The sequence below is a fragment of the Thermocrinis albus DSM 14484 genome (assembly GCF_000025605.1).
In the GTDB taxonomy this organism is placed as follows: Bacteria; Aquificota; Aquificia; order Aquificales; family Aquificaceae; genus Thermocrinis; species Thermocrinis albus.
In genome coordinates this window covers 1,173,872-1,231,063 of the sequence record NC_013894.1, presented here as the reverse complement: position 1 = coordinate 1,231,063, position 57,192 = coordinate 1,173,872, and the positions used below count along the sequence as shown (strand labels likewise).

General features: G+C 45.6%; 57 protein-coding genes, 1 other RNA gene and 1 pseudogene (2 of these 59 only partly in view). 25 read left to right on the top strand and 34 right to left on the bottom strand.

Annotation, left to right across the window (positions count from 1 at the left end; translation table 11 throughout):
* The 6 genes from THAL_RS06680 to THAL_RS06660 all read right to left on the bottom strand — a co-directional run.
* Window positions 1-487, bottom strand: partial view of an ammonium transporter gene (locus THAL_RS06680; RefSeq protein ID WP_012992350.1) — the start only. It extends 797 nt beyond the left edge of the window; 487 of the gene's 1,284 nt are visible here — the first part of the coding sequence; it begins with the start codon at window positions 485-487; its stop codon lies beyond the left edge, outside the window.
* 60 nt (window positions 488-547) lie between these two features.
* On the bottom strand, window positions 548-1,957 hold the full coding sequence (gene glnA, locus THAL_RS06675) for a type I glutamate--ammonia ligase (protein WP_012992349.1): 1,410 nt from the start codon (window positions 1,955-1,957) through the stop codon (window positions 548-550).
* 23 nt (window positions 1,958-1,980) lie between these two features.
* Window positions 1,981-2,319 (bottom strand): P-II family nitrogen regulator, encoded by a 339-nt coding sequence (locus THAL_RS06670; protein WP_012992348.1) that lies wholly within the window; start codon window positions 2,317-2,319, stop codon window positions 1,981-1,983.
* A gap of 140 nt (window positions 2,320-2,459) precedes the next feature.
* Window positions 2,460-2,806, bottom strand: a transfer-messenger RNA (tmRNA) gene (ssrA, locus tag THAL_RS08325).
* A 99-nt stretch (window positions 2,807-2,905) separates the two neighbouring features.
* Window positions 2,906-3,625 (bottom strand): RsmE family RNA methyltransferase, encoded by a 720-nt coding sequence (locus tag THAL_RS06665; protein ID WP_041434116.1) that lies wholly within the window; start codon window positions 3,623-3,625, stop codon window positions 2,906-2,908.
* A 30-nt stretch (window positions 3,626-3,655) separates the two neighbouring features.
* Window positions 3,656-3,928, bottom strand: a complete 273-nt coding sequence (locus tag THAL_RS06660) for an HU family DNA-binding protein (RefSeq protein ID WP_012992346.1) — start codon at window positions 3,926-3,928, stop codon at window positions 3,656-3,658.
* Window positions 3,929-4,016: 88 nt separating this feature from the next.
* On the opposite strand from THAL_RS06660, the gene xth reads away from it, so the two are divergent.
* From xth to THAL_RS06635, 5 genes are read left to right on the top strand one after another with little or no spacing between them, the layout of a single operon-like run.
* Window positions 4,017-4,796 (top strand): exodeoxyribonuclease III, encoded by a 780-nt coding sequence (gene xth / locus THAL_RS06655; RefSeq protein WP_174248490.1) that lies wholly within the window; start codon window positions 4,017-4,019, stop codon window positions 4,794-4,796.
* Window positions 4,793-5,215 carry an EamA family transporter gene (locus tag THAL_RS06650; protein WP_012992344.1) on the top strand — a complete coding sequence of 141 codons (423 nt, stop codon included), beginning with the start codon at window positions 4,793-4,795 and terminating at the stop codon, window positions 5,213-5,215. Before xth ends, THAL_RS06650 begins: the two co-directional genes overlap by 4 nt.
* Complete coding sequence (lnt, locus tag THAL_RS06645; RefSeq protein ID WP_012992343.1) at window positions 5,212-6,540, top strand: apolipoprotein N-acyltransferase; 1,329 nt, start codon at window positions 5,212-5,214, stop codon at window positions 6,538-6,540. Before THAL_RS06650 ends, lnt begins: the two co-directional genes overlap by 4 nt.
* Before the next feature lie 18 nt (window positions 6,541-6,558).
* Entirely contained in the window at window positions 6,559-8,403 is a 1,845-nt protein-coding gene (gene oadA, locus THAL_RS06640) for a sodium-extruding oxaloacetate decarboxylase subunit alpha (RefSeq protein ID WP_012992342.1), read from the top strand.
* Complete coding sequence (locus THAL_RS06635) at window positions 8,400-9,071, top strand: response regulator transcription factor (RefSeq protein WP_012992341.1); 672 nt, start codon at window positions 8,400-8,402, stop codon at window positions 9,069-9,071. The genes oadA and THAL_RS06635 overlap by 4 nt, the downstream gene beginning before the upstream one ends.
* 24 nt (window positions 9,072-9,095) lie before the next feature.
* Here THAL_RS06635 and THAL_RS06630 read toward each other — a convergent pair whose 3' ends face one another.
* The 4 genes from THAL_RS06630 to THAL_RS06615 are packed head-to-tail and all read right to left on the bottom strand — an operon-like array spanning window position 9,096 to window position 14,494.
* On the bottom strand, window positions 9,096-9,314 hold the full coding sequence (locus tag THAL_RS06630; protein WP_012992340.1) for a hypothetical protein: 219 nt from the start codon (window positions 9,312-9,314) through the stop codon (window positions 9,096-9,098).
* Entirely contained in the window at window positions 9,301-12,339 is a 3,039-nt protein-coding gene (locus THAL_RS06625) for an efflux RND transporter permease subunit (RefSeq protein ID WP_012992339.1), read from the bottom strand. Before THAL_RS06625 ends, THAL_RS06630 begins: the two co-directional genes overlap by 14 nt.
* Complete coding sequence (locus THAL_RS06620) at window positions 12,336-13,355, bottom strand: efflux RND transporter periplasmic adaptor subunit (protein WP_012992338.1); 1,020 nt, start codon at window positions 13,353-13,355, stop codon at window positions 12,336-12,338. The genes THAL_RS06625 and THAL_RS06620 overlap by 4 nt, the downstream gene beginning before the upstream one ends.
* Entirely contained in the window at window positions 13,352-14,494 is a 1,143-nt protein-coding gene (locus THAL_RS06615) for a TolC family protein (protein ID WP_169301986.1), read from the bottom strand. Before THAL_RS06615 ends, THAL_RS06620 begins: the two co-directional genes overlap by 4 nt.
* A 96-nt stretch (window positions 14,495-14,590) precedes the next feature.
* Between THAL_RS06615 and THAL_RS06610 the strand changes: the two genes are divergently transcribed.
* Window positions 14,591-15,616 (top strand): hypothetical protein, encoded by a 1,026-nt coding sequence (locus THAL_RS06610; protein ID WP_012992336.1) that lies wholly within the window; start codon window positions 14,591-14,593, stop codon window positions 15,614-15,616.
* Here the strand turns inward: THAL_RS06610 and THAL_RS06605 are convergent.
* The 9 genes from THAL_RS06605 to THAL_RS06565 are packed head-to-tail and all read right to left on the bottom strand — an operon-like array spanning window position 15,580 to window position 21,875.
* Entirely contained in the window at window positions 15,580-16,707 is a 1,128-nt protein-coding gene (locus tag THAL_RS06605; RefSeq protein WP_012992335.1) for a sensor histidine kinase, read from the bottom strand. The two genes, THAL_RS06610 and THAL_RS06605, sit on opposite strands and share 37 nt — an antisense overlap.
* Window positions 16,688-17,368 (bottom strand): response regulator transcription factor, encoded by a 681-nt coding sequence (locus tag THAL_RS06600; protein WP_012992334.1) that lies wholly within the window; start codon window positions 17,366-17,368, stop codon window positions 16,688-16,690. The genes THAL_RS06605 and THAL_RS06600 overlap by 20 nt, the downstream gene beginning before the upstream one ends.
* Entirely contained in the window at window positions 17,343-17,777 is a 435-nt protein-coding gene (locus tag THAL_RS06595; protein WP_012992333.1) for a hypothetical protein, read from the bottom strand. Before THAL_RS06595 ends, THAL_RS06600 begins: the two co-directional genes overlap by 26 nt.
* A gap of 51 nt (window positions 17,778-17,828) precedes the next feature.
* Window positions 17,829-18,146 carry a DUF190 domain-containing protein gene (locus THAL_RS06590; RefSeq protein ID WP_012992332.1) on the bottom strand — a complete coding sequence of 106 codons (318 nt, stop codon included), beginning with the start codon at window positions 18,144-18,146 and terminating at the stop codon, window positions 17,829-17,831.
* Window positions 18,146-18,520, bottom strand: coding sequence for a fluoride efflux transporter CrcB (gene crcB, locus THAL_RS06585; protein WP_012992331.1), 375 nt, complete (start codon window positions 18,518-18,520; stop codon window positions 18,146-18,148). Before crcB ends, THAL_RS06590 begins: the two co-directional genes overlap by 1 nt.
* Window positions 18,508-18,840: a DUF190 domain-containing protein gene (locus THAL_RS06580; RefSeq protein WP_012992330.1), complete on the bottom strand. Its 333-nt coding sequence runs from the start codon at window positions 18,838-18,840 to the stop codon at window positions 18,508-18,510. Before THAL_RS06580 ends, crcB begins: the two co-directional genes overlap by 13 nt.
* Entirely contained in the window at window positions 18,798-19,565 is a 768-nt protein-coding gene (rph, locus tag THAL_RS06575; protein ID WP_012992329.1) for a ribonuclease PH, read from the bottom strand. The genes THAL_RS06580 and rph overlap by 43 nt, the downstream gene beginning before the upstream one ends.
* Window positions 19,562-20,983 (bottom strand): F0F1 ATP synthase subunit beta, encoded by a 1,422-nt coding sequence (gene atpD, locus THAL_RS06570; RefSeq protein WP_012992328.1) that lies wholly within the window; start codon window positions 20,981-20,983, stop codon window positions 19,562-19,564. The genes rph and atpD overlap by 4 nt, the downstream gene beginning before the upstream one ends.
* Before the next feature lie 22 nt (window positions 20,984-21,005).
* Window positions 21,006-21,875: a F0F1 ATP synthase subunit gamma gene (locus THAL_RS06565; protein WP_012992327.1), complete on the bottom strand. Its 870-nt coding sequence runs from the start codon at window positions 21,873-21,875 to the stop codon at window positions 21,006-21,008.
* Between the two features lie 30 nt (window positions 21,876-21,905).
* On the opposite strand from THAL_RS06565, the gene THAL_RS06560 reads away from it, so the two are divergent.
* Entirely contained in the window at window positions 21,906-23,276 is a 1,371-nt protein-coding gene (locus tag THAL_RS06560; protein WP_012992326.1) for an NAD(P)/FAD-dependent oxidoreductase, read from the top strand.
* Here THAL_RS06560 and THAL_RS08200 read toward each other — a convergent pair.
* From THAL_RS08200 to THAL_RS06540, 4 genes are read right to left on the bottom strand one after another with little or no spacing between them, the layout of a single operon-like run.
* Window positions 23,266-24,645 (bottom strand): diguanylate cyclase, encoded by a 1,380-nt coding sequence (locus THAL_RS08200; protein ID WP_012992325.1) that lies wholly within the window; start codon window positions 24,643-24,645, stop codon window positions 23,266-23,268. The genes THAL_RS06560 and THAL_RS08200 overlap by 11 nt on opposite strands.
* The gene (gene dapF, locus THAL_RS06550; RefSeq protein WP_012992324.1) at window positions 24,642-25,478 is read right to left on the bottom strand and encodes a diaminopimelate epimerase; all 837 of its coding nucleotides are present in this window, start codon (window positions 25,476-25,478) and stop codon (window positions 24,642-24,644) included. The genes THAL_RS08200 and dapF overlap by 4 nt, the downstream gene beginning before the upstream one ends.
* 33 nt (window positions 25,479-25,511) lie before the next feature.
* Window positions 25,512-28,436: a DEAD/DEAH box helicase family protein gene (locus tag THAL_RS06545; RefSeq protein WP_012992323.1), complete on the bottom strand. Its 2,925-nt coding sequence runs from the start codon at window positions 28,434-28,436 to the stop codon at window positions 25,512-25,514.
* 2 nt (window positions 28,437-28,438) lie between these two features.
* Complete coding sequence (locus tag THAL_RS06540; protein ID WP_012992322.1) at window positions 28,439-30,964, bottom strand: DNA methyltransferase; 2,526 nt, start codon at window positions 30,962-30,964, stop codon at window positions 28,439-28,441.
* 21 nt (window positions 30,965-30,985) lie between these two features.
* Between THAL_RS06540 and THAL_RS06535 the strand changes: the two genes are divergently transcribed.
* The 6 genes from THAL_RS06535 to secF all read left to right on the top strand — a co-directional run bounded on the left by THAL_RS06535 (window position 30,986) and on the right by secF (window position 35,697).
* Window positions 30,986-31,732 (top strand): prepilin peptidase, encoded by a 747-nt coding sequence (locus THAL_RS06535; RefSeq protein ID WP_012992321.1) that lies wholly within the window; start codon window positions 30,986-30,988, stop codon window positions 31,730-31,732.
* Between the two features lie 5 nt (window positions 31,733-31,737).
* The gene (gene thiS, locus THAL_RS06530; protein WP_012992320.1) at window positions 31,738-31,944 is read left to right on the top strand and encodes a sulfur carrier protein ThiS; all 207 of its coding nucleotides are present in this window, start codon (window positions 31,738-31,740) and stop codon (window positions 31,942-31,944) included.
* Window positions 31,945-32,052: 108 nt separating this feature from the next.
* The gene (locus THAL_RS06525) at window positions 32,053-32,856 is read left to right on the top strand and encodes a thiazole synthase (protein WP_012992319.1); all 804 of its coding nucleotides are present in this window, start codon (window positions 32,053-32,055) and stop codon (window positions 32,854-32,856) included.
* On the top strand, window positions 32,853-34,154 hold the full coding sequence (gene hemG, locus THAL_RS06520; RefSeq protein ID WP_012992318.1) for a protoporphyrinogen oxidase: 1,302 nt from the start codon (window positions 32,853-32,855) through the stop codon (window positions 34,152-34,154). Before THAL_RS06525 ends, hemG begins: the two co-directional genes overlap by 4 nt.
* Window positions 34,151-34,819 carry an MgtC/SapB family protein gene (locus THAL_RS06515; protein ID WP_012992317.1) on the top strand — a complete coding sequence of 223 codons (669 nt, stop codon included), beginning with the start codon at window positions 34,151-34,153 and terminating at the stop codon, window positions 34,817-34,819. The genes hemG and THAL_RS06515 overlap by 4 nt, the downstream gene beginning before the upstream one ends.
* A gap of 17 nt (window positions 34,820-34,836) precedes the next feature.
* Window positions 34,837-35,697, top strand: a complete 861-nt coding sequence (secF, locus tag THAL_RS06510; RefSeq protein ID WP_041434256.1) for a protein translocase subunit SecF — start codon at window positions 34,837-34,839, stop codon at window positions 35,695-35,697.
* A gap of 51 nt (window positions 35,698-35,748) precedes the next feature.
* Here secF and THAL_RS06505 read toward each other — a convergent pair.
* Window positions 35,749-36,064 (bottom strand): annotated as a pseudogene (locus tag THAL_RS06505) (transposase); the annotation flags it as partial.
* A gap of 278 nt (window positions 36,065-36,342) precedes the next feature.
* Here THAL_RS06505 and THAL_RS06500 point away from each other — a divergent pair.
* A complete protein-coding gene (locus THAL_RS06500) occupies window positions 36,343-36,606 on the top strand; it encodes a PLDc N-terminal domain-containing protein (RefSeq protein WP_012992315.1) in 264 nt (87 codons plus the stop codon).
* A 162-nt stretch (window positions 36,607-36,768) separates the two neighbouring features.
* Here THAL_RS06500 and THAL_RS06495 read toward each other — a convergent pair whose 3' ends face one another.
* Complete coding sequence (locus THAL_RS06495) at window positions 36,769-37,419, bottom strand: YidH family protein (RefSeq protein ID WP_012992314.1); 651 nt, start codon at window positions 37,417-37,419, stop codon at window positions 36,769-36,771.
* 141 nt (window positions 37,420-37,560) lie between these two features.
* Here THAL_RS06495 and THAL_RS06490 point away from each other — a divergent pair, with 141 nt between their 5' ends.
* Window positions 37,561-38,298 (top strand): hypothetical protein, encoded by a 738-nt coding sequence (locus tag THAL_RS06490; protein ID WP_012992313.1) that lies wholly within the window; start codon window positions 37,561-37,563, stop codon window positions 38,296-38,298.
* Here THAL_RS06490 and flgA read toward each other — a convergent pair.
* Window positions 38,252-38,899, bottom strand: a complete 648-nt coding sequence (flgA, locus tag THAL_RS06485) for a flagellar basal body P-ring formation chaperone FlgA (protein ID WP_012992312.1) — start codon at window positions 38,897-38,899, stop codon at window positions 38,252-38,254. The two genes, THAL_RS06490 and flgA, sit on opposite strands and share 47 nt — an antisense overlap.
* A gap of 20 nt (window positions 38,900-38,919) precedes the next feature.
* On the opposite strand from flgA, the gene THAL_RS06480 reads away from it, so the two are divergent.
* Complete coding sequence (locus THAL_RS06480; protein ID WP_012992311.1) at window positions 38,920-39,681, top strand: glycosyltransferase family 2 protein; 762 nt, start codon at window positions 38,920-38,922, stop codon at window positions 39,679-39,681.
* Entirely contained in the window at window positions 39,672-40,631 is a 960-nt protein-coding gene (locus tag THAL_RS06475; RefSeq protein WP_012992310.1) for a complex I NDUFA9 subunit family protein, read from the top strand. The genes THAL_RS06480 and THAL_RS06475 overlap by 10 nt, the downstream gene beginning before the upstream one ends.
* Here the strand turns inward: THAL_RS06475 and murD are convergent.
* The 3 genes from murD to THAL_RS06460 are packed head-to-tail and all read right to left on the bottom strand — an operon-like array spanning window position 40,582 to window position 45,789.
* Window positions 40,582-41,850, bottom strand: coding sequence for a UDP-N-acetylmuramoyl-L-alanine--D-glutamate ligase (gene murD / locus THAL_RS06470; RefSeq protein ID WP_012992309.1), 1,269 nt, complete (start codon window positions 41,848-41,850; stop codon window positions 40,582-40,584). The genes THAL_RS06475 and murD overlap by 50 nt on opposite strands.
* Window positions 41,847-44,801 (bottom strand): AAA family ATPase, encoded by a 2,955-nt coding sequence (locus THAL_RS06465; protein WP_012992308.1) that lies wholly within the window; start codon window positions 44,799-44,801, stop codon window positions 41,847-41,849. The genes murD and THAL_RS06465 overlap by 4 nt, the downstream gene beginning before the upstream one ends.
* 40 nt (window positions 44,802-44,841) lie before the next feature.
* Complete coding sequence (locus THAL_RS06460) at window positions 44,842-45,789, bottom strand: UDP-glucuronic acid decarboxylase family protein (protein ID WP_041434253.1); 948 nt, start codon at window positions 45,787-45,789, stop codon at window positions 44,842-44,844.
* A gap of 47 nt (window positions 45,790-45,836) precedes the next feature.
* Here THAL_RS06460 and tatA point away from each other — a divergent pair, with 47 nt between their 5' ends.
* Entirely contained in the window at window positions 45,837-46,049 is a 213-nt protein-coding gene (gene tatA, locus THAL_RS06455; RefSeq protein ID WP_012992306.1) for a twin-arginine translocase TatA/TatE family subunit, read from the top strand.
* Here tatA and nusB read toward each other — a convergent pair.
* From nusB to panC, 3 genes are read right to left on the bottom strand one after another with little or no spacing between them, the layout of a single operon-like run.
* The gene (gene nusB / locus THAL_RS06450) at window positions 46,036-46,452 is read right to left on the bottom strand and encodes a transcription antitermination factor NusB (RefSeq protein WP_012992305.1); all 417 of its coding nucleotides are present in this window, start codon (window positions 46,450-46,452) and stop codon (window positions 46,036-46,038) included. The two genes, tatA and nusB, sit on opposite strands and share 14 nt — an antisense overlap.
* Window positions 46,449-46,913, bottom strand: a complete 465-nt coding sequence (gene ribH, locus THAL_RS06445) for a 6,7-dimethyl-8-ribityllumazine synthase (RefSeq protein ID WP_012992304.1) — start codon at window positions 46,911-46,913, stop codon at window positions 46,449-46,451. The genes nusB and ribH overlap by 4 nt, the downstream gene beginning before the upstream one ends.
* Window positions 46,900-47,763, bottom strand: a complete 864-nt coding sequence (panC, locus tag THAL_RS06440) for a pantoate--beta-alanine ligase (protein WP_012992303.1) — start codon at window positions 47,761-47,763, stop codon at window positions 46,900-46,902. The genes ribH and panC overlap by 14 nt, the downstream gene beginning before the upstream one ends.
* A gap of 20 nt (window positions 47,764-47,783) precedes the next feature.
* On the opposite strand from panC, the gene serS reads away from it, so the two are divergent.
* From serS to THAL_RS06425, 3 genes are all read left to right on the top strand, one after another.
* A complete protein-coding gene (serS, locus tag THAL_RS06435) occupies window positions 47,784-49,058 on the top strand; it encodes a serine--tRNA ligase (protein WP_012992302.1) in 1,275 nt (424 codons plus the stop codon).
* 1 nt (window position 49,059) lies between these two features.
* Entirely contained in the window at window positions 49,060-50,853 is a 1,794-nt protein-coding gene (gene aspS, locus THAL_RS06430; RefSeq protein WP_012992301.1) for an aspartate--tRNA ligase, read from the top strand.
* 361 nt (window positions 50,854-51,214) lie between these two features.
* Window positions 51,215-51,568: a hypothetical protein gene (locus THAL_RS06425; RefSeq protein ID WP_012992300.1), complete on the top strand. Its 354-nt coding sequence runs from the start codon at window positions 51,215-51,217 to the stop codon at window positions 51,566-51,568.
* Here the strand turns inward: THAL_RS06425 and THAL_RS06420 are convergent.
* Window positions 51,548-52,441, bottom strand: coding sequence for a glycosyltransferase family 9 protein (locus tag THAL_RS06420; RefSeq protein WP_245522233.1), 894 nt, complete (start codon window positions 52,439-52,441; stop codon window positions 51,548-51,550). The two genes, THAL_RS06425 and THAL_RS06420, sit on opposite strands and share 21 nt — an antisense overlap.
* A 37-nt stretch (window positions 52,442-52,478) precedes the next feature.
* Window positions 52,479-52,712, bottom strand: a complete 234-nt coding sequence (moaD, locus tag THAL_RS06415) for a molybdopterin converting factor subunit 1 (protein WP_012992298.1) — start codon at window positions 52,710-52,712, stop codon at window positions 52,479-52,481.
* 115 nt (window positions 52,713-52,827) lie between these two features.
* Here moaD and THAL_RS06410 point away from each other — a divergent pair, with 115 nt between their 5' ends.
* The 4 genes in view from THAL_RS06410 to THAL_RS06395 are tightly spaced (at most 56 nt apart) and all read left to right on the top strand, a layout consistent with a single transcriptional unit that may run on beyond the window.
* Entirely contained in the window at window positions 52,828-53,982 is a 1,155-nt protein-coding gene (locus THAL_RS06410; protein WP_012992297.1) for a type II secretion system F family protein, read from the top strand.
* Window positions 53,983-54,681 (top strand): PDZ domain-containing protein, encoded by a 699-nt coding sequence (locus tag THAL_RS06405; protein ID WP_012992296.1) that lies wholly within the window; start codon window positions 53,983-53,985, stop codon window positions 54,679-54,681.
* On the top strand, window positions 54,681-56,594 hold the full coding sequence (gene gspD, locus THAL_RS06400; RefSeq protein ID WP_012992295.1) for a type II secretion system secretin GspD: 1,914 nt from the start codon (window positions 54,681-54,683) through the stop codon (window positions 56,592-56,594). The genes THAL_RS06405 and gspD overlap by 1 nt, the downstream gene beginning before the upstream one ends.
* 56 nt (window positions 56,595-56,650) lie before the next feature.
* Window positions 56,651-57,192, top strand: the 5' portion of a protein-coding gene (locus THAL_RS06395) for a hypothetical protein (protein ID WP_148209101.1). It continues 13 nt past the right edge of the window; 542 of the gene's 555 nt are visible here — the first part of the coding sequence; it begins with the start codon at window positions 56,651-56,653; the stop codon falls past the right edge of the window.

The window sequence follows — 57,192 nt, the reverse complement described above, 5'->3', positions numbered from 1 at the left end:
AGACAAGACTCATCCACAGAATACTGAATACCAACCACGCCGAAAACTTCATCCTCTCTATGTAAGAACCACTTATGAGAGCCACCGTGATGGCGGCAAAGGTGAGTTGAAAAGCCACAAAGAGCATCTCCGGTATAGTTCCCTGTAAGCTGTTCACAGTAACGCCGTTGAGGAAAACCTTGGAGGCGGAACCTATGATACCACCTATATCTTCTCCAAAGGCAAGAGAATAACCGTAGACCACCCATAGGAAAGAGACCACACAGTATGCCAAAAAGGACATGCCTATTGTGTTAAGGGTGTCCTTGTTTTTGGACAGGCCACCGTAAAAGATGGCAAGACCAGGCAGTGTCATAAGCATGACAAGAGCTGTGGACATGAGCATCCATGCCGTGTCACCAGTGTCCAGTTTGGGTTGTGTACCCTCTGCCAGTGCAAAACTTAAGGGCAGCAGTAGTGGTATAATACCACCTATCCAGCGCTTCATCACAGCTACCTCCTCGCCCCGCGGGTGCGGGGCATTTTTTATTTACTTCTTTTCTTTTATTTAGATATCAAAGTACATCTCAAACTCTTTAGGGTGAGGTATGAACCTCAGCTCATCTATCTCCTTACGTTTTGCTTGTATCCACTCCTCTATGAAGCTCTCCGTAAAGACACCTCCTTTTAGAAGGAACTCGTAGTCGTTCTCCAGAGCCTTCAGGGATTCTTCCAAGGATCCGGGAAGTTGCGGTATGTCCTTGAGTTCCTCTGGGGGTAAGGAGTATATGTCCTTGTCCAGAGGTTCTCCGGGATGTATACGGTTCTCTATACCGTCTATGGCCGCCATGAGAATGGCAGAGAAGGCTAAGTAGGGGTTGCAGGTAGGATCAGGGAACCTTATCTCTATCCTCTTTGCCTTAGGAGACTGAGAGTAGGTAGGTATCCTTATAGCTGCAGATCTGTTACGGGCAGAATAAGCGAGCCTTACAGGTGCCTCAAATCCGGGAACCAGTCGGTGATAGGAGTTAACAGTTGGGTTGGTGAAAGCTGTCAGAGCAGGTCCGTGCTTCAGTATACCACCTATGGCGTACAAGCATATTTCCGAAACCCCTGCGTACTCAGAACCTGCGAACAGATTTTCTCCGTTCTTCCATATAGAGAAGTGGGTATGCATACCGTTACCGTTATCGTTGGGTAGAACTTTCGGCATAAAGGTGGCGTACTTGCCATATTTGGCAGCCACCATTCTCACTACGTACTTATAGATAAAGAGCTTATCCGCCTGGTTGACGAGAGAGTCGTACCTTATGTCTATCTCACCTTGACCAGCTGTAGCCACTTCGTGGTGGTGGAGTTCTACTACTATACCCAGTTGGGAAAGAATGGTTACCATCTCGTTCCTGAGAGCGTAAGTCTTGTCGAGGGGAGGCGCCGGGAAGTATCCTCTCTTGTGGGGTATCTTGTAACCAGAAGAGGTGATCTCTCTGTTCCACCAGCCTTCCTCTGAGTCCACCTTCCAGAAAGCGTAGTTGGCTGATGTTCCGAACTCTACAGAGTCAAAGATAAAGAACTCAGCCTCAGGTCCGTAGTAAGCGGTGTCACCTATACCTGTCTGCTTAAGATACTGCTCCGCTTTCTGGGCTATGTACCTGGTATCTCTACCGTACCTTTCTCTGGTGATGGGATCATAAATGTCACATATCATCACCAGAGTCTTGGGCTCCATAAAGGGATCAATGAAGGCGGTGGTAGGATCAGGCACAGCCAACATGTCCGACTCGTGGATAGACTGCCAGCCCCTTATGGAGGAGCCGTCAAAACCCCTTCCGTTTTCAAAGGTTTCCAGCGTAAGCTCGTAGGCAGGTATAGTAAGATGCTGCCACTGACCGTAGGGATCTGAGAACCTCAGATCCACGTACTGCACGCCTTCCTGTTCAATGAGGCTCAAAACTTCTGCGGGCGTGTACTTTGGCATGTTGCACCTCCTTTATTGGTTTTTCATATAGCTTGCTGACCTCTTTCACCTGTTCTTATCCTTATGACGTCTTCTATGGGTATTATGAAAATCTTACCATCACCTACCCTTCCTGTCTGTGCCGTTTTCATAATGGTTTCCACCACCTTCTCCACATCCTCGTCCTTTACCACCACTTCTATCTTCACCTTAGGGAGAAAGTCTATCACGTACTCCGTACCTCGGTAAATCTCCGTGTGTCCCTTCTGCTGTCCGAATCCTCTCACTTCCGTAACTGTCATGCCACCTATACCCAGCTCTACCAGAGCGTCTTTAACCTCGTCCAGTTTGAAAGGTTTGATGATGGCCTCCACCTTCTTCATGCTTCACCTCCTAACCTTTATTTTTGCAAAGAGGATACCAAAAAGCATCCCTTCGGGAGCTTTATTTTATACGCTTTTGTCAAAGGGGGAAGATGTAGAAGGGGTGGAGTTGTTAACAATTTTGTAAATTTGTTTACATATGGTGGAGGCGGAGGGAATCGAACCCTCGTCCGAGAACGGCCCAGCTGGAGGGCTTCTACAGGCTTAGCCGGTGTTTCTTACCTCTCCTCTCACAGCCCACCGGCAGGCGGTGAGAGGCGGGGCACAGTTCCTTTTCGGAAGGAGGTATCTGTGCCCATACCTCCTTCCTACACCGCTGTCTCTGAACCCTACCGGCAACCCAGCGGTGCAGTCACCGGAGAGCCGCTGCCTTCAATTAGGCAGCGAGGGCGAGTTCAGCTTCGGGAAGTGTTTCCCGGTGGCTGTTGAGGGTGCCACCCTGCCTGCTTCCCTCAGCCTGCCGTCCCCGTCGAATCCATTCGCCCCCTAATACAGAAATAAAATATAAAATGTCCAAGAAGATGTGGGAGGGGAATTATGAATAAGAAACTTCCATGCTGTTGGTGGACAACGTACTACAGATAGTCTATGAAGATGTGGGAGAAGGAGGACTACTGAAATTCATCACCAAACCTACAGCCAGTACGGCAGCGGTTTCTGACCTCAGTGTGTAGGGTCTTAGACGAACAGGTAGAAAACCTTTTTCCCTCAAAAGTTGTACCTCTTTCTCAGAGAATCCACCTTCTGGACCCACCACTAAATGCACCTCTTTTACATCCTTTAGATTGACCTCACTCAACCAAATCTCACCTCCAAAGCTATCCAGCACCATACACACACCTCCCCTACACTTCAGATCTTCGAGATGAGTGACAGGTGCTATCTCCAAAGGTATGGGTCTGCCACACTGCTTAAAGGAGGAAAAAGCTATCCTCCTCCACCTTTCGTATCTTTTCTCTAGGGCCTGTAGGTTCTGAAAACTCCGAGATGACAGAAGGGGTGTAAGTTGGTAAGCTCCCACTTCACTCACCTTCTCCACTATAAAATCCATCTTACCTATCTCTACAGGAACACACTGGTAAAGATACACGTAAGGCTCAGCAGGTCGGGTACTTATCTCCTCCAGTATTCTACACACGGCACCTTTTTTACTGATGGACTCAAGAACACAGAGGAAGAGCCTTCCCTCCCAAAAAACCTCCACCTTTTGTCCCACCTTCCATCTTCTTGCAAAGATGTGTTTTAACTCCTCCCCCTCTATTCTGAAAAGATCACCTCTGCGGAAGGTAGCTACAGTTCTCTGCATAGCGGGGGGGACAAGTCCCCCCATCACATGTTACTTGAGGCCTTCTCTCAGATCCTTGGCGGGCCTGAACACCACCACCTTTCTGGCAGGGATGTTGATAACGGCACCGGTTCTGGGATTCCTTCCCTTTCTGGCAGCCCTCTGCCTTACGGTAAAGATACCAAAACCGGGTATGGCCACCCTTTCACCCTTCTTGAGGGCATCAGCCACAGCAGCTACAGCTGCTTTAAGGGCAGCATCTGCCTCCTTTTTGGTTATACCGGCCCCCTTGGCTATGGCGGAAACAAGCTCAGCTTTCGTCATGGCAATCCCTCCTTATGAAGTTTTTGTCGCTCTTATAATATACAGCAGGTTGCTTTTGAATGCAAGTTTTGAATTAAGATAGATGGCTATGTTTAGGGTGTGTACCTACAATGTCAACTCTATAAGGAGCAGGAGAGAGCTCCTCTTTATGTGGTTAGAAAGATCTCAGGTTGATGTAATCTGTCTTCAGGAAACAAAAGTAGAGGAAAGGGCTTTTCCATTCCCGGATTTTGAAAAAATAGGTTATCACTGTTATGTGAAAGGCCAAAGGACTTACAACGGGGTAGCTATATGCAGTAAGTTGCCTCTCCAAGATGTTTTCAAAGATACATCTATGGATATCTTAGACAAAGAGAGCAGAATAATAGGTGGAAGATTGGGGGATATATGGCTTATAAACGTGTACTTTCCTCACGGAGATCTACGCGGGACACCTAAGTTTACTTACAAACTCGCCTTCTACCAGCAGTTTTACCAGTTTCTTGCGGAAAATTTTAGTCCAGAAGATAAGATAATACTATTAGGTGATATGAACGTAGCTTTAGAAGATATAGATGTTTATGATCCGGTGCTTCTGAGAGATACTATAGGAACTATGGAAGAGGAAAGAAGCGCGTTAAGGAAGATACTGGAGTGGGGTTTTGTGGACACCTTCAGATATCTGTATCCCAACAAAGTTCAGTTCACGTGGTGGGACTACATAGGAGGTGCTGTGTGGAAGGATCAGGGTATGCGCATAGACTACATCCTGGTTACCAAACCCCTCCTCCCTTCTGTGAGGGACGTATATGTAGATATGTGGGCTCGCAAGAGGAGATCGCCTAAACCTTCGGATCATGCACCTGTGGTGTGTCTGTTGGAACTATGAAGGCTGTCTTTTTAGCTCTTGTGGCCAGTTTTGTGTGGGGTGTGGCTCCTGTTATTTTTAAAACTGGACTGGGTGGTAGGACAGATATAGCGGTTGCTCTGGTAGTTCATAATCTTTCTGCGTTCCTAGTATCTTTGATTTATCTTTTGCTGGCAGGCACGTGGAGTGTGGCTCCCAGAGAACTTGTGTTCCTTCTGTTGGGGGGTGCCTTTTCAGGTTTCTTGGGAATGTTCTTTTTCTTCCACGCGGTAAAGGAGGGAGAGGTGTCGGTGGTGGCTCCAATAGCTTCCATCTCTCCCCTGTGGGCCTCTATCCTCGCCTCCTTACTCCTGGGAGAAAGGATAACAGTTTTACGCCTTTTGGGTGCTCTTCTTATAGTGATGGGTACGGCCCTCTTGGCTCTGTCTTCTAAGCGATGAGGGACTTTTTCAAGGGCCTTTTGGTGGGATTTTGCCTCTACCTCCCTTTTTCCCACATGGCTGTCTGGTACTTCTCCCTTCTGGGCCTTTACATACTTCTGAAAGATATTAATGTGCGTTTCTGGACCATATCAGGTTTTGTGTTCTTCCTTCTGTCCCTTAAGTGTGCCACCATAGCGGTAACCCAGTATGGAGGCATCAGCTGGCCTCTCGCTTACGCTCTTGTAGTACCTTTTGTACTTTTTCTCACCCTCTTTCAGTTTACCTTGCCGGTCTACTTGACAAAGAAGTCTCACGTGTTACTGCTACCTATCTTCTATCTTTTTGCTGAGTTGATAAGGTCTTACCATCCCTACGGTGGGTTCCCGTGGCTCATAGTGGGAACCCTCACGGTTTATTTTCCTTTCCTTAAACACAGTCTTTCTCTTTTTAACGTGTATTTTCAAAGCTTTTTTTTACTCATGTTTTTAACACTTCTGGCCAGGAGAAGATGGATGTGGATGACTCTCCTGCTCTCTGTGTGGGTGTTGTCAGCTTTCTATGGCTACACTCAATTAGAGAAGAAGATGACTTCAGCAAAAGAAATCCTGGTAGCCCTCGTGCAAACAGCTGTACCCCAGCAGGATAAACTCAGAAAAGATCTTTTTTACCAACACACCGACTCTATACTGGATCTGTTGCAGCAAGCAGTGAGCAAAAAACCTGATCTGACAGTATTACCGGAGTCTGCACTCCCCTTTTTCTTTTCAGAAGAGGACATGATGGAACCCCTTTACCGTATGAGTTACCTTTCTCCCATATTGGTAGGACTCGTGGACATAAGGGAGGGTACGAAACCCTATAACTCTGCCTATCTCTTAGCCAACGGCAGGCTTGTGGACCACTATGATAAGGTTAAGCTGATGCCTATAGGAGAGTTCTTGCCAGAGCCCTTCGGTTTTCTCAAGAGGCTATTTCCTGCCATATCAGGTATTGACTATGTGCCGGGTGACCAAATCAGACCCCTCCGTCTGGGAGACATAAGGATAGCCACACCCATATGTTTTGAGATAGCCCATATGAGTCTCGTGCATAAGATGGCTGACGGTGCTCACCTTGTGGCGGTACTTACCAACGATGGTTGGTTCAACAACTCAGATTGTTCTTATCAGCACCTACTATGGGCAAAGGTGAGGGCCCTAGAGCTGGGAAAGTATGTTCTCTGGGTCAACAACTCAGGAGATACAGGTGCTATCGCACCTGATGGCAGTATAGTGAAGAGATTGGGTTACATGCATAGAGGTTTTATCTACGTGCGTGTTAAACTGCTTGCAAACAGACCTTAACTGTAAGATAATTTCCTTATGCGCAAGATAGAGATAACGGATGTATCTCTGAGGGATGGCATCCAAAGTCTTTTGGCCACACGGGTAAGAACTGAGGATATGTTACCTATCATAAGCATTCTGGATAAGTGTGGTTTTTGGTCGCTGGAAGTTTGGGGAGGTGCCACCTTTGACGTGTGTCTGAGGTACCTAAAGGAAGATCCTTGGGAGAGGTTAAGAAAGTTCAAAGAGCACACACCTAACACACGCTTGGAGATGCTTCTAAGAGGACAGAATATAGTAGGTTACAGACATTACCCAGACGATGTGGTGGAAGCCTTTGTAAAGAAAGCTTATGATAACGGTATAGAGGTTTTCAGAATATTTGATGCTCTTAACGATACTAGGAACTTACGTAAAGCGATAGAAACCGCTAAGAAGGTAGGCGCTGTTGTTAAGGGTGTTCTCTCTTACACCATAAGCCCGGTCCATACGGTGGAGTATTACCTGCGTGTAGCCAAAGAACTGGTAGATATGGGAGTTGACATACTGAGCATAAAGGATCAGGCCGGGATTTTGTCTCCCAAGATGGCTCATGATCTGGTGTCTGCTCTGAAGTCTGAGTTTCCCCATTACCCTGTGCATCTTCACACCCAAACCACAGCGGACCTTGCCCAGATGGCACAGCTCAAAGGGATAGAGGCAGGAGCAGATATGATAGATACCGTTTTTTACTCCCTCTCCTGTCAGACATCCCACCCTCCCGGTGAGACGATGATATATGTACTGAGGGAACTGGGATACCGTGTGGATGTGGACGAGAAACTGTATAAGAAGGCGGGTGATATGTTTGTGGAAGTGAGGAAAAAGTACAAGAAGTTTGACCTTTTGCCTCCGTATCCTGATGTAGGAGTGCTCACCCACCAGGTACCTGGAGGTATGATAACCAACTTTATAAACCAGCTGAGAGAACAGGGTATGGAAGATAAACTACCGGAAGTTTTAGAGGAAGTGGTGAGGGTAAGAGAAGACTTAGGATACCCTCCCTTGGTAACACCCACCAGCCAGATTGTAGGTACACAAGCCTTCCTTAACGTGCTGCATGGCGAACGTTACAAGGTGGTTACGAAGGAAACTAAGGATTACGTGAAGGGGCTTTACGGTAAACCTCCTGCACCTGTAAAGGAAGAAATACTCAAAAAGATTTTGGGAGACGAAGAGCCCATATACCACATAAGACCTGCAGATCTTTTGGAGCCTGAGCTGGAAAAGGTGAGGGAAGAAGCTCTGAAAGCTGGTGCGCGCAGTGAGGAGGATATACTCTCCTACGCGCTGTTTCCCATGATAGCTAAAGAGTACTTCCAGTGGAGAGAGAGCTACGAAAAAGGAGAAGCTGTAAGCCCAGAGGTGGAACTTTCTCAAGAAGAGAGGGAAAAGATACCTGTGGAGTTTGTGATAACCGTTCACGGTGAGCAGTACCATGTGCAGATAGCGGGTAGAGGCGAACCCACTCAAGAAGGTAAATCCTTCTTCATAAGACTGGACGGTAGACTTGAGGAGGTTATCATAAAGCCTCTTCGGGAGGTAAGCGCTGTTACCACACCTTACGGAGAGATATACGGTGGAGAGGAAGTAAAACCCAAGCGCCCCAGACCTGTGGGTGTAGGGGATGTAACATCTCCCATATCGGGTAAGGTGGTGTCCATAAAGGTAAGCGTAGGTCAAGAGGTTAAAGAAGGTGATGTATTATTCACGGTGGAAGCTATGAAGATGGAAAACGAAGTACACTCTCCTGTGGACGGCGTAGTGGAAGAGATACTGGCTGTGCCCGGTGAAGTGGTTAACCCTGACGAGGTGGTGATCAAGATAAAACCCAAGATATGAGGCCTAAAGTGTTTGTGGTGGAAGATGATATAGATCTCTTAGAAACTGTAGTGCATTACTTGGAAGAGGAAGGGTTTCAGGCAGAAGGTTTCAGAGATGGCTCCTCCTTCATCAGAAGGATCAGGGATGATGTCCCTCACCTCGTACTTCTGGACGTTATGTTACCCGATCACGATGGGTTCAGCTTGGCAAGGTACCTTAAAACAAATCCGGCCACCAAGTCGGTCCCTATCGTGTTTATCACCGTAAAAGGTATGGAGGACGACCGACTGAAGGGTTTTGAGTTGGGTGCCGATGACTACATAACAAAACCCTTCTCCCTCAGGGAGCTTTTGGCCAGAATACGTGCCGTACTGAGGCGCTCGGGCCACTTGAAAAGTGAGGGTATATACCAGTTGGGTGAGCTACAGATAGACACCCAGAAGATGGAGGTAAGGAGAGGTAAAGAGAAGATATACCTTACACCTACAGAGTTTAAAATCTTGGAATGTCTTCTTGAAAACTACGGTAGGCCTGTGAGCAGAGAGTATCTTATAGAAGCTGTACTTAAAAAGGATGTGTATGACAGGACTATAGACGTCCATGTGAAGAATCTTAGGGAAAAGCTGGGAAAAGAGGGGCAGGCCATAAGAACCGTCAGAGGCATAGGTTACAAAATAGAGTTATGAGATGTGCTTCCTCCCGTTGTTGGGTCAAAAATTGACGGTAAACCACACCGAGTAAGTGCTTGTTTGCCTATGCTTGTTGAGGAGATCCTCCATATAGGTGGAAGTTCTTACACCGAGATTCACACTGACCCTATCGTCCAGTGAGTAACTGAAACTTATATCAGGAGACATTATCTGGGGTAGCATCTCCTCTCCTTCCACACTCAGAAGAAGTAGAAATAACACCCACTTAACCCTGCGCATCGCTAAGCTTCAGGAGAGGTGGCACTAAAGTGAGAGTAAGGAAGGTGGTTACCAGCATTCCACCCACCACCACCACAGCCAGAGGTTTCTGTATCTGGGTGCCTACTCCATGAGACAGAGCTGAAGGCAGAAGTCCTGCAGAAGCTACAAATCCACTCAGTACAACACTGCGCAACTTTTCCTTTGCCGTTGTGATACAAGCCTCCTCCTTTTCCATCCCCAACTTCAAAAGTTGGTGATAGTGATTCATCATTATGGATATATTAAGTAAAGTTATACCCAAGATGGACACAAAACCCACCATGGCAGATACGTTCACCGTTATACCTGCCACGTAAAGACTGAGTACAGAACCAAAAGCCGCCATAAGTACACCCACCATCACCAAAAGAGCGTTCTTTATGGATCGAAGGTAAGAGAATAGCAGAAGGAGTAATAAAAAGAGGGCTACGCTACCGGAGAGAGAAAGTCTTTTAACAAATTTAACAAACTCCTCCCACTGACCGGACCACTCCAGACGGTAACCTTCCGGTAGGTGCAGATATTTGCTGAGGAGCTCCTGAGCCTTTCTGACAGTACCCACCTTGTCCTTAGAAGATATATCAAACTTTATAGGGATGTACCTTTTGTAGTTCTCCCTGTAGATGAAGGAGGGTCCTTCGGTCAGTTTTATATCTGCAACGCTGGAGAGAGGCACAGAATAACCCGACGGAGTAAACAGAGGGATGTTTTTTATCTTCTCTATGTTGTTTCTGTACTCTTCCGGTAAGGATACAAGAAGAGAGAATCGTTTGTCTCCCTCCATCACTTGGGTCACCTCCTTACCCCCTAACGCCGCGGCCACCAGATCTGTAACGTCCTGAGCGTTTATTCCATAAGAGGACGCCCGCTGACGGTCCACCTCTATCCTGAGATAGGGCTGTCCCAGTTCTCTGAACACACCTACTTCTTCTAGCCCATCCACCTTTTGAAGGAGACTTTTGGCCTGCATAGCTAACTTATCTAAGGTATAGAGATCGTCGCCAAAGATCTTCAGGGAGTTTTCTCCCTTAACACCGGACATAGCCTCTGCCAAGTTATCCTGTATGTACTGGGACACGCTAATATCTGCGTAGGGGAAGAGGGATGCCACCTTCTGTCTTATCTCCTCTTCCAGGTCCTTTTTGTTTAGGCCATCCCTCCACTGAGAGTAAGGTTTAAGATCTATAAAGTACTCAGAGTTAAAAGGTCCTGTAGGATCGGTGCCATCCTCGGGTCTTCCCACCTGAAACTCCACGGTTTTTATCTCCGGCACGGTGAGGAGAAGGTCCCTTATGCGTTTCGCGTTTTCGTAAGTCTGCTCTAAGGATATAGAATATGGGAATATGACGCGCATGTAGATGTTACCTTCGTCCATTGTGGGTATAAACTCAAAGCCTGTGCGCATCATCAACACCACTGTGAGAATAGCCAGGAGGCCTATCATGACTAACCACAAGGTATGCTTTGTAGAAAGGAGCTTTCTGAGAACTTTTTCGTACAAATTTTCCAGATAAATCCAGAAGAAGGGTGACTTTAAGGAGTCCTTTTTGGCAAAAAAGCGCAGAACAGCTATGAGAAAAGTGAAGGTAAGAATAAGACACGTACCTATGGCAAGGAGGTAGGTTTTTACCATAGGAAAGAAGATCTGTCTTTCTGCACCACTCATAAGAAAGACAGGAATGAAAGCTATAAGTATGAAAAGAAGAGAAAGTATGAGGAGAGGACCAACCTCAACGGTGGATTTGGTAAGCGCAGACAAACCTGCCGGTTTCGAACCTCTTATTCTTAGGTAGTTCTCCATGAACAGTATGGGAATATCTGCTATGATGCCGAAATCTATAGCCGCTATGGAAAGGAAGTTTACCGACTCTCCTTGGAGTGACAGAACACCTAAAGCCACCACCAGAGATATAGGCACAGTAAGGGCCACTGCTAAAGCAGAGACCCAGCTTCCCAAAAGGAGGAGAGTGGTCACAAACACTAGCAGAATACCTTCCAGCGCTATCCATGTTACCTTGTGGATAACCTCGTCCACCAACTTACCTCTCTCGTAGAAGGGAATTACCCGAAAACCTGAGGGCAGTATGTACTTGTTGAGCTGCTCTATCTTTTCTCTTATGGATCTTATGGCAGGTATACTTTTGGCATCCTTGCGTAGAATCACGACCCCCATAACCACATCGTCCTTTCTGTTAAGACCCACTATGCCGGTTCTGGGCAAGTTACCAACTCGTACATAAGCAACCTGATCCAGTGTGATGGGAACATTACCCTTCAAACCAACAACCACCTTTTTTATGTCATCGAGGCTTTTTATAAGACCGGATCCTAACACCACCAACTGTTGTTTTCCTATCTGCGTAGGTACTCCACCGGCACTGCTGTTGGATCTAGAAAGAGCGTTAACCACATCCTGAAAGGAAACACCGTATGCCAGCATTTTCTCCGGTATGAGATCCACCACATAAGCTTTTATAAAACCTCCGTAACTGGCTACATCTTCCACTCCGTAAGCTGTCTTTATATAACGTGCCACCACCCAGTCCTGTATGGTTCGTAAAGTCATGAGATCGGCAGGACCCTCCACTACGTACCGCATCACCTCTCCCAGTGGGTTGGGAATTATCTGAGGCTGCACGTTATCGGGTAAGGACACGGTGGAAAGACGGTTTATAACCTCCTGTCTTGCCTCTCGGTAGGGTATATCGTAAGAGAACTTCAGTTTTATATCACATAGGCTGTAAAGGGAGATGGAGTTTATTCTCTCAAGCCCGCGCATACCCGAGAAAGCTATTTCCAAGGGGAGAGTGATCAGTTTTTCTACCTCCTCCGCCGATCTGCCGGGATATATGGCCACTACTTCCACTATGGGGGGTGAAGGATCCGGAAATGCTTCCACGTTGAGACTTTTGAGAGCTAGCAAAGCACCTAACACCACTATCACCCAAAGGATCAAGACAGTACGGGCGTTGTCCCATACGAAGAGGATCCACCTTACCATCATGGTTTCTCCCAGTTTATGGCCTCGCGTATCACCTCACTACCTGCAGGAAGACCTTCTACAGCCACTCTGTTGTTGGAAAGGGAGGAAACAAATCTTACCTGCACAGGTGTGATCTGATTCTTCTGCCATGCAAGAACATAAAACTTTCCATCCTTGTAAAGGAGAGCATCAGAGGGGATAACCAACAAGGACCTTTCTCCTGTCTGTATTTTCACACTGAGGAGTTGATTTATTCTAAAAGCGCAATCAGAACATAGAGGTTTTACATAAACACTGTAGGATTTGGTGTCAGGATTCACCACATTACCCACATACTGCACCACACCTTCCAAAGATCTTCCAGCAAGTATCAGTTTTACCCTCTGTCCCTTTTGTAAAGATACGTCTCTGTCTTGAGGTATCTGAAGAGCCAGCAGAATACGGTTAGGATCCGCTACACTCAGTATCACCCTATCGGGTGATACCATCTCACCGGGTTGTGCCTTTATCTCATAAACAACACCATCAACGGGGGCCGTTATGATGGAGCTCCCTGATCCTCCTCCGTAATAACTCAGTTTCTTTTCCAATCCGGAAAGTTGCGCTTTTAGTACTTTGTAATTTTGTTCTGCCTCCATAAGTTCCAGTTTTGGTACCGCTCCAGCTTCGTAGAGCTCCTTTTTTACTTGGTAGAGGCGCCATGCGTGTTCCACCTGTGTCCTCAGAGCCGCCATCTGCCAGTAGAGATCTGCCATATCAGGACTCTTAAGAGTGGCTAGTATCTGACCTTTCCTTACCTGATCACCTACCTTCACCTTTATGTCTTGGAGAATCCCCTGAACCTTTGCACTTATCTGGACTGTACCTTCCTTATCGGGTTGTACCAGTGCTACAACATCCAGTGTGTCCGGTACACGCATCTCCTCCACCACTTGGATCCGGGGTGTCAGCCCTTTACTTTCAGTAACAGGCTTAGATTTTTGGCAACCCATCAAGAGAAAGAAGAGGGATAGAAGACCCAACTTTCCTCTTTTCATGGTAGCGCCCACGCTGTCACCAAGAGGGAGTAATAGGCCTGAAGGTATCCATAGTAGCTGGAAAGGAAGTTGTACATGAAAGCTCTGTAAGTGCGCAGTGTGTCCAAAAAGTCCAACACACTGAGACCACCAAGAAGATAGGCCCTCTTGGTTCTTTCCAAAAGTTCGTCCATCTGTCCTTTTAGGTTCTTCATGTTAAGGTAAGACTGCCTGCTGGCAAAGTACTGCAGGTAAGCTTGCCTCACCTGAGTCTCTACCTGCCTTTTGGCTTTTTCCAGCTGAAGTAAGATCTGCTGCCTTGTGCTGAAAGCAGATAGGAGATCACCCTGTCTCCTGTCAAATATGGGGAGGGTTATGGCCACACCTACACCTAAACCAGGTCTGTACTTAACACCGAAAGAATCGTACTCCACACCTACGTCAATATCAGGAATTCTGTAAGCTTGAAGGAGTTTTATTCTGTAATCCCATGAGCGTGCAAGGCTCTCCAGCTGACGTATCTGTGGGTCCTGCGCAACAGCCCTCTTAAGGAGTTCCTCTAAAGAGGCCTCGGGTTCCCCCATGTTCTCTTTGAGGGGTTCTATATTATCCATGTTGAGGAGAAAAGACAGTTGATAGAGGTCGGACTTATAGTTAGCCTCTGCCTGAAGGATAGCATTTTGAAGATCTACTCTATAGGCCTTAAGCTTCATAAGATCTATAAGACTTATAACACCCTTATTCCACTTTTCCTCCTGTAAAGAGAGAATCTTGTCGTAACTACCAAGATCTTCACGAAGGTAGAGAAGGTACTCCCGGTCGGACAGTGTCTTAAAGAAAGCTTGCACATAGTTTAGATAAGCATCCCTAAGGGTTTGTAAACTTGCGTACTGCTGAGCCTTTACTCCCATGTCCTCCGCTAAAACTCTGTAGTGACGTTTTCCCCCCAGTTCTATCTGTTGATCTAACCTCACCGAGAAGAGGGTGTTGGAGTTATCTCTGATCCTTCCCCCAGAAATCTCTGTACCTGTGTAACTGACGCTCAGCGTTGGGTTAGGAAGCAGTTTTGCCTGTAACAGAGAGCCTTTTGCTTTCTCTACCTCCAGAAGACTTATCTGTACATCGTGATTTCTCTTCCTTAAGATGCTGAACCCCTCCATAAAAGAGATCTCCCAACACCAAGCTGTCGAAACCAATAGGAGAAACATCAACAACATGGCTAGTATTCTACGCGGTCAGTATTAAAATTTCATAAAGTGCTTTACCTTCTTCTGTACGTAGCCTTTGAATTCACAGATACTCTATTTACCTCTTACCTCTTTTACTACATTCTTCCCGGAGAATCTTACCAACACACTAGCACCATCCAGTACGGTTTACTTCTCACGTGGCTGAATTTGCTAGGTCTCATCACAACGCCCTTTCTCTCTAGGAGGCCCGTCTTACTCTTACCGTTGACAGCTCTCGTAGTGGGTCTGCTTCTCATCCTTCATCACTGGTATCTGATAGCTCTTCTCTACGTGCTTCACATCCCCCTCATGCTGTGGTACGACGTTGTCATATCCCTCTTTGAGCGCTACAGTTTTGTGGCAGGTTTGTCTTATGCCTTTGGCTTTGTAGGTGCAGGACTTGTCCTTATGAACTTTAGTCAAAGGGTGTTTCTTCTTACAGGCGGCTTATACATGCTACATCTCCTCCTCCTGTTTCCCATAGCAAGAAGGCCCGTGGACCTCCGTTTCCGGCTGTTTCCTCCAATGGGACGTGCGGAGATTCTCGCCTTTATGATCATGGGAGAGTTGGTAGAAGTGTTTACTTTCTTCTCTTACCGTATACTTAAGGACTCTTTCAATGTATCAGAGGATAACATCCGTTACGTGATGGCTCTGGCTCTTCTTTCGGCGTGTGTATCCTCCTTAATACTGGGTTATCTGCTGGACTTTCTGAAACCCGAGGTGGGAGGTTTACTTACATCCGCCTTTCTTTTGGTCCTTGGCATAGCCTTTTTCAGCAGGGTGGTAGGTCCTTATCTTTTGGGATCTTTGGCAGGTGTAGGTGTTGCCTTATACTGGGTCCTTTTCAGAACCTACCTTATTCGTAGCTATCCCAACAATTTCTCGGAACTTTTCTTCTTCATGTTTGCTTCTTCTTACACGGTGGGTGGTTTCGTATACTCAACTCTTTACAGCCTGACAGCAGATCACAGGTACTCTGTACTTCTCATGTCCTTGGCCCTTTTACAGCCCCTTTACACCTTTTTGGCAAAAGTCAGAACCACTCGGTAATGGGTGGAATCCTCCCGTACTTCCATACCTAACTTCAGCAAGTTCACTATCTCTTCCACTATCTTTCTTCCTATACGGTAAGAGCTTTCGTCTGTGTAGGCATCTTCCCGTTTCTGGTTAAGGATCTCCAGGCGAACGTCTTGTTCCCTGTCTTCCAGAGATACCTCTACAGAGGAACCTTCAGGCGAGTGTTTGAAGGCGTTATCCACCAAGTTGAGTATAAGGGTGTAAATGAGTTCGTAGTCACTCACTATACTGACATTGTCCAGTCTAAGGTGTAGCACTTTATCGGAAAAAATACTTTGGTATTGATGAGCTATCTCTTCTACCACTCCCTTTAGATCTACGAAGGTAAAGGTAGGTTTTATAAAGGATCCTTCTGCCAGTACCTTAAGGTTTTTGTTGAGTTTTACCAATCTCCTTATAGCTCTACTTATAGACTTCTTACCCTCTTCGTCAAAGCAGTCTGAGGAATATACACGAGCCAACACAACACTCAGAGGTGTTTTGACCTCGTGGGCAAGATACAGAGCCATATTTCTAAGTTTTTGAGCGTTTTCCTGATAGATTTTTTCCCTCTTTCTCATCTCCCAGTAGGAAAGTAAACTTATCACAACACTTACGATGATGGCACTGCTGCCCAAAGATGCGAGGGTTAAGTACATTTTGTTTCTGAGAGTAGAAAGATTGTTCACCACTATCACATATCCGTTTATCTTTTCCGAATCCACCGGTAAGGCCACCATCACCATGTTGTCCATATAGACTACATTACCTACATTTCTTATTACTTCCTGAAAGTGCTTTTCCACATAATCTATCTTTTTATCTGAGGAATAAAGTAGGTTTCCCTTATAATCAGTTACAAAAATTTTGTACTTTGATGTTAAAAAAACATTATGGAGTATGTCAGGATCACTTTCCACAAGGGCCTTTATGTCTCGTGCCAAATTGATTAGGTTGTCCTCTTCTGCATCCTTCAACAGCATATACATGAGGGATACGCTGGTTACAGCCAACAGAAGAACGGGGGTGAAAAACTTAAGATAGTTGTATAAAAAGAGGATGAGTCTACTTCTTGTGCCTGTCATCTTTTACAAGCATATAACCAATACCTCTGTAACTTACTATATCCAAACCTACCTCTTTCAGTATCTTCCTTATATTATGAACGTGGGTCCTGAGGCTGAACATATCTGGTGCCTCGGTAATATCCCAAGCGTAAGACATAAGAGACTGATAAGTGACTGGTTTTTCTGCATTTTCCATAAGCTTTATCAGAATGAGGAGCTGTTTCCGTGGTAGCCTTACCTTTTGACCTTTCACCGTTAACTCCATACTCTTCATGTCCACCTTAAGGTCACCAAAAGATAGGGTGAGAGAGGGAGAAGATCTCTTTAACCTTCTTACCAAAACACCTATTCGTGCTATGAGTTCCTCAGGTTCAAAGGGTTTTACCAGATAATCCTCTGCACCTTTTTCTAAACATTCCACTTTTGTTCTAACATCGTCCTCCACAGTGAGTATCAAAGTAGGAACACCCTTTTCCCTTAGAATAGGCAGTAGCTCCTCCCCTCTGTCACGCCCTAACTGTAAATCCAACACGCATACATCGAAGATCTCGAAAGAAGAAAGTATCTCCTTTGCCTGGTAAAGATTACGGGCCACCTTTGTGCTCCATCCTTTAATACCAAAGAGTTTCTCCAAAGATAAGACCATGTCTAGATCATCTTCTACGAGAAGAATCTTCATGGCAGAGCCGTATGTATGTAAAGTTATTCCCCAAAATGCGGAACTTTCTGGCGATCTGCAGACGGTAAGAACCGTGTCTCAGTATTCTGTCGGAGAAGAACCACACAAAGTTTTCCTCCACGAGGGCCACTATGTCGGCTGGTGCAAAGAACTTATCCAACATCCTCATCACGCGTGGTAAAAAGAGAGGATTCAGTATCACCAAGTCTTCTACATAAATTCTCCTTTTTCTGTAAGAGTAAACGACGTATCCTACTACCTCTCCCGTATCTTGGAGAAACAGAAAACCCCTTTTGTTTTCCGTTTTGAAATCCTCAAAACGGAGTTCGCTTTGCGTCTTCCAGCTTTTCCTCTCAATATTCTTAATTACATAAAATACGTTAAAGTCCCGTGCATCCTTAACCTGCACAAGTTTAATGCTAAAGGCTGTTTATAAAGTTTACATAAAGAAGTGCCAAACTTATAGAACTATGACCTTTACCTTCTCAAGGGTTATAATGCCTCCTTTCAGCATCCCCTTTATATGGGGTAGAACCTGTACTATCTTCTCTTCTGAGTCTATTATCTCTACCACAATGGGTAGATCAGAAGACAGGCGTAGTATACTACTTCCGTGGAGGACGGAGGATCTACCGTAACCTAAAACTCCTTTAAAAACCGTAGCGCCCGCCACGCCTTTTTCCTTGCAGAACTCTACAATATATCTGTAGAGAGGCTTTCCTCGGTAAGTGTCGTTCTCTCCCAAAAAGATCCTCAGGAGGACTGCTTCCTGATACATCACACCACCCTACCCAAGGTGTATCCTGCCCACACCATCAGAAGACCTAAACCGTTGGTGACCAAAAGGTACATTATCCCCTTACCTAGCTCACCGTTCATGAGCATGTAAAAAGATTCGTAGGAGAAGGTAGAAAAGGTAGTAAGACCACCCAGAAAACCCGTTATGAGAAGAGCCCTCACCTGAGGTGGAACGGCAAGGCCTTCCACCAGCCAACTGTAGAAGAGCCCTATAAGGAAGGATCCTACAAGATTCACCACCAATGTTCCTACAGGAAACTCTATACCCGCCCATTCCTGAAAAGTTTTTGCCACAACATAGCGCATGAGGGAGCCCACAGCACCTCCCACCAGCACAGCTATCACGATTCCCATAGCAGAACTTCCTCCAAAGTAACGGTACCGCTCTTTACAGTCTCTTTCACTAGACGGATAAGCTCGTTCAGTCTCTCTTCCCTTTCCACCACTTCCACCACTGCAGGCAGGCCGTAGGAAAGTACCTCTATGCCCTCATAGTGAAACTTACCGGTGGTACCATAGCCTAAAATCGCCTTGAGGAGAGTAGCCCCCTCAAAGCCCTTTTCCCTTAACCTCTTTATAAGCAGATAACCCTCATCTTCTTGGAGAAAAATGCGCACAAGGGTGCGCCGTTCTACCCTTCCAGAGAGGCCTCCCGCACGTTCTTCCTCAGCCATAAGCCGCCTCTCACTTCAAAGAAGGATCTTTGTAACTCCACAAGTTGACGTATGCCTGCCAGAGCCAAGTTCAGCATCTTATCCATATCCTCACGGGAGAAAGTGTGCTCCTCTCCCATAGCGTGTATCTCCGATATCATACCTGAACCTGTAGCCACCACGTTCATGTCCACCTTTGCCCGCGAGTCTTCCTCAAAGTTAAGGTCCAGAAGGATCTGATCATCCACTATACCCACACTCACGGCCGCTACAAAGTCCTTTATAGGTGTAGTGGTGAGAACACCCTCCGTGTAGAGTTTTATAACGGCATCCGCCAGGGCCACAAAGGCACCTGTTATGGCAGCCGTCCTCGTTCCTCCATCCGCCTGCAGAACGTCACAGTCTATCCAAAAAGTTCTCTCACCTACCTTGGTGAGGTCCAAGGCTGTTCTCATGGCACGTCCTATCATCCTTTGGATCTCGTGGGTCCTTCCTCCTACCCTTCCTTGTACAGACTCTCTTATATTTCTGGTCTGAGTGGCACGGGGTAACATGGAGTACTCGGCGGTGATCCAACCTTGCCCTTTTCCTTTGAGGAAGGGCGGGACACTTTCCTGAACAGAAACTGTACACACCACCTTGGTGTCACCAAACTCTACCAGTACGGAACCTTCCGGATGTTTCAGGTAGTCCCTCGTTATCCTTATCTTTCGCAGTTCGTTGGGTTTTCTTCCGTCGGACCTCAAACCTTGGCTCCCATAGCCTTTGCCTTTTCTACCACTTCCTCTATGGTACCCACCATGTAGAAGGCAAGTTCCGGTAGATGGTCGTATTTACCGGTGAGGATTTCCTTAAAGCTCCTTATGGTGTCTTCCAGTCGCACATACTTACCGGGCATACCTGTGAACTGCTCTGCTACGTGGAAAGGTTGGGCAAGGAACCTCTGTATTCTCCTTGCTCTGTTGACGATAGCTTTGTCCTCTTCCGAAAGCTCTTCCATTCCCAGTATGGCTATTATCTCCTGCAGCTCTTTGTATCTTTGGAGGATCCTCTTAACCTCCATGGCGGTGTTGTAGTGTTCTTCTCCCACGTACTCGGGTGCCAGATACTTGGATGTGGACTCAAGGGGGTCTATGGCTGGGTATATTCCCAACTCGGCCAGTCTTCTGGATAGAACAGTAGTAGCATCCAGGTGTGCAAAGACCGAATAGGGTGCTGGGTCTGTTATGTCGTCGGCAGGAACATAGACAGCCTGTATAGAGGTGAGAGAACCCTTCTTAGTGGAGGTTATCCTCTCCTGAACTTCTCCCACGTCGGTGTTGAGGGTAGGCTGGTATCCCACAGCGGAAGGAAGTCTTCCCAAAAGGGTGGACACCTCAGATCCAGCCTGGACGAACCTAAATATGTTGTCTATGAACACAAGGACGTCCTGACCTTCCACATCTCTGAAGTACTCAGCCATGGTTATACCTGTCTGAGCCACCCTGAACCTAACACCGGGAGGCTCGTTCATCTGCCCGTACACCATGACGGTGTAAGGAAGAACACCAGACTCCTTCATCTCTTTCCAAAGGTCGTTACCTTCCCTCGTCCTTTCACCCACACCGATAACCACAGAAAAACCTTTATGAAACTTAGCTATGTTATGGATAAGCTCTTGCATAAGAACCGTCTTACCAACCCCTGCACCACCGAAGAGACCTACCTTTCCACCCTTTACGTAAGGCTCCAGAAGGTCTATCACCTTTATACCTGTCTCCAGAATCTCCACTTTGGTGGATTGCTCTTCCAGAGGAGGGGGATCTCTAAAGATAGGCCAGTACTCTTCCGCATTAACAGGTCCCGCCTCATCTATAGGTTGTCCTACCACGTTAAAGATTCTTCCTAGCGTGGCTCTTCCTACGGGAACCTTTATGGGACCCCCCAGATACTCCACCTCTTGACCTCTCACCAAACCGTCAGTAGGTCCTAGTGCTATACTTCTGACCCTATGCTCGCCTATGTGTTGTGCTACCTCAAAGTAAAGGTCGTCCTCTGTCCAGTTACCCCTGTCATCCACAAAACGCCTACGCGTTTTAAGACCGTGTCTTACTGGAGGAAGCTCCTTACTGTCAAACTCTACGTCCACAACGGCACCTATAACCTGCACTATCCTTCCCTTCATAATCAAAACCTCCTCTTTATCTTCACTTCATAGCCTCCACCGCGTTAACTATATCTACAAGCTCGTAAGTTATGGACTCTTGTCTCGCCTTGTTGAAGATAAGGGTCCACGTTTTTATGAGTTCGTCGGCATTTCTGGTAGCGTTGTCCATAGCTACCATACGGGCAAAGTGTTCCGCTGCGTTGGACTCAAGAAGAGCTCTGTAAATTTGGTAGTTGAGGTAAAGTTCCAACAACTTGTTGAGAAAAACGTCCTCAGCTACCTCAAACTCATACACACTCAGGTCGTCTTCAGAAGTTGGAGCACCCTCAAAAGGTAAAAAGGTCCTCACCACAGGTTTGTAGCTGGCCCTCGTTATCATCTCGTTGTTGATGAGATAAACACGATCTGTCTGTTTTCTGACATACCTCTCTTGCAGAAGTTGAGCCACCTCTTTGACCACACCAAAGTTGATCTCCTTACGAAAAACCTCCTCGTAAGCCTTCAGTACGTTATAGTTCCTTTTGGAGAAGTGCTGAGCACCCTTCCTACCTATGAGGATCAGGTTAACGTTAACCCCCTCTGAAACCTTACGCGAAAGAAGGTCTTCGGCCGTTCTTATGACGTTGGAGTTAAAAGCACCTGCTAGGCCTCTGTCTGCTGTTACCAACACCACATCCGCCACTCTCTCCTCTCTAACCTCAAGGAGTGGGTGATCCGATATACCTGAACGGGTAAAGAGATGAGATATCATCTCGTAAAGTTTCTCCGAGTAGGGTCTGGAGGCGTAGATAGCTTCCTGCGCTTTGCGCAGTTTAGCCGCAGAGACCACCTTCATGGCGTTGGTGATTCTCCTCGTGTTCCTTATACCCTGTATCTTCCTCCTTATTTCCCTCGGAGACAGCTTTGGCATAGTGAAGTTTTATTATATCATAGTATCCTCATGAGAGTGGTTATAGTGGGAAACGGACCTGCGGCCGTATCTGCCATAGAGGCCTTCAGAAGTGTGGATACTGAGTCGGACATAATAGTTCTGTCGGACGAACCTTATCCTGCCTATGCTCCCAACTGTATGGAGAACGTGATAAGGGGAGACATATCGGAGGAGGCTCTCTTTTACAAAGGAGGTTACGGTTTTTACGAGAAATACCGTGTAGACTTTAGGGGAGGAAAGCAGGTGGTAAGCATAGACAACAAAAGGAAAGTGGTTATCCTCAAGGGAGGAGAGGAGATAAGCTATGACAAATGTTTACTGGCCGCGGGGGCGTCGGCCTTTATACCTCCTATCCCAGGAAAAGAGCTGGGGGGCGTTACCACTGCTAAGAACCTTGACGATGCCAAGCGTATCAGGGAATGGGTCCTCTCGGGAAAAGTCAGAAAGGCTGTCATAATAGGTGCTGGCCCTATAGGGGTGGAGGATGCAGAGACCCTCAGGCACATGGGGGTGGAGGTCAGTGTGGTGGAGGTTTTTGATAGAGTTCTACCCCGTATGCTGGACAGGTATATGGCTGAGAAGTACATGAAAGTTCTGGAAGAGGAGGCTGGCATAAAGTTTTACCTAAATCATCAGGTGGTGGCCATACATGGTGAAGATGGATGGGTTGAGGCTGTGGAGATACAGCAGGCGGGCAGTGACAGGAGAAAGTTCATACCTGCCGATATGGTAATTCTTTCCACGGGGGTGAGGCCAAGAACTTACCTGGTGGAAAACACCGATATAAAACTCCACATAGATGAAGTGAGGGGAAGGGTTGTAGGTGGTATTTTGGTCAACCAGTATCAGCAAACCTCGGATCCCGATGTGTTTGCTGCGGGAGATATATGCTCCGGTTTGGACGCATGGGGTAATCACAGGTGGATAGCTCTCTTCCCTCCTGCCGTGCAGGGAGGGATGGTGGCCGGTTTCAACATGGCGGGTCTTAAGGTGAAAAACCCAGGTCTTGTAGACTACAACGCTGTGAAGACAAGATTGGTGACAGCTGGTAGTGGTGGTACCTTTGAGGATGCCGAAAGCTCTCTGAGTTTTGAGTACGGGAATTATCTCGTTAAAGTGTTTCTGAAAGAGGGAAAGGTGTGTGGTTATCAGTTTGTGGGACTTCCCGTTAAAAAACCCATAAACCCTCGCAACAAATTTCTAAAGGGAGAGATTCAGATAAAGGGCATGGGTCTTGAAGCTTCAGGCGTTCTCTTCCACCACTTTATAAGACTTAGATATAGAGAGGTAACACCTGCGGTGATAGAGGCTATAAGAAAGGGCTTTTTGCGGGCTCTGGGGCTTCCGGCCTTTGAGGTTCCTCTCTTCATCAGGGAGTAAACACCTCCACACGGTTCTTTCCCATGTTCTTGGCTCTGTAGAGGGCAACGTCAGCTCTCCTTATGAGTTCATCTAAACTCTTCACATCAGGGGTGTAGGTGGCAACACCCGCGCTGAGAGTTGTGTATACCTCCACACCGTTGTGAAGTACCACACTGCCCTCAAAAGCTATCCTTATTCTCTGGGCAAGAGAGACAGCTCCCTCCAGTGGTGTGTTGGGAAGAAGTATACCGAACTCCTCACCTCCCAATCTGGCAGGGACATCAGAATGTCGCACCATACTCTTCAGTATATTGGCCAGATTGATGAGTACCGCATCACCCAACTGATGTCCGTACGTATCGTTAAGGCTCTTAAAGTTATCCACGTCCAGCATTACGAGGGACAGGGGCAGATTGTACCTTTTGGCGTTCTCAAGTAGTATCTGGGCGTGTTCAAAAAAGAACCTCCTGTTGGGAAGACCCGTCAAAGAATCGTGGTAGGCCATGCTGTGGAGCTCCTCTATAGCCTCCCTTAGGTGAAGGGCCATCTCCTTTATAGCCTGTCCTAAATCCTCTATCTCATCTCCCTCTGAGGAGGGCTTCAGTGTATCCAGAGCGGAAAAGTCCTTATCCTTTAGAGAGAGGGCCACGTTCCTGAGATTCTCTATTCTCCTCACCACACCTTCCACAAAGGACCACAGAAGTAACAGGGCCACGAAGGTAAAACCACCCGAGTAAGACACCAAAAATACAAGAAGGCCGTAAAAGTTAATGTAATGAGTAGAAACATCCTTAACCAAGAGGAGTTTACCAAAAGGATAACCGGAGGCCTCTACAAGAGGAATCTCCACCACTAAAAACTTCTCAAAGAGAGAACCGTACACCCGGTAGCCTGTCAGATTTACGGGAATTTTCAAAAGGTTAGGCGATGAAAAACCTCCCACCACGTACTGATCCAGCACAAGTTTACCTTTCATGAAAGTATCTAAATCTGAAGCTGAAAAGTTTTCCTGTACGTAACTTTTTTGATAGAGGATCATGTAATGAACGTCTTCCAAAAGTATCATAAGCCTCAACACCCTCTCAAGAAACACACCCCGAAAGAAACATCCCTCATCTGTTCTTACGTCCCTTCCCCAGTACAAACCATCGGGTTCAAGACGAAAATGCCTTTCGGAAGATCTACAGTTGGTGGAAGGCTTAAGTAAGTAAGTACCTTCCTTTTCCTTCACTAAGGTTCCTATGATCCTGTAAATTCTATCTCTTTCCTCCGTCAATGCACTTGCTATGAGCTTAGAGGTGCTCCAGTAAAGGATAATAACAGTAGGAAAAAAGGACAAAAGGAAGGAGGCCAGAACCCTAACGAAAACTTTTCTCTTTAGACTCATAGAAAGAGTTCTTCTCTTAACTCTCCATCAAAAACCCACACCACAGGACCCTCAAGATAAACCTCTTGAAGATCAGGTAGAAAGTGAATGCGTAGAAGATCCCCTCCTTTGGTGAAAACATCCACCGGTGACCCTTTCACCCAACCTTTCAGATAAGAAACGATAGCACAGGCAGTGGCTCCCGTCCCGCACGCCAGCGTTTCACCTTCCACACCCCTCTCGTAGGTTCTAACCTTTATCTTGTTTTCTCCCACCACTTGCAAAAAGTTAACGTTGGTCCCTTTAGGTTCAAAGGCAGGATGGAACCTTACGGCTCTTCCTAAGCTCACCACATCTAAGGAATCTATCTCCTCCACTCTCACCACAAAGTGGGGAACGCCTGTGTTGATAAAGCTCCCCTCCAGCCGTGTACCCTTCACATCAAGGGTTACATCTCTGTAATCTTTAGGCTTTGTGAGGAGAACTTTCACTCTCCTTCCCTTTTCCAAAACCTCCGCCTTTATGATGCCCGCCAAGGTCTCAAATCTCACCTCTTGACCGGCTATGCCCCTTTCGTAAGCAAAACGCACCGCACACCTTGAACCATTACCACACATCTCCGCTACAGAACCGTCGGAGTTGAAGAACTGCCATTTGAAGTGATTTTTCGGATCATCAGGACTCTCTATGAGGATAAGGCCATCTGCGCCTACACCGGTGTGAAAGGCACATACCTTGACAACAAAGTCCTTCATATCTAAGCGAAGGTCGTTGACGAAACTATACACCTTACCATCTCTGTTATCCAATACCACAAAATCGTTTCCCGAAGCGTGAAGTTTGGAAAATCTCATGCTAATATTATACATATCAATCCCTGATCATGCTCAGTATTGCCAGCTTGAAACCTTTTCCAGAACCTTCCCCATATCATCAAACCAGTATTCTCTATAACCCTCAGAAAGTCTATTGACATCGTCAGTTTTAAGAAATAACCACACACTTACACTTAAGCCATTATAATTAAAAACCTTCTTTTTGCCATTCTCCTCAAAGAGTTTTTTATAACCGTCAACTTTATGCTCATAATCCGTATGCTTTGTCCCTTTTGGATCAATAAAAACTATAAAGTAATTATTACTCTTCTTCAGCCAAAATATAAAGTCAGGATAAAAGTTGCGACGGCTGTTCGTATTTGGATCATAATAAGGAATGTAAACCTCGTCCAAACTTTCATCTATCTTACTGAACAACCACCAATCAAAGTTTTTAAATTTGTTGTCCTCCCTATCTAAGTATTTTTCAAGCTCATTGATAAAATCCACCTCACTCTTAGTTTTGATTATGTGCTTTATGTAATCAATCTTTTCATCTTCTGACAAAATAACGGGAATGTAATAATGATTAAGTATGTATTTTATGTTAATCCTTTTACCACCATGTTCAAAGTCTTCCTTATTCAAAGAACGTAAAAGTTTTCGCTTTAATTCATCAGATAAATTACTTTCTTCTATTTGTTTCTTTTCGCTTTCGTAATTCTTCACCTTTTCAATCTTATCTTTCAGATTCTCAATATCCTCCAGATAAACCTTTATGTTTTTAAAATGCCTGATCTCATCCTCCAGCTCTTTCAACTTATCAACCTCCTCAGGAATAACCGAGAAATAATCAAAAATTCTCTGAATAAGTAGATCAGGATTTTTATATTCCCTGCCGTTTTTCTTATAATATTTTTCTTCGTAATTAAAACTCTCCTTCAGGAATTTAATTTTCTTAGGTTCTGTGTTATACAACATAAGAAGGATTCTATCATCTATTGAATTTACATATTTTTTAACGAGATCAAGTTCCTCCTTGCTTATCTCAAACTTTGGAGGTTCTCTTTTTTCTACAAGTAAATAACCCGCTTTTTTATATTTAGGAATGAGAAGAAGTTTCCCATTTATGGCATCTTCATTCTTATAAAGTGAAATACTGGCTTCTTTCTTTTCACTTTTCAGCTCTTTAATAACTGTCTCTAACGCATTCCTGTTTGTTCCAAAGATAAATAATGTTTCAAGCGGAAGAATGTTATCTTTTACTTTATTAAACAAGTCTTCATCAATCTCTCCTGAATTGTAAAGAAATAACAGTCTTCTCCTTTTGTTTTTCATTGGCTCAATTCTCACACCCCTACCAATGGATTGAAGAACGAATTTTTTCGCATCAACACCAACCCCTATGTTTATGAATAAAATCACATTGGGCCTGTTGGAATCCCACCCTTCGTAAAAAGCACGAGAACCCATGAGAATGTTAATAGATGAATCATCTCTGTTTAAGCTTTCAAAATAGCTTTCGTCCTGGAAACTTTCCTGAACTTCATAACCGGAAAATCCCTTCAACCACTCCAATGTGTCCCCAATTTTTATTAAAGCAAAAGGCTTATCACTTGTTTTCAGTTTAAAAGCAAGCTCCTTTTTCTCTCCTTTTCTTCTTAAAACCTCAATCTCTCCAAAGGACTCGGCATTATAAACGTACTTCAAAATATCATCTTTTGTTATACTGTTAAAATCATTCTCACTGGCTTTAAACTTCTCTCCATCCTCATAAATAAATTCCGGCTCCTCTTTAATCTCATTCCAAAGTTCTGTCTTCGCCTGATGGAAAACATCGTCGGAAATCTCCCCCCTACCTATCCTTTCAAGTTCTCTGAAAAACAACTTTAAATCTGAGTCCTCCGTATTGACAGAATTCACGAGAACTAAAAGTAGCGGATTATGGTATAGATTGAGAGGTTTTAATTTTTCGTAAAACTTCTTTGTGTATGTCAGAATTATAAGCGCTTTTAAAACTATCTTCTGTTTTTCATCTTCATTGTAATCCTCTTTTTCTTTGAAAGCCCTTACCTCTTGCTTTAGTATGCTTATGTGCTTCCCATAACCTTCTTGAATGAAAGAACCCAAATTAAACTCAAAAACTGTGGTGATGATGTCCCTTATATCAGTAAAAGTTGCAGAGAAGTTAAATAGGAACCCATTTCTTGAAAGGATAGAGTATATATGCTGACTTTTTGACTCTTCTTTATCTCCTTTATGTGCCTCATCAAGGACTATATACCACCTTCCACCGTTATCGTAGTTTCTGAAATCAATAATCTTCTCCCTCTGTTCATCCCCTATGAGGTCTGATCTGTAATAGAATACAACTGATTTAGTCCCAAATAGGCTTCTTTTAATGTCTTCATATTCCTTTAGCTCTCTTAATTCAATCTTTATATTATTTGATCTGTTTGCTTCTTCAACATGCTTCTTAAACTGAGAGATAAGATCATCTCTATGTGATAGGAAAAGAATATCGCATTCTGGTATCTCCTTTCTTTCCATAAGTTCCATCAATATATGTATTAGCTTTATGATGACCAGTGTTTTACCGCTTCCCGTAGCCATCCAGAAGCTCATTCTGTTTATGAAGTTCCAGTATGGAATCTTACCGTTCTCTTCTTGGTAATAATCCTTGAGTAGTTCATAAATTCTTTTGTTGGTTCTTCCATCCTTTATATCAAAATCTTCCTCAAGCCCATTATTCTTATATCTTTCAAATAGCAGGCGTTTCCTTTCCTTGTTTTGACTTAAATCTTCACCATCACTATAATCCTTTATATCTTCGTAATACAACCAGAGAGCCTTTATTGCGTTCTCAAGAGCTTTTTGCTGGAAACTCCATAACTTCTTTTCCTTTGAGAAAGACTCCAGGTCAAAAGAATTCCAGTTAGAGGGAAGATGAGAGAAGTTTATGTCTTTTACCATGTTTTGTAGGATAAGCCTAACCATCTCTACCACCAGATTAAAGGTTTTATAATCTTATAGTCAATGTCCTTCAGATCTATTCTTTCCCCATCTTCAAACTCAACGTAATCAGAAGTTATCTTCTTTATCCACTTACCCAGCAAGTTGGAAAGCGTCTCAGCCAAATCTATGTTATCGTATAGCTTACTCAGATCCACCTTTACTTTATTATTCTCATAATCAATCTCTACCGCTTCCAGCATCTTTAAGTCTTTCAGGAAAACATACTGATTGTATATATCAGTGTATGGATTTTCAAACAGATCCTCTGAGTCCTCATATTTAGCCCTTCTTAAAATATCTTCGTATTGCTCCAGCTCGTAGTATTTGAAGAAACCACCCGCGTTCTTTTCGTTATACTTTTCTTTTACATCCTTCTCCTTTGATATACCTGACTTATCATAAGCCAAAACCTTTTTCATTCTTGGTAAAACTACCGTGTAAAAATGCTCTCCCATCTCCACTCCAATCCATTTTCTTTTAAGCTTGTGCGCCACCGCCGTTGTTGTGCCAGAACCAAGGAAGAAGTCCATAACTAAATCGCCTTCGTTGGATGTGGATTCTATGACACGCTTTAGAAGAATTTCGGAGTTTTCTGTTTTAAATCCCCATCCAGATGAATATCCCGGAATATCAAGCCAATTGTTATCTAAAAAATCTTCTTCTCTGATAGGAACCCAATATTTAACTACCCCATTTTCTAATTTTATAAAATCTCTAATGCCTGTTCTCATAGAATATGATTCTATACTTTCTCCTGTTTCCTTACTTTCTTCTAAATACTTTTTATAATTTTCGACAGCTTTAAGTGCTCTTTCTTTCCCCCATTTCCAATAGTAATTTTTGGGAGGAAGTAAACCAAATAGCTCATATCTCATTGTTGGTCTTTCCCCGCTTGGTTTCATATCATAAAAAGTACTCCAGTAGCCGCCTTTTTTCTTAATTGGTATTTTAAATCCGTGATATCGTGTTTCAGGATTAGAAGAATACCAAAAAATGTTATCATACATCACACCTATTGATTTAACTCCTTCAAATTGTCCAAACATTGCTGATTTCGGAGCACCTCTTTTTACCACTATCTCATTCCTAAAATTCTCCTCTCCAAAAATCTCATTCATAAGTAGTCTCACATACATATTCCCGTTATAATCACATCTAACAAATATGCTTCCAGTATCTCTAAGCAAATCCCTCGCCAATCTTAACCTGTTTTCCAACATAGTTATCCAAGTAGCGTCCTTATACTTTACAGAGTAGAAATAATCCGCATCTTGTTCTTTGTTAAACGGTGGATCAATATAAATCGTCTGCACCTTTTCCTTAAACTTCGGCAAAATCGTATTTAATGCCTGATAATTTTCACTCTTAATCAGCCAGCCGTCAAGCTCATTATCTAAATCGTCAAATAACCCCAGTATCTCAAGCTCCAGATCCTTAAAGTATTTCGTATCAATTGGTAAAAACTGATATTTTTCATTTAATTTTCTACCTGTTAAAGTGTTTTCTAAAATCTTATTCTTATCAAAATCCTCTTCAACTATCTTCAACTCCTTCCACTCTTTAATCTGTTCCTCAAAGTTTTGATGATTTAAAATCTTTTCAATAATCTCTAAATTCTTATCTTTCTTGGCTATTCTGTCAAGAGTTATTACGTAATTGGAGTTAATGACAAATCTCGGTTTATTCCATATCTTTACCAGCTCATCCTCAAACTGAGAGATGAAGTCAATAATCTTAAAAGCAATATCCTTCAATACCTGAAGCTGTTTTATCCTTCTTTCGGTCCAGACATTGTTTTCTTTAAAAACATACTGATAAAGCCACAGATCAAACTGCTCTTTGAGAAACTCCTTTGCATTCTTGTTTATGAAGAAATCTACTTCCGCCTGCCTTTCAAAGGTCCTAAAAGCTCTCTCTAGCACTTCTTCACTTAGTCTAATTCCCCCTTTTCTCAGATCCTTTATTATGTCATCTATATTGGTTTTTCTTCCCCTCTCCGAATAATGAACTTCAAAAACAATTGTGTTATCCGCTCTTACTTCTTTCAGCTCATAAATCACTTCTCTTTTTTCATTTGCTTTTTTATGCTCCAGCTTGGAAGCATCAAAGAAAAATTTATAACCATCTATTTCTACATTCAAACTTTTGAATAACCTGTCTGTTTTTACATAGTAAAGCATGTGCGTTTTCCAGAATAAGACCACATCTCTATCATCCGTGTAAATTCTGTCATATATGCTTTGATAGTATGGTGTGTGAACAAAGTATATTGAACCGCTTTCAGAAAAGTATCTTTTAAAGAAGGTGTAAAGCTTATCAAAAAGCTCTTCTCTAAAATCAGGAAATTCCTTTAATGAGCTATCAATATCTTCTTTCAGTTTAGGAAATACGCGCTTTTCGTAATATTTAGACTTTATCCTCATTAAATTAATGTATCCTGATTCACCTTCTATCTTTTCTCCTACAAAGACGTTTTTTAACGCTTCAAAAAACCTCCGCTCCTTTTCCATGTATTAATATTATATATTCCAATGGAACTTATTATAGCTTTTACAATAGGCGCTGTTTTGGGAAGTTTTTACAATGTGCTTATACACCGTCTTCCCAGAGGTATGTCTATAGTTCACCCACCTTCCCATTGTCCCAACTGTAAAACCAAGATAAGATGGAGAGACAACATACCCATTTTATCTTACCTGCTTTTAAAAGGAAGATGTAGATACTGCGCTCATCCCATACCTTTAAGATACCTCCTGGTGGAACTGGCTTCAGGCCTTCTGGCTGTTCTGTGCTACCTAAAGTGGGGACTCTCTTATGAGCTGTTGATCTTCTACTTTTTTTTCTCTGCCTTACTGGTGGCTTCTGTTATAGACTGGGAGACTTTTCTACTTCCTGACAGTATAACCTTAGGGGGTTTGGTTACAGGGCTTGTCCTCTCTTTTTTCAGAAGGGACATATCCCCGTGGGAGAGTTTCCTGGGTGCTGCATTGGGAGGAGCTTTTTTTCTCCTCATATATCTTTACTACACGCGCCTTAGGAAGGTAGAAGGATTAGGATTGGGAGATGTTAAGCTTATGGCTTTCATAGGTTCTTTTACGGGACTATACGGTGTTGCTTACGCTGTGGGACTTGGTTCTGTACTGGGTCTTCTTTACGCCTTTCCCATAATACTTAAGAATAGAAACCTTCAGTTTGTGATACCTTACGGACCCTTCCTGTCAGCAGGGTGTTTCTTGGGTGTTATGCTGGATCTCAAGAGATTTTTGGTTAATTTTTAAATGCTATGAAACTCTGGGTAAACGGAGAAGAGAGAGAGGTGCCGGATGGTATAACTGTCATGGATCTTCTGGAGGTTTTGGGAGTAGCTTACAGAGAGGTAGGTCTTGCTGTGTCCATCAACGAGGAAGTGGTACCCAAGGGAGAGTACAGGAACAGAGTCCTTCAGGAGGGAGACAGGGTGGAGATCATCCATTTGGTAGGTGGTGGTTAAGGAGGGACACCCCAATGCCGCCTGCCGGGTCCGTGGGTGTCCCTTTGAAGGCGGGATACAAATAGCCCGGCACCCGAACATGCAGAGTTCGGGTAAAGAGGTGTGGACATGACAGATTGGGAAAAGTTGCTGGAGGACGACTATCTGGAGATAGCAGGTAGAAGGTTCAGGTCTCGCCTCATAATAGGGTCCGGAAAGTTCAAGAGCTTTCAGGAAACCAAAGAGGTTCTTGAAGCATCTGGTGCTGAGATAATAACGGTGGCTGTAAGGCGCGTCAACATAACGGATCCTAATAAGGAGAACCTTTTGGACTATGTGGATCCCAAAAAGTACCTGATACTACCTAACACGGCTGGATGCTACACGGCGGAGGAAGCCATAAAGACAGCCATGCTGGCAAGAGAGGCCACCGGAATAAACTGGGTGAAACTGGAGGTGATAGGAGATCAGAAAACTTTACTGCCTGACATGGAAGAAACCTACAAAGCTGCCAAGTATCTGGTTAAGGAGGGTTTTGTGGTACTTCCCTACATCTTTGACGATCCTGTTTATGCCAAGAAGTTTGAAGACATAGGGTGTGCTGCGGTGATGCCTTTGGCAGCTCCCATAGGCTCTGGTCTGGGCCTTCAGAACCCTTACAACATCATCTTCATAAGGGAGGCTGTATCAGTACCTGTGATAGTGGATGCAGGTATAGGTAGTGCCTCTGACATACCACCTGTTATGGAGCTGGGTGTAGACGGCATCCTCACCAACACCGCACTGGCTGAGGCAAAGGATCCTATAAAGATGGCTGTGGCTATGAAGTACGCCGTTATAGCAGGCAGGCTGGCTTACCTGGCGGGCAGAATGCCCAAGAGAACATACGCTGTACCCTCTTCACCCCTTAAGGGAGTACCCTACAAGTCATGATGGACGTTATAGTGGTAGGAGCCGGTATATCGGGTCTCTCGGTGGCCTTCAGACTGTCAAAGGAAGGCCTCAAGGTGAAGGTTCTGGAAAAGGAAGAAGAGCCCGGAGGAAACATACGCACGCGGAAAGTGGGTGACTTTCTCTGTGAACTTGGTCCCCAAACGGTGTTGGCCGATGGGGAGGTGGTAGATTTCTTCCGTGAGGTGGGTATACAACCCCAGGAAGCCTCGCCTTCCTCCTCCGTTAGATATATCTATAAGAGAGGAAAACTTATCCCACTCCCCAATAGTCCCGTAAAGTTTCTCACCTCTCCCCTGCTATCCTTAGGTGGTAAACTGAGGGTGTTGATGGAGCCCTTCGTGGCACCTTCTGTAAAAACAGAAGAAACGGTGGCTCAGTTTGTAAGAAGAAGACTGGGAGAAGAGTTTCTTCACTACGTGATAACTCCCTTCGTGAGGGGTGTGTACGCCGGTGACCCGGAGGAGCTCTCCATAAAGTACGCCTTCAGAAGGGTATACCAGTTGGAGAGAGAGTACGGAAGCCTGATAAGGGCTGCCATCAAGTTAAAGAGGCTCGGACCTCCGGGAAAAATAATCTCCTTTGAAGGAGGAAACCAGAGCATCATCCAACAACTGGCCAGTTATGTGGATCTAGAGACGGAGAACGTGGCACTCCGTATAAGGAGGAAGGACGATAGATACATACTGGACACCAAAGAGGGAAAGTACGAAGCACGGTGTGTGGTAGTGGCATCTCCTGCCACATCTGCAGGTTATCTTCTGAGGGATATCTCTTGGAGTGCTGCGCAGGAACTGGACAAAATATACTACGCCCCAGTAGTGGTGGTACATGTGGCCACATCTCAGAATATACCTGACGGCTTCGGTTTTCTGGCACCCCAGAAGGAAGATCTGAGGATACTGGGAGTTCTCTTCTCCTCACGTATCTTTCCTAACAAGGCTCCGCAAGGGAAAGAACTCCTCACCATCTACATGGGAGGTGCCACCGATCCGGAAGTGGTAGAGTACGAAGATGAGCTCATAATGCGTATAGTGGAAGAAGATCTAAGAAAGAGCTTGGGTCTAACCCAACTGGAGTTCCTCCTCGTTACACGGTGGAAGAGAGCCATACCTCAGTACACACTGGGATACGGTAGATACATAGAACTGGTGGAAGCACTGCAGAGGGAAAACCCTGGACTTTTTATAACAGGCAACTACCTGGAAGGTGTGTCTGTGGCGGATTGCATAAAGAGATCCAAAAGGGTGGTACAGGAGGTGGTAAAGTTCTTCCGATGACACTGGAAACCTTGCCCTTTCCTCTTTGGGAAGGAGTTATACGCCTTACACTGGCTGCCTTTCTGGGAGCCCTCATAGGTTTTGAGAGAGAAAGGAGGAGGCAACCCGCAGGTTTTAGAACTCATGCCGTTTTGGCTCTAGGGTCCTCTCTCATGAGTCTGCTTTCTGTATACGTATCTTACCGTTACGGAAACCACGCAGACCCAGGAAGGGTGATATCTCAGGTACTGGCAGGTATAGGATTTCTCGGTGCAGGCGCTATATTACGCATGGGAACCTCTGTCAAGGGGCTTACCACAGCAGCCAGTCTGTGGACCACAGCCGGGATAGGACTGGCTGTAGGTGCAGGTATGTATATGTTGTCTGTGGTTTCTGTATTTCTCTTACTGGGTATACTGGCTCCTATGAGTAGGATAGAGAGGGAACTTTTGGGGAAGAGCACAGCTCTACTGACCTTGATGTTGGAGGAGGTACAGGACCCTGTGGAGTACCTTAGAAGTATAGGGGATGTAAGGATAGTGATGTTGGAAAAAAGGGAAGCTGGATACTATATCAAGCTGGAGATACCTTTGTACGGAAAAACTCAGCAGGATCTTATACAGGAACTCCTAGATCGTAAGGAGGTAAAGGCGGTAGAACTTTTGTCTGCTCCACCCAGTTTGTGATTATACTGTTTAAAGCTATGCGTCAGCTGGACTTTATGGGGGTAAGATACTACGCTTACGCGGTGTCTTTGTTGCTCCTCGTCATATCCCTTTTGTCTCTGGGGCTAAAGGGTTTGAACCTAGGGCTGGACTTCACCGGTGGCACACTTTTGGAAGTCCGGTACACACCTAAACAGAGCACAGCAGACATAAGGAAGGTTTTGGAAAGAAGCGGTGTATCGGCCTTTCAGGTACAGGACACAGCCCAGGGGACTATACTGGTTCGGCTAAAGGTAGATGAACCTAGAGATAAGGTTCTTCGAGCCCTGAAAACCCTCGGTGATTACCAACTACTACGTATGGAAAGTATAGGAGGCGTCATCAGCGGTGAACTAAGACAGAAAGCTTTATGGGCCATTCTCACCGCCATAGGAGGGATACTCCTGTATCTGGCTTACAGGTTCGAACCTGTATGGGCTTTGGGTGCTGTTTTGGCTTTAGCTCACGATGTCTTCCTTGTGGTGGGAGCCTACTCTCTGACAGGGAGAGAGGTTAATCTGGATGTGGTAGCAGCTCTCTTAGTGGTGGCTGGTTACTCTATATCCGACACTGTAGTGGTCTTCGATAGGATAAGGGAGAACATGCGCATAAGAAAGGGAACAGATCTAAAAACCGTCATAAACATCTCCATAAACCAAACTCTCAGTAGGACCGTGATGACCTCCCTCACCACCTTTGTGGTTTCTCTGACCATGTTTCTCTTAGGAGGGCCTGTTTTATCCAACATTATGTTCTCCTTCGTGGTGGGCATAGTGGTAGGAACACTGTCTTCCATATTTGTGGCAAGCGCGCTGGTACTGGACATAAAAGAACGCCTTGTGAGACCTAAATTAGCTTGAAAACATAAGTAGCTAATACAACACACGTGAGAAATATGATGGCACCGTAGATTTTATCCATCCCCTCCTTGCCTTCTTCCCATGCTTTTTTCTGAGCCATTCTCCTCTATTTGTTACCTTAGTTGGGAACTTTGATTCCAAGCAAAGACAGGAGTTTATGTGCAAATCCTTGGGTCTGTCTGTAGGGGATTCCGAGAGCGAACTTGATAAAGAGGAGCATACGTATGAGGGGCTCAGGGTAGGTGTATGGTCTGCCTCTCTTCTTCTCTTGCTTGTGCTTTTCTTCAAGTCCAAAGGTATCGGGGGCTATCAAAAGCTCTCCTCTCTTGACCAGATGGTCATTGTATTCTTTCCAGTCCTTCTTCATGTGTTATATTTTGCTATATATTTGTTTCATTATTAGACAAAGCAGTTGACGAGCAAAACAGAGCACTGATTAAGGAAGATATGAAGATGCCAGAAGAGAGGCAGGTTTTGGATTTGATGAGCCAAGAACATCAAAATACCCCAGCGCCAGAAGTACAGCGTAAAATAGATAGCCTACCCACTCCCCAACCAAAGATTGACAAAGAATATTCTAAGTAATATAATATAATCAAGGAGGTATGTAGAAAAAGTGAAATAAAATTTAAAGGGAGGTGTATTATGGAGTGGTCTACCAAGGATTTTGCTTTAAGTGTAGTTATAATTTCAGTGATGGCGGTTCTTGCATTATTAGCACCAAAAGTACTGGTGGTTTCGGTAGTGATTCTTTGGATAATTCTTTGGGTAATTGCGATTATTGACGTTCTCAAAAGTGAATTTACTGGTTCGAATAAGATTGTCTGGATACTCGTTCTAATACTCATTCCCATTATCGGGGTCATAGCCTACTCTTTAATTGGGGAAAAGCAAAAAGTAAAAGAGTGAAATAAAATTGCTCTGTCCAACAAAGTCTACTGCCTTAAACACTATCTCTCTCCTGATATTCTCAAACTTCACGCTTGACACATACTCCCCAAACCATCGTTTGAAGACAGAGAAAAAGCTTTCCACAAGTCTTACCTCTCCTTATAGCTCTCATTGTGAGACCTAAATTAGCTTGAAAACATAAGTAGCTAATACAACACACGTGAGAAATATGATGGCACCGTAGATTTTATAAAGCCACGTATGTGTCCTGTAAAAACCCTTGTCCACCTGTGTTATGGTCCTGTAGAAATTCAGTATACCTAATACGAGGGTGATAACACCTATCGATATGACGAAGGCACCTATACTGAACAGTTTATGATGCTCTCCTTGAAGATGAATGTTAAATATGCGTTCCAGTTGCACTATGAAAAACTCAAACTTTTCTATCACAAAACCAAAGACTATGAGAGATATGGCGGTTCTAACCCATGCGAGGAAAGTTCTCTCTGCCGCCATATATATACGTGGGTCTGTCACCTCCTTAGGAGACACCTCTTCACCTCCTTCAATGTATTTTATATCCCAGTAAAAGGTAAGGATACCTATCAGCACCATCAAAACACCCACAACGGCAAGGATCTTTGCCAACACTACAAGAAGGATAGACACGTGGATCTTCCCGGTTATCTCCGCAAGAAGATCCAGCTTTTCCAGGAAAACACCAAAGGAAAGAGTATAGAGGGAAAACTTTATGTATCCCAGGTAGGTTCTCTCCACCGAAAGATACAAACGGGCGTCCTTTACGCTGGGAAAGCTCTTGATAAGCACGCTTTTATATTATAACCACTTTTACATCCCGGTAGACTCCTGTGATTATTTTATGGTTAAACAGTTTTGCGGTTTTTTGCAGAGAAATAAGATAGTCACGCAACTTGACAGAAAGTTGATCCTTCAATAGATTACCCTACTGTGGTGGGGTTTTTGGTGGTTTTGTTGTTTGTAAGTCTGACTGCCGGGGCGGAGGATGAACTGAAAGGTATCGTTGATCCCTCCTTCTTAGATGAAAGTAAAAAGATGGAAGAGTTGGTAAATAAACTGAAAAAATCCGGAAAGTACGATTTGATGCTAGAACTTAAGCTGAGAGATCTGGCAGAAAGATCAAGAGACAGAACCTTCTACTCCAAACTGCTGGTAGAGTACACAGGTGATATACAGGATCTTCTCACTTATGGAAAAAACTTATTTCCTGACGATGTTATTAAGTTATGTAAGGACACTGTGAAGAAACCACCACCTCTGGAACGTTACAAGATGTGTTTTCAGATACACGGTGACGGTAGGTTCTACAGAGGTGTTTATGCGGAGATGGATGTAAAAGATGAGCATACCAGAAGATGGATGGAAGATAACCTGAAGAGAGTGAGGTTATACAGAGAATATGCCTATCATGCCCTTGGTCTTCTTTACTACAAGATGGGTTGGAAGGATAAAGCGGTACAACAGCTGACACTGGCGGGAAGAATTGGTCTTGCTCCCCTCCTACGCCTTTACCTTTCGGAGGATAATATGCAGAAAGCAAAGGAGATAGCTCAAAGGTTAAAGGAGTACTCTGATCTCACAGAGGAGGAGAGAAGGTCGTTGGATCTTTACCACCAAGTTGTCAGTAAAGGATCTGTACCTTTCCTGGAGCTATCACCTTTGCCCTGAGGATAGGATTCTTTTTACCTTCCGGTAATACTCTTACCGTCTTACCTATGTATCCTCTATCGAGGGATCTAGCGTGAAACTTCAGTTCCAAATTACCGCTTGTGTAGAAAGCCTCCACTGTCTGCCCTATCTCCACCGCAGGTATAGGTTTAAGAAGACTTCTTCTGATGATGCTACCCTTAGGTATAAAGGTAGATGTAATGTACTGGGAGAGATGGATATCTTCCAACCTCAGATCAGATGGAACACTCCTTCCCCATCTCTCCTCTTTGTAAAACATGTCGGGTTTTAGGACTCTTCCTTTAGGTATATCCTCCTTGGCTATTAACACCGTGTATCTCCACAATCCATCAAGGATCAATGTGTATCTTCTATCCCCCACTACCAGGTAGGCGAGCATTTTACCTCTTCCGTATTCCATATCTAAGTACACACTACCGCCGTCCGTTATCTGAGGAATCTCGTCGTAATACCTGACACCTGTCAACCGAAAGTCGTCACCGAACTTCCTCTTTATTTCTGACAGTACCCTTTCCCTCAGGATGTCCTGCTGCTCTCCATAAACAACACTAAAAAGAATAAGCATCCAAAGCACCAGCATGTGTTTTAATTTTACCTTTGATGCTGTCAGTACTGATACGTGCCAAAAACGAGGAGAAGAATATAGAACGTGCTATAAGAAGTGTTCAAGGCGTTGCAGATCAGGTGGTGGTTCTTGACTCGGGGTCTACCGATGGAACGGTGGAACTGGCGCAGAAGATGGGAGCTGAGGTGTTCTTTAGGGAATGGACCAACTACGCTGATCAGATCAACTACGGTGTACAGTTATGTAAGGGAGAGTGGGTTTTCGTTCTGGATGCAGATGAAGAGTTATCGGAAGAGCTAAGAGAGTCTGTGATGAGGGCTTTGAAGGATCCAGAGTGTGATGTTTATATGGTGTGTAGGAGAACTTACTATATGGGGAAGTTTTTAAAACACGCTTGGTATCCTGAGTGGAGGGTGAGGCTGTTTCGTAAAGGATCTGTGAAGTTTGAAGGTGTTCTTCACGAGAGGGCTGTTTTTGAAGGGAGAGCATGTAAGCTAAAGGGAGATCTTTATCACTATTCCTACCGCAGTTTGTGGGACCAGTATAGTAAGACGATAAACTACGCTATGCTTATGGCAAAGGACCTTCACGAAAAGGGTGTGCGTTTTAGTGTTGCCAAACTGATGTTTAATCCTCTATGGGCTTTCTTGAAGGTTTACGTGGTTAAGGGTGGATTTCTGGATGGTATGCAAGGGTTTTCTGTGGCTGTTTCCTCTGGTATCTACACTTTTCTGAAATATCTTTTTCTCTGGGAGCTGGAGTTGAAGGAAAGGAAGGGAGGAGACCTATGGAGATGAGTAAAAGGGTTTTGGTAACGGGTGCTACGGGTTTTGTAGGGAGGTACATAGTGAGGGGACTTTTGGAGAAGGGTTATAAGGTGGGTGCTTTGGTGAGGGACACCCAGAAGCTAAACAGAGTATTTGATGGTAAGGTAGAGGGTTATAAGGTGGATTTTCTGGACGAAGAAGCTATAAGAAAGGCGGTGGAGGATTTTTCTCCTTACGCGGTGGTGCATCTTATAGGTATTCTGCTGGAAGACAAAAAGAGAGGCTACGACTTTTACACAGTTCACTTTCTGTACTCTAAAGTTCTCTACAGTGTTTTGGCTCATACAGGTGTGAGGCGTGTGCTTCACATGAGTTCTTTGGGAACTCACAGGGATGCTCCTTCTATGTACCACCGTACCAAGTACATGGCGGAGGAGTTTCTCAAAACTCTGAAGCTGGACTTTACTATCTTTAGGCCTTCCATGATACTGGGTCCCGAGCAGAGGCTTTTTTCAGATATGTGGCGCATAACCAAGTACATACCCGTGGTTCCATTACCCGGAGGTGGCCACTATCTCTTTCAACCTGTGGATGTTAGGGATGTGGCATGTGCCTTTGTGGAGAGTTTGGAAGATCCTTCCACTTTTGGTAAGACTTACGAACTTTGCGGACCTCAGCGGGTGAGTTTCCGGCAACTTATGAAGGACACTATGGAACTTCTCGGAAGAAAGGTTGTTTTCCTTCCTGTTCCCAAGAGTTTTATGTATACAGCCGGACTTTTGGCTTCTGAGATACTAAGTCCTCCACCTTTCTCTTCCGATCAGATTCTCATGATGTGGAGAGACAACGTGTGTGGTTTGGATCCTGACGTAGAAAAGGATGGTGTGCGGAAGATATGCAAGAAAGAGCCTGTACCTTATGAAGAAGCTATCAGATGGAGTGTGGAGGAGTTTCGAAAATCTCTCTCACTAACTTCTTGAAGGTCTCTCCCCTTTCCTCGTAGTTAGAGAACATGTCAAAGGAAGAACAAGCCGGAGAGAAGAGGAGTATGTCTCCAGGTTTTGCCTCTCGTTGAGCCATTCTAATAGCCTCATCTAAAGATGAGGCAAGACTTACTTGAGTACAGCCCTTCCATGCGTCCGCTATCCTGCGTTTTGCCTCACCTATCAGCACAGCATGTTTCACCTTTTGGGTTACAAGGGGACACAGATGCTCAAAAGATGCACCCTTATCCTTACCTCCAGCTATTAGGATGACTCTACCGTCAGGCATACTACCGAGGGCAGCCTGAAGAGCGTTAGGTGTTGTGGATTTAGAATCGTTGTAGACAAGAACACCGCCGAAATCGCCCACCAGCTCCAACCTGTGGGGTAATCCCCTGAAATCCCTCAAAACTTCCTTCATCCTGTCGGTGGGTACACCCATTATTCTTCCTATCACACACGCTACCAGTGCGTTATAGAGATTGTGTTTTCCTATCAGTTTTATGTCCTCTACGCTAAAGAGTTTCTCCTCACTCCAGTAGGCACCGTCTTCCTTTACATGGGCCTCGCAGCCATCACCGAAGAACACTTTCCGAGCAGGTGAGGGTGTGTCTCTCGTGACCTTTTGAGTACCGTTGAGGAGTATCCAGTCTTCAGGTGTTTGACGTGAAAAGATGTTGTACTTGCTCCACAGGTAGTCTCTTAGGTCCGGATGCCAGTCCAGATGATCCTCTGAGAAGTTAAGAAAGGCACCTACATGAGGCCTAAAGGTCTTAAGTGTCTTTCCCTGAAAGGAGGAGACTTCCAGCACAGCCAGAGCTTTTGGGTTCTTCATCACCAGATAGGAGAAGGGTACACCTATGTTACCCCCTTCCTCCACATGAGAGAAATAAGACCTAAGGATAAGGTAACTGAGTCTCGTGGTGGTGGATTTGCCGTCAGTTCCCGTTATGGCTATAGCTGTCCCTTCAAAAAATCTCCATGCCAGTTCCAGCTCACCTATCACCTCTATACCTTTTCTTACGGCCTCCTGCCAGATAGGGTGGGATGGTGGGATGCCAGGAGACAACACGAGGGTGTCCACTTCTTCCAGGAGGAGTCTCCAGTCTGTTTTGTGTTTGTCATCCCCTCCTATGGCCTCTATGCCTTTGGATTTTAGAAGTTGGAGGGCGGCCAGGCCGCTCGCTCCTAAACCCCAGACGAGAACCCTTTTCATACAGCCTCCACCACTACCTGACCATCTCTGTAGTCCACCAGCACCTTCTGACCATCCTTCACCTCGCCTCTTATTATCTTGTCAGCCAAGGGTGTTTCTATGTAACGCTGGAGTGTTCTTCTGAGAGGTCTTGCACCGTAAGCTGGATCGTAACCCATTCTGGCCAGCTGTTCTTTAGCTGCCTGTGTAAGCTCTATCTTTATACCTCTGTCTTCTAGTCTCCTGCTTATGGATGCCACAAGAAGATCCACTATCTGTAGTAGTTCCTTCATGGTGAGAGGTTTAAAGACCACTATCTCGTCTATTCTGTTGAGAAACTCAGGCCTAAAGTGATACTTCAGTTCCTCCAACACCTTTTCTTTAGCCTTCTCAAACTCTCTCTGGACCTTTTCCTCATCACCGTCTAAGGACAAGGACAGAAGATACTGAGAGCCTATGTTGGAAGTCATTATTATGACAGTGTTTCTGAAGTCAACGGTTCTGCCGTGAGAGTCTGTGAGGCGCCCGTCATCCAGAACCTGTAAGAATAGATCGAAGACACGGGGATGAGCCTTCTCCACCTCATCTAAGAGAAGGACCGAGTATGGTTTCCTTCTCACCGCTTCGGTAAGTTTTCCACCTTCTTCGTAACCTACATAGCCAGGAGGTGCACCTATGAGTTTAGCTATGCTGTGTTCTTCCTTAAACTCAGACATATCAAGGCGTATCAGAGCATCTTCGTCACCGAACAGAAGCTCAGCTAGGGCCTTTGATAACTCCGTTTTTCCTACACCAGTAGGTCCTAAGAAGAGGAAGCTGGCTATGGGTCTCTTGGGATCCTTGAGACCTGCCCGCGCTCTCCTTATAGCCTCGGCCACTGCTCTTACTGCATGTTCCTGGTCTATGACTCTTCTGTGAAGTTCTTCCTCCAGTTTCAGTAGGCGTTCCATCTCCTCCTCTTTTAACCTTTGCACCGGTATGCCTGTCCATTCGGAAACTACTGCGGCAACATCGTCCCAAGTTACCACCAAGGCCTCTGACTTTTTGAGCTCCAACTCCTTTAGTTCCTTTTCCAGCTTCACCTTTTCTATCTTCAGTTGAGCTTCTCTCTCGTAGTCACCTTTCTCTGCGGCACGGATTATCTCCGTGTCCAGTTCCTCCATTCTGCGTTTGATCTCCTTGATGCGAGCATCTGTACCTCCCGTTTTTTCCAGAAGTTGCTGTCTTTCCTTCTCCAGCTGCACTTTCTTTATCTTGAGTTGAGCCTCCTTTTCGTAGTTGCCTTCTAGAAAGGCCTTCTGGATCTCCTCGTCGAGGGCCTTTATTCTTCTATCCAGCTCTTGTACCTCAGGTGGCACAGCTACCACAGAGAGTTTCTTGCGAGCACACGCCTGATCAAGGGCATCTATGGCCTTATCGGGCAGCTTCCTGAAGGTAACGTATCTTCTTGTGAGCTTCACCGCCGCCTCTATAGCTTCGTCGGATATCTTCACCTTGTGGTGATTTTCCAGCTTCGTTCTTAACCCCTTGAGGATCTCTATAGTCTGCTCTTCTGTAGGTTCATCCACGTATATGGGTTGGAAACGCCTTTCAAGGGCTGGATCCTTCTCTATGTACTTTCTGTATTCGTCCACAGTGGTGGCACCTATCAACCTTATCTCTCCCCTTGCCAGAGCCGGTTTTAGAATGTTGGAGGCATCCACTGCTCCCTCCGCTTTGCCTGCTCCTACCACCGTGTGTACCTCATCTATGAAGAGGATCACGTTACCTTTTTGTTTCACCTCGTCTATGAGGGCCTTTAGTCTCTCTTCAAACTCTCCTCTGTACTTGGATCCAGCCAGCAAGGATGCCATATCTATGGACCACAGTTCTTTGTCCTGAAGTTCTGTTGGTACCTCTTTGTTGGCTATTCTCTGAGCCAGACCCTCCACTATAGCTGTCTTACCTACTCCCGGATCTCCCACCAGTACAGGATTGTTTTTGGTCCTCCTGAGGAGAACTTCTATCACCTGGTTTATCTCCTTCTCTCTACCTATAACAGGGTCCAGCTTACCTTCCCGGGCAAGCTGGGTCATGTTGACACCAAACCTCTCCAACGGTGATTTTTCTTCCTCTCTAAGTTCTTGGGTAGTGTCCTTCATCTTATCACCTCCTGTAACTTCATTAATCAGTTTACCACCTACGGTGTCCACCGCTTCTATGAGGGCAGACGCCAGGTGGTAAGGTTCCACCTGAGGGGAACCTTCCGATATGGCTTTGTCTTGGGCCTTCTCTAAAACCTTAAGAAGGTATTGAGAGTAATCCAGCGTAGGTTCCTTACCAAAGACTTTTCTGGCCACCGCCTCTGTAAACCTTTCAGGTGAGAAACCCAACTCTTTTACCTGCTCCAGTATGGGAGATTCCTCCAGAGCCTTCCTTACAAGACCATCTATGGAAAGCCTGTTTTCCATAAAGGCTCTCACATCCTCCTGTTTAAATACACTGGAAAGACTTCTTTCCACACTCTCCAGCTGACTTTTGTACTGGGAGTAGAGGCGCTCCAGTCGGGAAAGTTCTACCTGAAGTTCCTGAGCGGTCCAGTAATCGCCGTACCTTTTAGCTTGTTGGAGTTCCCGTTGGAGTCTCTCCTGGGCTCTTTTTACCTTGTCCACCTCCAACTGTAGCTGTCCTATATCTGACTTGACCTGCATTATCTTACTTCTTAGATCTATAAGGTGCTTGGCCTCCTGATCTACCGCCTTCTCCAGCTGTGTCTTTACCTTCCTTAAATACTCCTTCACACGGGAAGCAAACTCCTTAGCAGGTACTCCCCTCTTCTCCAGATACTTAAAGAGAGGAGATTTCTCATCAGACAGAAAGGCCAGAAGGAGGTGGTCAGTATCCACCTTAGTGTCCTTCTCTTGCACGGCCAGTTCCTTCGCTTTCTCCACATACTGAAGAGCTCTAGCGGAGAACAAGTTCTCGCTGAACATCTCAACCCTCCAAAATTTATACTAGTATTGATAATATTCCTTAGTATAGTTTTGTCAATATATCCCTCATCCACCGGACAGTCCTGGCGAGCCCCTCCAGAAGGTCCACCTTAGGTTCCCAGTGGAGAAGCTTTTTGGCCTTGGTGATGTCGGGACATCTTCTAGGTGGGTCCTCCTCCCTGGGAGGTAAGAACATCACAGTGGAACTGCTCTTGGTTATCTTCAGTATATTATCTGCCAGATCCTTTATACTCACCTCCTGTGGGTTGCCTAAGTTGAAGACCTCTCCCTGAAGGCCTTCGTAGGTGGCTAACCTATATATACCCTCCACCATATCCTCCACGTAGCAGAAACTACGTGTTTGGGATCCATCTCCATGTATGGGAATCGGCTCGTTTCTGAGAGCCTTCGTCAAAAAAGTGGGGATAACTCTCCCGTCATTTAACCTCATTCTTTCACCGTAGGTGTTAAATATCCGTGCTATCCTTACGTCTATGCCGTGTTCTCTGTGATAAGCCATGCAGAGCGCTTCCGAAAACCTCTTGGCTTCGTAGTACACACTTCTGGGACCTATAGGGTTTACATAACCCCAGTAAGTCTCAGGCTGTGGATGTACGTGAGCATGTCCGTATATCTCAGAGGTGGAGGCCAGTATGTAACGTGCTTTCTTTAGCTTGGCCAGTCCCAGTGTGTTGATGGTACCCAGAGAATCCACCTTCATGGTGTGTATAGGATGCCTCATGTAATCTACAGGAGAGGCAGGACAGGCAAAGTGGAGAACCAGATCCACAGGACCGTCTATGTATATATAGTTGGTTACACTGTAATGGATGAACTTAAAACGGGGATGTCCAAAAAGGTGGGCTATGTTTTCCGGTCTTCCCGTGAGGAAGTTGTCTATACCTATGACCTCAAAGCCTTCTTTTAAGAATCTGTCACACAGATGGGATCCCAGAAATCCTGCCGCTCCTGTGATAACAACCCTCACCCTTAAAAGTATAAAGGGCATATAATTAATAGCAGAGGAGGTGAAGTATGTTTCATATGCCGTCCTTACCTGAGTTGTTAATTATACTACTGGTGATTTTCATCCTCTTTGGCGCATCCCGGCTACCGGAGGCGGGCAGAGCTCTAGGAGAGGGTATAAGGAACTTTAGGAAAGCCCTGTCCGGGGAAACGGAGGAAGAAAAGAAGGCAAGAGAGGTGAAGGGAGAGGAAGTAAAGAAGGAGGAGATCAGGCAAAGCTGAGTTTATCCCGTAAGAACCTCCCCAGCACTCCGTTAACGAAGCGAGCCGGTGTTTTACCAGCGTACTTGAGGGTTAGCTTTACGTAGTCAAAGATAGCCTGTTTTGGGTTCTTAACTTTCAAAAACATAAGTTCTGTAAGGGCTACCCGCAGTATGTTTCTCTCCACATAACCCAATCTGTCAAGATCCCAGTCCTCCACCATCTGACCGAGGATCTTGTCCACTTCCTTCCAGTTCTCCATAAAGGTCCTCACCATCTTCCTTACGTACCTTCTCCTTTCCGAATACTTTATGTTCTTCATCCGTATGTACTCCTCTGCTAAAGCGAAAGGATCCTCACCCTTCATCTCCCATTGGTACAGAATGAGGAAAGCGTCCTCCCTTGCTTTCGGCTTGTATATCATCGTATCTGTTTCATCAAGTTGGCCATCTCTATGGCGGAGAGGGCTGCTTCCCACCCTTTGTTTCCTTGCTTTGTTCCCGCTCTCTCTATAGCCTGTTCTAGATTGTCAGCGGTTATTATGCCAAAAGTGACAGGTTTTCGCAGCTCCAGACTCACCTGTGCAAGTCCTTTCGCCACCTCGGATGCCACGTACTCAAAGTGGGGTGTCTGTCCTCTTATGATGACACCTAAAGCTATCACCGCATCTACTTCTTCCTTCAGTAGGAGTTCTTTGGCTACCAGAGGTATCTCCCAAGAACCAGGCACCCTCACCAACAGCACCCTTTCGGTGGAACCACCGTGTCTCTGTATACAATCCAGAGCACCTTCCACCAATCTGTCCACCAACAGGTGGTTGAATCTGCTTGCCACTATCCCGAAAGTGAGACCGTCCGCTACCAAAAGACCTTCATACTTCCTCATGGCTGAACCTCCAGTTGTCTATGAGACGTGTTGTACCTACCCATACAGCTACCAAAAGTCTGTGTCCTTCCTCCACTTTCTCTACAGGTCTCAACTCTTCATCCCTTATATCCACGTAGTCTATCTTCTTAACGTGAGGATGTTTGCTTATAAAGTCTTTTACCGCAGATATTATGACCTGAGGATCTCTGTTGCCTCCTGAAAAAAGTCGCTGTGCCAGTAGAAAGGATCTATAGATAGAAAGGGCGGACTCTCTTTCTTCTTGTGTGAGATATGTGTTTCTGGAACTTAGAGCTAAGCCATCTTTGTCCCTCACAGTTGGGACCGGTACTACTTCCACTTGCACCGACAGATCCTCCACCAACCTCTGCACCACCTTAAGCTGTTGGTAGTCTTTCTCACCAAAGTAAACTCTGTCGGGCTGAAGGATATGTAAGAGTTTTAGCACCACTATGGCTACACCGTTGAAGTGTCCAGGCCTAAAGGCTCCTTCCAGTATATCCGTGAGACCAGGTATCTCTATGCGGACCTGAGGTTTTTGGGGATACATCTCTTCGTCAGTGGGTGCGAACACTATATCTACTCCCAGCTCCCCACATAGAGCCAGATCCCTGTCTAAATCTCTGGGATAGCGTTGGAAGTCTTCTCCTTCTCCGAACTGAAGAGGGTTCACGTATATGCTTACCACCGTTATATCGTTCTGAAGTTTGGAGAGTTTTATGAGCTCCGCATGTCCTTCGTGGAGGTATCCCATGGTGGGGACAAAACCTATGGTTCTGCTGTTACCCTCGCACCTGACAGTTTTGATAAAACTCCTGAGCTCTCGGATCTTTCTGAACAGTTGTGGCATAGCCTTATAATTATATAGCCGTGCTGGACGTAGAGCTAATCAGAAAACAGCCTCTTTACGTAAGACAGAAGCTGGAAAGGAGAGATCCTCAGTACGCTCAGCTGTTGGATCAGTTTCTGGCTCTGGACACCAGAAGAAGAGAACTTATAAAGGAGATAGAGCAGCTCAGGTTTCTGAGAAACACCAAGAGCAAGCAGATAGGAGAACTCAAGAAAAAAGGTGAGAACACCAGCCTCCTGGAGGAGGAGGTCAAAGAACTCAGGGAAAAGATAGACCTTATGGACAGTGAGCTCAGGGAGGTAGAGAGGCAGGCCCAGGATCTTCTCTTGCGCATACCTAACCTACCCCACGACAGCGTCCCTGTAGGCGAGGACGAGAAGGACAACGTGGAGATAAAAAGGTGGGGAGAGCCACCCTCTTTCACCTTTACTCCTAAACCTCACTGGGAGATAGGAGAGTATCTGAACATCTTGGATTTTGAGAGGGGTGCCAAACTTTCCGGTAGTCGTTTTACGGTACTGAAAGGGTGGGGCGCTAAGCTGGAAAGAGCCCTCATCAACTTTATGCTGGATCTTCATACCTCCAGAGGTTATACAGAGGTTATGACACCTCACCTCGTCAAACCCGAGATACTGGTGGGTACGGGACAGCTACCCAAGTTTGAGGAAGATCTCTACAAGTGTGAGAGGGATCAGTTGTACCTCATACCTACCGCGGAAGTAACTCTCACTAACCTCTTCAGGGAGGAGATCCTCAGAGAGGAAGATCTACCCATATACCTGACCGCTTACACTCCCTGTTACAGAAGAGAGGCCGGTGCTTACGGTAAGGATGTGAGGGGTATAATAAGACAGCATCAGTTTGACAAAGTGGAGCTGGTGAAGATAGTAAAACCAGAGGATTCCTACAAAGAACTGGAGCGACTGTTGGAGGATGCAGAGGAAGTGCTGCGCCTCTTACAGCTCCCTTACCGAGTGGTGGAGCTGTGCACAGGTGATCTCGGATTCTCTTCCGCCAAAACTTACGATATAGAAGTCTGGTTTCCCTCTCAGGGAAGGTACAGGGAGGTTTCTTCCTGCTCCAACTGTGAGGACTTTCAGGCACGTAGGATGAACCTGCGCTACAGGGATGCAAATGGAAGATTGCGTTTCGTTCACACCTTAAACGGTTCCGGTTTAGCGGTGGGTAGAGTACTGGCGGCTATACTGGAAAACTACCAGAGGGAAGATGGGAGTGTGGAAGTACCCCCTGTCCTGAGGGACTACTTAGGCACAGACATCATAAGGAGAGGCTGACATGAAGAGAACTAAGTACTGCGGTGAGATAGGAGAAGAGGATCTGGGAAGAGAAGTGGTTCTGTGCGGGTGGGTCCACCGTGTGAGGAATCACGGTGGTGTCATCTTCATAGACCTGCGAGACAGAGAAGGGTTGGTGCAAGTGGTAGTGGAAGAATCAGTAAATCCAGAAGCTTACAACGTGGCCGATCAGCTAAGATCCGAGTATGTGGTGTGTGTAAAGGGTGTGGTGAGAAAAAGACCTCCCGGTACAGAGAATCCTAAGCTGAAGACAGGCATGTACGAAGTGGTGGGTTATGAGATAGAGGTTCTCAACACTTGCGAACCTCTCCCCTTCCCTGTGGAAGAAGAAACACCTGTATCGGAAGAACTCAGACTTAAGTACCGATTTTTAGACTTACGTAGAGAGAGTATGAAGGAAAACATCCTGTTCCGACACAGGTCTTATCAGATAATAAGGCGCACTTTGGTGGAGAAGGGTTTTGTGGAAGTAGAAACTCCGTTTCTTACCAAGTCCACACCCGAAGGAGCAAGAGACTTCCTGGTACCATCACGACTACACCCAGGTAAGTTTTACGCTCTTCCCCAGTCTCCCCAGCTCTTCAAACAGGTCCTTATGGTAGCAGGTATAGACAAATACTTCCAGATAGTGAAGTGTCTCAGAGACGAGGATCTAAGGGCCGACCGTCAACCTGAGTTTACCCAAGTAGACATAGAAATGTCCTTTGTAGATGAAGAAGACGTGATCCAGATAAGTGAGGAACTGGTCAGCAATCTTTTCAAGGAACTGCTGGGGATAGATCTGAAAAGACCCTTTGACAGGATTAGTTACGCAGAGGTTATGGAGCGTTACGGCACCGATAAACCTGACAGACGCTTTGGGTTAGAACTGGTGGACGTTTCCCAGGAGTTGAAAGAAACCCACTTTATGGTGTTCAGATCTGTTTTGGAAACGGGAGGAGTAGTGAAGGGAATGAACCTGAAGGGACTTTCTCTGTCCCGCAGAGAGTTGGATGATCTTACCAAAAAGGCTCAGGAACTTGGTGCCAGAGGTCTTGCGTGGATTAAGCTAGAAAAAGGAAAACTTGTCTCTCCTATAACCAAGTTTCTCACAGAGGGAGAAACTAACGCCCTCCTAGAAAAAATGGGTGCAGAGGAAGGGGATACTATAGTGCTCTGCGCAGACAGTAGAGATGTGGTGAACAAGGTCCTCTCCTCCTTGAGGCTACAGATAGCAAAACAGTACGGACTAATTGATGAGGAAAAGTGGGACATACTGTGGGTGGTAGACTTTCCCCTACTGGAGTGGGATCAAGAAGAAGGAAGGTTTGTTTCGGTACACCATCCCTTCACAGCTCCCAGACAAGAGGACATACCAAAACTGGAGGAAGCCCTAAGAGCGGAGGATCCTAAAGATAAGATCAAGCTGGTAAGCTCGGTGAAGGCAAGGGCCTACGACCTTGTTATAAACGGAGAGGAGGTAGGTGGCGGATCTGTGCGTATTCACGATCCTAAGCTTCAAAAAATGATCTTTGATCTGCTCAACATATCCCAACAGGAGGCAGAGGAAAAGTTCGGTTTCCTGCTAAGAGCTCTACGGTACGGTGCTCCACCTCACGCAGGTATAGCCTTCGGCCTTGACAGACTCCTCGCCATCATGAGAGGACTTGATTCTATAAGGGATGTTATAGCCTTCCCCAAAACCCAGAAGGGTGTTTGTCCGTTGACAGGCGCACCTGATTATGTGTCTCCCAAACAGCTTAGGGAACTCCACATAAGACCTGTTACCGAGTAACTTGAAAATCTGTCTCAACTGCTGATATTTATAGAAAAACTTGCGGGCTAAAACCCCGTATCTGTGATGCGGGGATACAGCCAGCCCCGAAAGGGTTGACACAAAAACATTACTGAATTAATTTAATGTATAGCTAATACCCCATCGCTCTCCTGGGTAGGAGAGTTCAACGGCTTTAAGGTGGGGTATAGGTGAAGTAGAAGAGCTAAAAGTAGCTCCGCTATATCGCTACATGGCGGTATAGGCAGGAGTAGGGGCGGTGTGAACCCGCCTGTGGTAGTAAGGAACGCGTTAAGCGTTCAAACCTACCACGAAGCTCCGCATCTTTGATGCGGGGTAGTTCACTAGCAAGGGGTCAAACATGGAAGAAAGGTTAGTTTTTCTAGAAGAGCTGCTCTTTAAGAGCATGGCAAAAGAGATAGAGGACAACTACCGGGAAGTTACACAGCTTTACTCTCACGACAGGGAAGTCCTCAACATAGCCAACAGTATAAAGGGTATCTGTGATTACATCCTGAAGGTAGCCAAGGAGATACCCAATCCCGAGAGAAAACTGGACGAGTCTCTCTACTCTACCCTCTACTCTATCCTTAAGGATCTTAACGTGACCCTCTACGACCTTAGCATAGCGGAGGGTGAGCAACTGTACTACGTTATATCCTCCGCTTATCAGAAACTCAACGGAGCCAATAACTTACTGGAAAGACTCGTGTAAGAGTTCCGTTATCACCTCCACCACCTTCTCAGGTTCTATATCCAGACACTGATAGGTGCCGTACTTACAACTCCCCTTACCATGGATATCACATGGCTGGCACGAAAGACCTTGAATGATGAACCTACCTTCTGTAGGTTCCAAAGAGAAACCAAGAGTGGGATGTGTCCCGCCGTAGATCTGAATGGCTTTTGTACCCACACATCTGGCCAGATGCAAAAGTCCCGAATCGTTACCCACAAAAAGGGATGACAGCTTTATAACCGCCATCACGTCCGGCAAAGATAACTTACCACACAGATTCTCACCCTTCCATCCCTTTACTAACTGCGCATCTGTGTTATCACCCACAAAGATTACCCTGTACCCCATGGAGGATAAGATCTCGGCTATCTTATCAAAGTAGGGATACCTCTTCTTACAGTAACGAGCACCTACCCCCACCGTTATAAAGCCCTCACCCAACGTGGATCGCATCCTCTTCAGGCGCTCCTCAGAGATCTTCACCAGAGGCCTTCCTTCCTCTGTTCCCAGAGTTTTCAGATAAGCTTTCACCACACTGTAAGGCTTCCTGAAGGAGGGAATCCACACGGCCAGTCTCCTTCTGAGTGAGTCTTTAGAGTAGCGAAGCCACCTTCCCCTCAGCATCAGTTGTAAGAGCCACGTTTTAGGGTTGCTGTGGAGATCTATGTAGAGGTCAAAGCCGGTGAGCTTTCTCAGGGTGCGAGTAGAGAAAAGTTCCTCCCTCTTTACCTCTAACACTGTGACTCTGTCGTCATCTGCAAAGATCTGTCCGTAAGGTGGGTAAGTAAGAAGGAAGGGCCTGTATCCCCTCTCAAGAAGAGGATCAAAAAGACAAGACACTAAAGCCACATCACCTAAGGATGAGAACCTTAATAAGAGGGCTCTCTTATCCACCGCTCACCGGTGGTATGACTGCTACCCTTTCGTCTCCTCTCAGTGTATGGTGATCAGATACATACTCCTCATTGACGGCGAACCTACAGAGGACCAGTATGTCCCTCACATGGGGATACCTCTCCTCCAGAAACCTTCGCAGATCTTCTACCTTTCCAGAAAACTCAAGGCTCTCCCTGTCTTTTCCCAGCTTTTCTTTCAGCACAGAAAAGTAAAAAATCTCCATGACAGAATTATATACCCTGAAAGGTCAGAAAACAAAACCCTTAGCCGGAGGGAGGATCTAACTCATCAACCTTGCCTTGGTAGACGTAGGATGGACCAAGGTAAAATTCTAAAGTATGACCTTCCTTTACGAAGGTGTAGATCAAAGCGGAAACAGAAGGAGAGGTAGAATATCGGCCAGCAGTAAGGAGGAAGCTTACAGAACCCTGATGGAAGAAGGTATAAGACCCATCTTCCTAAAGAAGGAAGGGGGGAGAAGCTTTGTATCGTGGGAGGATCTTTCCTTGCTCCTTCTTCAGCTTTCCCATATGCTACGCTCCGGTATGCCGCTGGCTCAAGCTGTGGAGAGTTTAGCCTTACAGGAAGACAAACTGTCAGGACCTTTACTACAAATAAAGGAGAGTTTAGAAAAAGGTAACGCCATTCCCGAAGCCTTTGCCTCTGCCGGTGTGTTCCCTTCTTTCCTTATAGAGATGCTAAGAGCGGCAGAGAGGGGTGAGAACCTGGAGAAGATTCTGGAAACGGCAGGACAGTTCCTCCAGAGGATGGGACAGATAAAGGCCAAGGCTATAGGTTCTCTGGCCTATCCCCTCTTTGTCCTTGCTCTAAGTTTCCTCAGCCTAGTGGTGAGTAGTCAGATGGTTGTTCCCAAGATAGCCTCTGTACTGAAAGATATGGGAAAGGATCTTCCCCTCATCACCAAGATGGTTTTGCTGACCTCTACAGTGGCTTTCTACGGACTTTTGGTCTTTGTGGGAGTGATTCTTCTCTTTCCCTTCTGGAGAAGGTGGTTTTCGGAAGAGAGGTTAGGCTACCTCCTTCTGAAACTACCCTTTCTAGGCAATTTCTTCTATCTTGTGGATGTTCAAAGGTTTGCCAGTATACTGGCGGTAACGCTAAGTTCCGGTGTAGCCTTACCACGTGCTGTAGATCTCAGTATCAGAACCATTACTAACCCTTATCTTAAAAGTAGATTGAGAGAACTTCCCCAGGAGATCTCCAAGGGAAAGAGCTTGGGAGTTACCCTACAGGAGACGGAAGTTATGCCCCAACTTTTCATTAACCTGGTAAAGACAGGCGAAAAGAGTGGTGATCTGGAGAGGATGTTGGAACTCTGTGCCGACATATACCAACAGAGGATAGAGAAGTTGGTAAGCTTGTGGCTAAGACTTATAGAACCGGTAGCTGTCTTAATTATGGGAGTAGTGGTGGGTCTTGTGGTGATGAGTGTTCTTCTACCTCTCACGGAAGTGTCCACTGGGGTGAGATAGATGATAGGTGTTTCCTTTGCTGTGGGCCTAGGTCTTCTGCTGGGTTCTTTTATACTCCTTTACTTTACTCACCTTCCGAATCTGAAGCCTCCCTTATTGCCCCAAGAAAAACCCCCTATACCCCAGATAAAGGCCTTTGCTCCTGTATCTTCTCCTCAGGCAGAGGACATCCACCTGCTGGGTACCGCTACAGGATCTGTCCGTATGGCTCTCTTACAGGTGGGAGGAGAGGCAAAGGTGGTGTATGTAGGCTCCTCCGTGGGACCCTACAAGGTGGAAGAGATAGGTAGGTATTATGTGATCCTCGCAAAGGGTGATGTAAGAAGAAAGCTAACCTTTGAAACAACGCAAACCACTCCCACCTTTCAGGATGAAGGGTCCCTTCAGGCGGTGGTCTCCAGAGAGGAACTAAACAGGATAACGGCAGATCCGGGTATCATGTTCCGTCAAATAAGACTTGTGCCTTTCCTACAGGGAAACAAAACGAAGGGTTTCCTCATAGAGTGGGTAGATCCCTCCAGCATATTTTCCCGGATGGGGCTAAAAGGGGGTGATGTGCTTCTCGCTATAAACAACCAGGAGATAAGGAGCGGTGAGGATGCTTTTAAAATTCTTCAGGTGCTCAGAAACGAGAGCACCATAAAACTGGACCTTTTGAGAGAGGGGAAACTTATCACCATGGTTTTGAGGGTGGAGTGATGAGGATTTTACTTACAGCTTTCTTTATGTTTCTGTCTTTGGCAGCGGCGTTACCCAAAAAGTCTGGGACGGTGGTTCTCAACTTCCAGAATGCGGACATACCCTCCGTGGTGCGCTTCATGTCAGAGCTCACTGGTAAGAAGATCATTCTGGATCCTGAGGTAAAGGGTAGTATAACACTGAGTAGTTCAAAACCTGTCAGTATTCAAGAAGCGTGGGAACTTTTCTCCATAGCCTTAGGAATGCAAGGTTACGGTGTGGTAGAGAAAAAGGGTTTCGTACAGATACTACCTCTTCAGAAAGCCATAACCTTTGCCCCCATCAGAGAAAAACCCTCCCCTTCTGGGTTCAGTCTTTACATATACAAGGCGGAGAACACTCAAGCTTCTCAGTTACAACAGGCAGTGCAGCCTTTTCTTTCCCAATACGGAAGGTTGGCGGTACATAACCAGAGTAACAGCCTGATAGTGGGAGACATACCACCCAGTCTGGAGAGGATAAAAAAAATCCTCAAGGAGCTGGACAAATCAGCTCACACGGAGCTTAGAGTTTATTCCTTGGAGAAAGCCAGAGCGGACAGTATTGTTCAGAGTTTGCAACCACTGCTGCAAGCCTACACACAGGAAGGAAAACATGTCTTTGTCACTGCCAACAGAGACACCAACACCGTTATAGTTCTGGCAGAAAAATCTCTTCAGGAAGGTCTCGGCAGACTAATAAAAGAACTGGATGAAAAGGCAGAGTTTTCGGAAGAGAGAAGTTTCCACGTGATACCCCTAAGGTTCGTGAGTGCCGAAGAAGTATACAAAAGCTTATCCTCCTTGCTGGGAGGTTTCAGAACCCTTTCTCCTACACCACCCCCACCTTCTCCTTCTCTTCAACCCACTCCCTCCCTGAGGGGTGAAGAGATACCTTTGCGAAGGGAACAACCCCAGAGACCCCAGGAGACGGTGCCTCCGGCTATCCAGACGAGGGAAGGCCTGAGGATAGGTTACGATAGAGGAACTAACTCACTGCTGGTATACGCAACACCCAAAGAGTTGGAAAACCTACAAAAGCTGATAAAAAAGTTGGATGTGAGAAGAAAACAGGTCCTCATTGCCGCCTCTGTGGTGGAGATGAGCACCACCAAAGCTCTTGACTTAGGTGTAAGATGGCAGATTTTGGGTACTCAGGGTGGTGGAGCTTTTGGAGGATCCACTCTACAGGACCTATCCAGTGCGCTACTTTCCGGTAATTTTGTACTGGGGCTTCTCAGCTCCTCGGGAAGAAGTATCACGGTAGGTGGTACAAATCTCTTTTTCCCAGACCTGGTCCTCCTCTTCTCTCTTCTGGAAAAGGGGACAGGCTTTAACCTCCTCTCCAATCCTAAGCTGCTTACCCTAGACAACCAACCTGCGGAGATAAAAGTGGGGCAAGTGGTTCCCTTTGCGTCGGGTGTAAAGTTTGACATAAACGGTCAGCCCGTTATCACCTATGACTACAAAGAGGTGGGTCTTGATCTTAGGATCACTCCCTCTGTGTCTGAGAAAAACCTGCGCCTCTCCATAAGCCTTCAGGTACAGGAGATAATAGACTTCCTGAGACCTCAGATAGGCACTCTCAGTTACGCTGTTCCTGTCACCAGTAACCGTCAGGTGAACTCAGAGGTGGTGGTGGAGAATGGTCAGACCATTATCATAGGAGGGCTCATCAACACGCGTGCTCTCAGAAGTACGGAGGGGGTCCCTGGTCTTCAGGATGTTCCGGTCCTCGGTTGGCTCTTTAAGAGGAAAACTACCCAAGAGGATAAAGTATCTCTCTTTATCTTCATAACACCCTACGTAATAGAGTCTCCAGAGGAGCTGTCTCGTATAACTCAAGAGCATCAGAAACTGGCAGATGAACTAAGAAAGGCTATGGAAAAGCGATGATCCGAAAAGTTATCCTTCACTTTACTCTCTTTCTTGCGTTTCTTTCTTTAATTCTTATGGTGGCGATTCCTAAGTTTCTTATACTGGACCGTTTTTTAGCAGAGAAAGGTGTTTATCTGCTGGCCCAGAAGGTACAAGAAGGCCCTCTCAGTTTGAGACTAAGTTCTGTAAAGATATACCTAGATAACCGCCTTTGGTCCCATTGGGACTATCTGGAAGTGTCCCCCTCTCTTGGTGGGATAAAGGTGATAGGAAAGTGTTCCACCGGTAGCATGGAGGTTTTTCTGGGAATAGGATGGTGGAGAGTGGAGGGTAAAGAGGTGCGTTGCATAAAGGATCTCAACATAAAGAAAGTGAATCTACATGTAGCAGAAGGTATGACGGGTGTCTTTGAAGGAGATATAAAAGATCCTTACGGCTTGATGGCGGAAAACCTGGTGATTAATTTTAAAGGAAAGGTCTTTGATCTGAGGGCCAAAGTGATGGGAACGGAGGTGGCCGGGAGCGGCCAGATAGTGGGGGACAAAATCAACGCTGTTTTGATAAGTGAGGGGACCCGTTATCTTCTTTCTGGAAATTGGAAAAACCTTCGGATACA

Coding starts and splice junctions, on each gene's coding strand:
- glnA (WP_012992349.1), bottom strand. CDS start 1,957: ATGCCAAAGTACACGCCCGCAGAAGTTTTGAGCCTCATTGAACAGGAA.
- THAL_RS06670 (WP_012992348.1), bottom strand. CDS start 2,319: ATGAAGAAGGTGGAGGCCATCATCAAACCTTTCAAACTGGACGAGGTT.
- THAL_RS06665 (WP_041434116.1), bottom strand. CDS start 3,625: ATGCAGAGAACTGTAGCTACCTTCCGCAGAGGTGATCTTTTCAGAATA.
- THAL_RS06660 (WP_012992346.1), bottom strand. CDS start 3,928: ATGACGAAAGCTGAGCTTGTTTCCGCCATAGCCAAGGGGGCCGGTATA.
- xth (WP_174248490.1), top strand. CDS start 4,017: ATGTTTAGGGTGTGTACCTACAATGTCAACTCTATAAGGAGCAGGAGA.
- THAL_RS06650 (WP_012992344.1), top strand. CDS start 4,793: ATGAAGGCTGTCTTTTTAGCTCTTGTGGCCAGTTTTGTGTGGGGTGTG.
- lnt (WP_012992343.1), top strand. CDS start 5,212: ATGAGGGACTTTTTCAAGGGCCTTTTGGTGGGATTTTGCCTCTACCTC.
- oadA (WP_012992342.1), top strand. CDS start 6,559: ATGCGCAAGATAGAGATAACGGATGTATCTCTGAGGGATGGCATCCAA.
- THAL_RS06635 (WP_012992341.1), top strand. CDS start 8,400: ATGAGGCCTAAAGTGTTTGTGGTGGAAGATGATATAGATCTCTTAGAA.
- THAL_RS06630 (WP_012992340.1), bottom strand. CDS start 9,314: ATGCGCAGGGTTAAGTGGGTGTTATTTCTACTTCTTCTGAGTGTGGAA.
- THAL_RS06625 (WP_012992339.1), bottom strand. CDS start 12,339: ATGATGGTAAGGTGGATCCTCTTCGTATGGGACAACGCCCGTACTGTC.
- THAL_RS06620 (WP_012992338.1), bottom strand. CDS start 13,355: ATGAAAAGAGGAAAGTTGGGTCTTCTATCCCTCTTCTTTCTCTTGATG.
- THAL_RS06615 (WP_169301986.1), bottom strand. CDS start 14,494: ATGGAGGGGTTCAGCATCTTAAGGAAGAGAAATCACGATGTACAGATA.
- THAL_RS06605 (WP_012992335.1), bottom strand. CDS start 16,707: ATGACAGGCACAAGAAGTAGACTCATCCTCTTTTTATACAACTATCTT.
- THAL_RS06600 (WP_012992334.1), bottom strand. CDS start 17,368: ATGAAGATTCTTCTCGTAGAAGATGATCTAGACATGGTCTTATCTTTG.
- THAL_RS06590 (WP_012992332.1), bottom strand. CDS start 18,146: ATGTATCAGGAAGCAGTCCTCCTGAGGATCTTTTTGGGAGAGAACGAC.
- crcB (WP_012992331.1), bottom strand. CDS start 18,520: ATGGGAATCGTGATAGCTGTGCTGGTGGGAGGTGCTGTGGGCTCCCTC.
- THAL_RS06580 (WP_012992330.1), bottom strand. CDS start 18,840: ATGGCTGAGGAAGAACGTGCGGGAGGCCTCTCTGGAAGGGTAGAACGG.
- atpD (WP_012992328.1), bottom strand. CDS start 20,983: ATGAAGGGAAGGATAGTGCAGGTTATAGGTGCCGTTGTGGACGTAGAG.
- THAL_RS06565 (WP_012992327.1), bottom strand. CDS start 21,875: ATGCCAAAGCTGTCTCCGAGGGAAATAAGGAGGAAGATACAGGGTATA.
- THAL_RS06560 (WP_012992326.1), top strand. CDS start 21,906: ATGAGAGTGGTTATAGTGGGAAACGGACCTGCGGCCGTATCTGCCATA.
- THAL_RS08200 (WP_012992325.1), bottom strand. CDS start 24,645: ATGAGTCTAAAGAGAAAAGTTTTCGTTAGGGTTCTGGCCTCCTTCCTT.
- dapF (WP_012992324.1), bottom strand. CDS start 25,478: ATGAGATTTTCCAAACTTCACGCTTCGGGAAACGATTTTGTGGTATTG.
- THAL_RS06545 (WP_012992323.1), bottom strand. CDS start 28,436: ATGGTTAGGCTTATCCTACAAAACATGGTAAAAGACATAAACTTCTCT.
- THAL_RS06540 (WP_012992322.1), bottom strand. CDS start 30,964: ATGGAAAAGGAGCGGAGGTTTTTTGAAGCGTTAAAAAACGTCTTTGTA.
- THAL_RS06535 (WP_012992321.1), top strand. CDS start 30,986: ATGGAACTTATTATAGCTTTTACAATAGGCGCTGTTTTGGGAAGTTTT.
- thiS (WP_012992320.1), top strand. CDS start 31,738: ATGAAACTCTGGGTAAACGGAGAAGAGAGAGAGGTGCCGGATGGTATA.
- THAL_RS06525 (WP_012992319.1), top strand. CDS start 32,053: ATGACAGATTGGGAAAAGTTGCTGGAGGACGACTATCTGGAGATAGCA.
- hemG (WP_012992318.1), top strand. CDS start 32,853: ATGATGGACGTTATAGTGGTAGGAGCCGGTATATCGGGTCTCTCGGTG.
- THAL_RS06515 (WP_012992317.1), top strand. CDS start 34,151: ATGACACTGGAAACCTTGCCCTTTCCTCTTTGGGAAGGAGTTATACGC.
- secF (WP_041434256.1), top strand. CDS start 34,837: ATGCGTCAGCTGGACTTTATGGGGGTAAGATACTACGCTTACGCGGTG.
- THAL_RS06500 (WP_012992315.1), top strand. CDS start 36,343: ATGGAGTGGTCTACCAAGGATTTTGCTTTAAGTGTAGTTATAATTTCA.
- flgA (WP_012992312.1), bottom strand. CDS start 38,899: ATGCTGGTGCTTTGGATGCTTATTCTTTTTAGTGTTGTTTATGGAGAG.
- THAL_RS06480 (WP_012992311.1), top strand. CDS start 38,920: ATGCTGTCAGTACTGATACGTGCCAAAAACGAGGAGAAGAATATAGAA.
- THAL_RS06475 (WP_012992310.1), top strand. CDS start 39,672: ATGGAGATGAGTAAAAGGGTTTTGGTAACGGGTGCTACGGGTTTTGTA.
- murD (WP_012992309.1), bottom strand. CDS start 41,850: ATGAAAAGGGTTCTCGTCTGGGGTTTAGGAGCGAGCGGCCTGGCCGCC.
- THAL_RS06465 (WP_012992308.1), bottom strand. CDS start 44,801: ATGTTCAGCGAGAACTTGTTCTCCGCTAGAGCTCTTCAGTATGTGGAG.
- tatA (WP_012992306.1), top strand. CDS start 45,837: ATGTTTCATATGCCGTCCTTACCTGAGTTGTTAATTATACTACTGGTG.
- nusB (WP_012992305.1), bottom strand. CDS start 46,452: ATGATATACAAGCCGAAAGCAAGGGAGGACGCTTTCCTCATTCTGTAC.
- ribH (WP_012992304.1), bottom strand. CDS start 46,913: ATGAGGAAGTATGAAGGTCTTTTGGTAGCGGACGGTCTCACTTTCGGG.
- panC (WP_012992303.1), bottom strand. CDS start 47,763: ATGCCACAACTGTTCAGAAAGATCCGAGAGCTCAGGAGTTTTATCAAA.
- aspS (WP_012992301.1), top strand. CDS start 49,060: ATGAAGAGAACTAAGTACTGCGGTGAGATAGGAGAAGAGGATCTGGGA.
- THAL_RS06425 (WP_012992300.1), top strand. CDS start 51,215: ATGGAAGAAAGGTTAGTTTTTCTAGAAGAGCTGCTCTTTAAGAGCATG.
- moaD (WP_012992298.1), bottom strand. CDS start 52,712: ATGGAGATTTTTTACTTTTCTGTGCTGAAAGAAAAGCTGGGAAAAGAC.
- THAL_RS06410 (WP_012992297.1), top strand. CDS start 52,828: ATGACCTTCCTTTACGAAGGTGTAGATCAAAGCGGAAACAGAAGGAGA.
- THAL_RS06405 (WP_012992296.1), top strand. CDS start 53,983: ATGATAGGTGTTTCCTTTGCTGTGGGCCTAGGTCTTCTGCTGGGTTCT.
- gspD (WP_012992295.1), top strand. CDS start 54,681: ATGAGGATTTTACTTACAGCTTTCTTTATGTTTCTGTCTTTGGCAGCG.